This window comes from Ammoniphilus soli (assembly GCF_040813775.1).
Map to the genome: position 1 here is coordinate 1 of NZ_JBEGDL010000040.1, position 44,201 is coordinate 44,201.

A 44,201-nucleotide genomic window follows, 5' to 3' on the forward strand; every position below is an offset into this window, starting at 1 on the left:
AGTATGAGCAAATTATTTGGTGTTTAAGTATGGTTCGATGAAACCAGATTTTGTATTGTTATTATTTAAAATCGAATTAAAGAAAAAAGAGCCGATTTTTCTTTTCCTGTCTAGGATGATCGGCTTTTTCTGTAACTTTGTGAAGGAATATACTTAAACTAACCTGCCCGTTAACAAACATTTCAAAAAACTAATAACAAAAACCCTTGCACTTGGCAAGGGCAATGGTTTTTGGTTCATACTTTCAACCCGAAAAGATGAATTTACAAGAAAATAATAAGCAAAAAAAACGAGCGATTACCTTCTTTGTAAATTTTACATCCCCTTGGTCTCAAGAAAATAACGCAATAAATTTAGTGATACGGTTTTCCGGTAAACGGCCGTTGAGCGCTGATCATCGATGGGTTTTATGATGCGATCAAAATCAGCAACCACCCCATCCATAACCTTGTCATTTAACGGAAAAGCTTCTCCCATTAATTTTTGTTTAATAGCCTTGGAACGTACAATGGTGGGCCCCACAGCACCAAATGCAAATCGTATCGCCAATCCTACCTTCGTCCACACGCATCGAACCTGCAAACGATATTTTCGCTATTGCATCCGCTCTTCGGTTCGCCACTTTTTCAAAAACAAAAGACGTACCATCCTCGTGCACATTTGGCAAAATGATTTCTGTGACGATTTCATCTTTTAATCGATTCACTTTTCTTGGTCCTAAGATGAAATCGTTAATATCAGCTACCCTTTCCCCTTTCCAGGATCTCAACCGAATTTTCGTGTTATAGATATATAACAAAGGCAAAGTATCTCCTGCAGGGGATGCGTTGCATATATTCCCGCCAAGCGTTCCTCGATTTCGAATGGCCGGCGCGGCAATTTCCTTATGGCTTTCTTTAGTATTTTCGGGATGAGGGGGTGTTCCAGCAATTCGCTATAGGAACAGCAAGCGCCGATATGAATGTCCTGGTTTTTCTTATCAATCTGCTTGAGTTCCTTTAAATGATCGATAAAAACAAGGGGTTTATCAAACTTGGCAGGAGCCCCTCTCGGACTTTTATGCTGCACCATCAGATCCGTGCCACCCGCCATAATTTGGCAGTCTTCTTTGCTTAGTTGAGAAATCGTTTCTTCCAAACTCGCCAATCGATAGGATGAAATAGTTTGCCTTACCATATGCCTTCACCCTTTTTCGCGGCTAAGTCAATCGCATCCACAATCATGTTATAGCCCGTACAACGGCACAAATTTCCTGAGATCCCATCACGAATCTCTTCTTCTGTCGGATGAGGATTTTTGGAAAGTAAGGCTGCACTGGCCATCACCATTCCCGGTATGCAAAAACGCATTGCACGCCACCAGCTTCAGAATAGCATTCGCTTAGAATTTGAAATGGTTCCGTCTTACTAAATCCATCAATGGTAATAATATCTGTTCCTTCTATAGCGCCGATCGGGATGAGACAGCTATTTTGCACAAATATTGCTGTTTAACGCCTTTCCAATAGGAACAGTAAGGGGTACATTTTCTCGTTCTTTTCATGTATTGCGAATCCTTGCTGTTGCTTCTCCAACGATTCGGACCTTTGCGTTGTTATTTTCTTCTAGTTCGTAGAATACTTTTTATTTGCAAATGGGACAAAAAAGAAAAAACAGACTTGATAAATCCCATCAAATCCAACAGTGAATGAGGAGAGCGGGGCTTCTTACCGTTCGAAGAGGAAGATCCCCCCCGGGTCGTCCCCCCCTCCGCCTTTATTAATTAATTAACCCACAATATTCCTGCAATTTTATCGATAAGCCGCCATGCCCAAACCTTTGGAAACTATTCCTATCCAGAAAGCGAAGAATAGTCTCGCGGCGTTCTACAATTCCCTTCCATCCCTGCTCATAAAACCAGGTATCAATGGTATTATAAACTCCCCGGTTAATCCCATATTGTGATTCGCATAAGCGAATGAATGATAAGTCCGGTAATTGGACGTCGATTTTTGGTCGTGTTTTCATATAGCTCCCTCCATTAAAAGAGGGCTGTTCAAAGAAGGATCCGTTTTATCTAATCGCTGCTTCACCCATTCAACATCCCTGTTAATCTGCGATACCAGCTCTTCCAAACCGGAAAAAGACATTTCCTCTCTTACAAAAAAGCAAACCTCTACATGAAGGCTTTCGCCATAGATCATTTCATCAAAGTCAAAGATGTGCACCTCATAGTGGACTTGGTTTTTTTCCTGTTGGATCGTCGGTCTTACACCCACGTTCATAATCCCTATATATGGCTTTTCATTGTAAAGCACCTTTACTCCGTACACCCCGTGTAACAGATCAAGCTTTTTTAAGCCAATATCAAGATTAGCCGTAGGAAAACCTATTTTCCGGCCGATCTGATTTCCGTAAATCACCTTTCCCTCTAATGTGCCAAACTTATCATACTTTCGCATTTCCACCACATCACTTAATTTTAGAATCGGAATCTTGTTTTCTTCTGCTATCCTTTGAATCTCGGTTTCGGATGCTTCTCTGCCCTCTTGATTTAATATCTCGCAAATATAGCCTACGGGAATGGACGAAGTCTTGTAGGTAAGATCAAGCACCGCTTCCACGATATCGATCCTCTGCAGTACCCCGTTGTTCTTCCCAACCATAGGGAATAGATGACCTGGTTTTCGAAAGTCCTCCGGCCGGGAATCCTCATCTGCCATCGCTCGGATCGTATCTGCCCGTTCAAAGGCCGAAATTCCTGTCGTATTCGTTTTATAGTCTACGGAAACAGCGAAAGGCTTTACATTCGGATCTTGGGAAGCAAAAGCCATGAGTGGAAGCTCCAATTTCTTTGCTTTGTCTTCCCTGATACAGACGGAAACCAATCCTTTTGCGATTTTCGTCATGAGATTGACCTTTTGGGGAGTAACGTGTTTGGCACCCCCTACCAGAACGCCGCTCCCTGTTTTGATATTGTCAAAAAGAATAATGAGTTCCCCATTTTCGAGGCTCTGAAGTCCCTGTTCAACACTGTTGGTGATCATACTTCCCTCCCCCTTTGCAGCTAATTTATTTTAATGCCCGTTGCATGTATACGACTTCATCGGCAAGCTGCTTAACCCGTTCCACAACTTCCGGGTCAACCAATTCATTTTGTTTATTGAAATGATCATTATGTGCATAGACATAACCTGGGGCAACGAAGGCCCGAAAATATCCTGCAATCGGTTTCAATTGATTTTCTACGACAAGATAATGTTGGTAGGTTCCTCCTGTTGCAATAAACCCCATGACTTTATTGCGAAACACAGGAGGTGGAACCAAATCAAACAAATTCTTAAGAGCACCTGGAATGGAGCCTTGGAAAATTGGAGTCCCAATGACATAACCATCAGCTGAGGAAACCATATCAATGACTTTTTTTGTATCCCCGGTATAGTCAGATGGGTTCCTGCCGTCACAAAACTGGACATTGTATTTTTTCAAATCTAGTAATTCTACTTCAATATTTGGGTGCGCTGCGCGAATGTTTTCTAAAACGTTATTAACTAATACCAATGTTTTGGAGCCGGTAATGGTCCCAGAGATCCCTAATATTTTCATGTTTAATCTCCCCTTCTAACTAATAAGTTGGAAAACCAAGACTAGGATTTACCTTTTAAATTTTATAATAGCAAAATCCATGCCAATTCTTAACTCTAATAGGTATACGGAAACATCAGTCTATTTGTCTTAATTTTGAATCACTCGCGTTTAAGATCTGAAACATGATACCTCAAAAAAAAGAAGCAGGGATCTGCTTCTCAACTCTTTATCTTAGACAGCTATATTTTCAGATTCTTCCACTACTGATGATGCTTTCTTCCTGTTTGACTTGTCCGGATTGACCATGATCAGAAATAGAATGCTAAAAATGGCTCCAAGCGCTACAAAAATTAATATAGAGTAATTATAACCAAGTACAATATCGTTGCCTGCCTTCTGTACCAAACTACCGGTGACTAGAGGTCCAATCACCCCTGCCATCGTTACGCATCCTGTATAAATCCCAATCATGAAAGTACTACGTTCCGGGACTAATCTACTGACGATATGCGGTCCTAGGGAAAGAACGGTTCCGAAAAGTCCCTTTCCTACACAAATGACAAAAACGATCCAAACCATGTAAGGCACTACAGTGATGGAATAGAAAAGGGCAGCACCTACCAATATAGATACTCCAACTACTATGACATGGGATTTTTTGTAACTCAAGCTTCTTTTGTGTATAGAATCGGAGAGCATGGCGATGCAAATCGTAACCAACCCTGCACCCAAACCGATTAAAGCGGAAATGTATCCCATCTGTGTCGAAGAAACCTTTACAGCTTTTAGCAGATAGGAAGGCATCCAAACCTGAATCCAAGTAAGAAGCCAATAAGCTGTAAAGGCTACAAATATAGTGAGAATAAAGGTACGAGAGAATAAGGCCGAAGAAATCTCTGAAAATTTTACTTTCGGTTTTGCAAGCGAAGTTTTCTTCATTATATTTTCTTCCACTCTATTCTCTGGATATTCCTTCCCTAACCATACCCAAAAGATGAGCCAGACAAGACTTAGAATACCCAGCGAAGCAAAAGCGATTTTCCAGTTATAGTGTTCAATCATATACACTAATACAGGCGCGCTAATAAGAGACCCAACAGGACCGCCAAAATTTAAAATAGAAGTAGCCATCCCCCTCGATTCAGGGGCAAACCATTTGTATAAATGAGTGAGAACGACCGCAAAAAAAGGACCTTCAAAAACACCCAATAAGATCCGATAAGCGATAAGCATAGGCAAACTATTTATAGCAAAAGCACCTAACTGTAAAATCGACCAGGTTAATGCCATAAAAGAAAGCATTTTCTTCGTCCCAAATCGTTCGGCCAGCGAACTGCCAAAGATGCTTGAAATAATAAAAGACCAAAAGAAACTGCTTCCCACCAATCCCCATTGTAGAGGCGTAATGCCAAATTCTTTTGAAATGGAAACAGCCGCATAGCCTGCAACAGATTTATCCGCATAATTTATGGTAAACAGTAAAAATAAAAAACCTAAAGTAATCCAACGCATCGTTTTAAATCCTCTCTAAAATTGCCACTGTCCAGCCATTCCATTTGACCATCTCAAGGAAGGCTGCCAGTGGCACATGATGTTTAGGTGCCATGACTATAGGAAAGTGGCCCCTATTTCACGGCTTCCGCTTCAGCTAATTTTCTCCATAACGTACTTCTGCTTATCCCCAATAATTTCGCTGCATCTTTTTTATTCCCGTTTGTCTTTTGCAAGGCTCCTTTAATCGTATTGATCTCAACTTCTTTGATAATATCTTGATACGTATCATGATCTTTAAACCGATTGATAATGAGGAAATTATTGTCCTCTAGCGTCTCGATTAAGTTATTTAGAATATCTTGTTTGGTTATATTTAACGGGGATTCTAAATAAGCAAATAACCTCTCCAAGTTATTTTCTAATTCCCTTATATTTCCTTCCCATGAATGTTCCTCTAACAATTCGGTGATTTCCGTTATACACGTTTCGATCATCTTCATAAATTCCGGGTACTTGCGTGCCGTATAGGATAAGACCAGATCTTCCAAGTCCTCTTTGCGCTCAGCTAAAGAGGGCAAAATCAGATTTAGAACGCTAAGGCGGTAATATAAATCTAAACGGAACCCGCCTTGTTTTACTTGTTCCAACAGATTGACATTCGTAGCAGCTATGATTCTTACATCTATCGGTATGGATGTAGCGCTCCCTACTCTCCTTACCACTTTTTCTTGGAGAATCCGCAATAGCTTGGATTGCATACTTAATGGAAGTTCTCCCAATTCATCCAAAAATACCGTTCCTTTATGAGCAAGCTCGAATAGACCCGGCTTGCCCCCCTTTATGGCCCCGGTAAAAGCGCCTTCAGTATATCCGAAAAACTCCGATTCCATTAAGTTTTCCGGAATGGCCGCGCAATTGATAGCAATAAAGGGTTCTTTAGACCGTAAACTTGCATTATGAATACTTTGGGCAAACAGCTCTTTACCCGTTCCGGATTCACCTATGATCAGGACATTCGCATCCGTTTTAGCGAACTTTTTAGCCTTATTGATAGTCTTTCGTATGATCCCACTCTTGCCGACAATATCTTCAAATTCATAAATGGCCGTATTGGAGTCATCATACAGTTTTTTCCTTATTTTTTTCTCGTGTTTCTGAATTTCCGCCGCATCGGAGATAATGATGACCGAGCCATCGTGATTCCCTTTGACATGAATGGGAAAAGAGTTTAAATATAGAGTTTTATTTCGGTACTCTACCAGCTTGTCTTTCAAATATTGATTGCTGTCATCATATTTTGAAAACCAATCTAGCTCTTCAATTTCCTTAATACTGGCTCCCCTTAAATCCCTATATTTCTGAAGTTCCAGCAACTCTACTGCCTTAGGATTGATTTGGAGTATTCTGCCGGTAACATTTAAACTGATAACGCCTTCATTAAAATGATCTAATATATATTCTTGCCTTTTATTGTTGCTTTGCTCCTCAAAACGAGCAGATAGTACATTAAATGCAATATCTACAGCCAACTTTATACTTTCTTTGCTATACCAAATAAATCCTTTCATGCCTTTGTTCATAGCTTTTGAAACAATTAAGCCGGAACCTATGACAATGCTTTGCTTTTTTACTGCCAGTTCGTTGATTAACGCATCAGCCGATTCCCCATCGTGATAAGAATGCTGATGAATCTTAATATTAAATACTCTTTCTAGGTCTGCTGAATGTTCTTTTAAGTATATCTCTTGATAATTTATAATATTTACTTCTTTCCCCACGCTAGCAGCTTGGGTGAGGGCATTCAGAAAGTCAATGGTTTGAACTCGCAAAGGAATTAAGTGGCCGCGAACATTTATTTTCTTAAAAACCTCATAGATCGCTGCACCACAAATTAACACATCATCATTCTGAATATAGGTGGGATTTTTCAGGATGTCTATTGACTCTAGCCTTTGAACGACCAGTTCCTGAAAATTGGCTTTTCTTATTTTTATCTCTTCTTCCACATATTGATCCAAAGGTGAAAACCCCGTTACAAAAAGCTTCATAGACACCCTCCTTTACCGCAGCACCTTAGACCTTATTATTAATTAGCTCAACCAATCTTTTACGTTCTCGACCATCATGATATGAATCTCTTCTTCCGTAACCCCTTGGGATAATAGTGTTGGAATGACTTTGTCTAATAGGAAGGTCATCGACCAATCAGGCAGTTTAGCTTTTTTATGACTCTCTGGCTTGTGCAGGTCGGTCGTACAGCAATAGTCTTGAGACAAAAACATGCGATTCACATAGCCCCTTTCAAGCAACGCTCGAAGGGTTTCATTTCTTTTTTCAGTAGATATGACCGTAGTAATTCCATAACGATCCATTCCGATATAGACGCCTTTATCGAGCACTCTCTCCAAATAGTCCAAATTATCCGTATCCCCGCAGTGTCCGATTAATACTTTACTCAGATCCACCCCTTCTTCTTCAAAAATTTGAATCTGCAATAAGCCATTCTCTTTTGCAGGAACCGAATGAGTCATGATCGGGACGCCCGTACGACGATGGGCTCGAGCGACAGCTCTGATGACTTTTTCTACATGGGGAGTCACTCCTTGAACATCGGTCGCACATTTTAAAAAGCCTGCTTTGATATCGCTGTTTTGAACGCCTACTTCGATGTCTCTCACAAACTGATCCGCCATGAATTCGATATCATTGGCCATAAATCGAGTTGGCAAGTAGTGGAAAGTGAAGATCCCGGTTGCAGCAATAACTTGAACACCGGAATCTTCTGAAACCCTTTTCATAAATCGAACATCTCGATCCAACCCCATGACACTCGGGTCAAAGATCGTTTGAATACCCCTGTCATGAACGGCAACGACCTGGTCCATAGCTAAACGATATTCCTCATCGGCATCGTATAAATGCGGAAATTGAACGGCCACAGCCTCAGCTCTCGTTCTCAAATGCTCATGAATCAGCGTTTTTCCTAATTGGCCCACTTCGATCGGCCCTGTAACAGATTGGATAAGCTTCATGTTTTTCCTCCAAAAGACTCTATTTTACATAGTTTGGCAAGAATAAGGCAATTTCCGGAAACACATACAATAAACCTATTAAACTAAGGATAGGGACCATAAATATCATAGCACCTTTAAAAATAGATTTAAGATCCAATTCCTCGACAACGCCTTTTAGAACAAAACAATTCATTCCAACCGGCGGGGAAATGAGCGCCATCTCTACCAAGAGGGTAATGATGACCCCAAACCAAATCAAATCAAATCCGAGCTGTTGTACAATAGGTAAGATCAGAGGCATCGTTACGACAATCATAGCCAATGTATCCATGATAGCCCCTAAAATTAAATACATGACGACGATTAATAGAAAAATCATCGTTGGTGATAAGTCTTTACTAAATAAAAAATCAGCCAGTAGATTTGGGATCCTCGTAATCGTTAAGACAAAATTTAATAAGAAGGCTCCCATGACAATAGCAAATATAAATCCTGTCGTCCTTACTGTACCTAACATGGCTTCAGAAAAAGTAGAAAAAGTTAACTTCCTTCTAACCAGTGCAATAGCTAGCGCTCCTAATGCCCCAAAACCAGCCGCTTCGGTAGCTGTAAATAATCCAATATAAAGACCGCCCATAACAAACATAAATAATAGGATAATCCATATATTCGCTTTTAATGACTGAAATTTTTCCCTCCAAGACACCTGATGATCAAATTGCCCAGCCACTAATTCTGGCTTAATTAAGATACTAATATAAATAGTAGCCATAAAGAAAAGGGTCAGTAAAATCCCTGGAACGATCCCTGCCATGAGCAGCTTACCAATCGACTGTTCTGTAATCATGCCATAGATAATAAACATGTTGCTGGGTGGAATGAGAATGCCTAACGTTCCTCCGGCGACAATCGCACCCCCCGTCAAACTTTTTGCGTACCCAGCCTTAAGCATTTCTTTGGAAGAAGCCACACCAATGGTACCCGTTGTCGCCAAGCTAGAACCGGAAGAAGCCGCAAACATAGCCGAAGCACCAATCGCTGCTATTCCTAAGCCGCCCTTAAGCCGGCCAAACCAATTTTTAAAGGCTGTAAATAATTCATTGCTGATATCAGAATAATACAAGAATTGCCCCATTAATACAAATAGGGGAATCGTGCTAAATGTGTAACTATAGCTGTGCTCCCAAATAATACTCTCGATAGCTGCAAATAACGCTTTTTCACCTTTTAGTGCAAAAATTCCTAGGCAAGCTGGAATCGCCATTGAAACAGCGATAGGAATTCTTAAAAACATCAGTACGAAAACGGCTATGAGAACGATGATCCCAATAGTCATACTCAAAGAATATACCTCCCACTAAAAAGTAATATTTTTTTTCATTACTCAATCATGGCCATCTTTTCAACTTTGACCTCTTCTTCATTGCGGGGATCCACTGTGCTTCTTCCTAATAAAAGAAAAATATTTTGAAATATCTGTCTTATGGACTCTAATCCCCATCCTACAAAACCGATAATCAATAGGATTTCGAAAAAGAAGAAAGGCACCTTAAGCAAGATCGAGGTTTGGTTAAAATCCATTTTGGTCAAAAAAACATAAGCAACCAAAAAGGCAAATCCTGTTTTCAATATGGCTGCTACGAAATCAATTAAGTATTGTAATTTTAGCGGGAAATGGTCAACAATAATGCCTATAGATATATGACCCTTCTCCGAGTCCGTATAGGCTAAAGCCCCTACAATTAAGGAAACCATAGCTAATTGCACCAACTCTATATCTCCAACAATGGGGAATCCCAATCCCCTGGCCGTCGCGCAAATAAATACAAAAACCATCATGATAATTAAGGAAGAAAAAGCTAGCCATTTGTTTAATTGGGTAAACTTTGTAATGAAATTAGATATCATCATTTTCCCAACACCTCCAAATCTAGTACTGGTCATTTTTAACCCAGGTTCTGATTGAGTAAAAAGTGAATCATGGGGCTCCATTTCTCATGCACTAGAAGCCCCATGCTGTGATTATTCCGGAAGGATAACTCCTTCCTCTTTTAGTAGACCAGTATAGTAATCCATCATTTCTTGACCTGGATAACCTTTTTGGTTTGCTTTTTCCACCCATTTTTCCATCAGTTGTTTGGCAGGTGCTTTAAACGCTTTCAGTTCTTCTTCCGTAGGTGTCGTTACTTCTCCCCCTTTCGCCTTAACCGTTTCCGTAAAGGCAGCGATGGAATCGTTTGAACTTTCTGAATAAAACTTGGTGATCATACTGCCGTAGGCCGGTCCGAATTTATCAGCAAACATTTTCTGAATATCTTCAGGCAAACTCTCTAAAAAGTCTGTATTCACCATAAACATTAAAGTCGTAGCTCCTATATTTAGTTTAGTCATATGAGGAGCCACCTCGTCAAGCTTATAACCGTTAGCACCAACTGCAGTGTAAGCAACGCCGTCAACGATTCCTCTCTCGATCGATTCATATAATTCTGTATTACTTAGGGAAACCGGGACAGACCCCAGATCTTTAAATAATTCGATTCTTTCGATCGAACCCGTATCCGCAATTTTTACATTTTTGATATCTTCTGCTGTACGAATATGTTTTTTGCTATACAGTTGGTAGGCATCCGTGGATGATATGGACATAAACGATCCTTCTACAAAGGTGTCTGTCATATACTTATTTACAAATTTGGTTAATACATTTTCTGCAACGGTTGGACTTTCAATGAGAAATGGCAGATCGCCAATGGTCAATGGGAAGAGATCTGTATCCACATGTCGTCCAGGAGATACTAACCCCGCTTCATACAAACCGGATTTGATATCCTCGTAAGCAGAAGACAAATTACCCAAAGCTGCACTTGGATGAACATTGACCTGAACCACGCCGTTAGTTTCTTTTTCAACCATTTCCGCCCAAGGTTCAGCCACATTTTTTGTAAAAGGATGTACAGGTCCAGCAGATACATTCAGATTTAATTCATAGACCTTCCCGGGGTCTCCCCCTTTAGCCGAACTTTCAGCAGAAGAATCATTTGAAGCACTTTCATTTGAAGAACAACCGGCTAACAACACAATAGAAAATAGAGCAGATAGAAGAATCTTTTTGGATTTCATAATTAATCCCCCTTAATAGTGTGTAACCGTTTTTATTTCACTAAATTGGCATTTTCAACAAAATGGGGCATTACTTTCTCAGCAAAGAGTTCCATGGACTTTAGGACTTGTTTTTGTGGTTGGCCGCCAATATTCATCCATAGAATGATATTATTTAGACCGGTTTCTTTTTTATACTTTTTAATATCTTCGATGACTTTTTCCGGGGATCCCACTAATGTATTCTCCGACTTCAAAAAGCGGTCGTAATCGACATTCCGTTCCCGATTCATCACTCCAAATGTAGGACGATTATCACGTTCACCCATATACCATTCGAGACCTTGCTTGTATTCATTTTGGGCTTGCTCCGTCGTCTCGGCTACATAGCAGAACAGCAACTTGCCGGATCTGGCTACAGCATTGCTCACATATTCTTCGGATAACCCTGATTCCAAGGCTGTCTTTTTATATAAGGAAATTTTATGATTGGTATCCTCATTGGTGATTCCACCGAGTACAAAGGAGTGACCTTGCTTGGCTGCATTAATCATCGAAGCATCGTTGCCTGATACCATAACAAAGATAGGAGGTCCTGATGGTTGAACCGGTCTAGGATAAACTGGAATATCTTTGATATCAAAAAACTTTCCGGAATACGTCACTCTTTCATTTTTTAATGCCGTTGTCAAAATATCTAAGGACTCTAAATATCTTCCATGACGCTCTTCAAAATCAATATTGTAGGCTTCAAATTCTAAAGGATCATATCCTTTGCCAACACCCAAATATAATCTCCCATTGCTGATGATATCTACTAATGCCATATCTTCTGCTACTTGCAATGGATGATGCAAGGGCAAACGGGATACCGCCGAACCTAGCATAATATGAGAAGTTTGAGCTGCCGCGGCTGCTAAGTATACGGATGTGGAGCTGACAACGCCATAGGCGCGGGCATTATGTTCTGCTATCCAAGCGGAGTGAAATCCCAATTTATCTGCTAATTTAATTTGCTCTAAGCCATCTCGCAACTCTTCTGCGTCTGTTTTCCAAGGAGCTACTGAATTCAAGAAAAACAACCCAAACGTCATATCTTTTCCTAAAATCGCCATTCCGCCAAACACTCCGTTTCCTTATAAATTCATTTCACTATTTAAATAGAAGCAAGATTCATACCAAAAATCAAAATTCCTATAATCATCAAAAGAATAGACCGAGTGATAACCACAAACACGTGATAATCCCGACTCTTTTTAAAAAAATATAATTTATCATACTATATCTTTACTTTGCTATCAAAATAATTTGTCGCAATAGTGAATCATCTGTGTTTCAATTTTGAACTATTGATCTAATTGACCCTATCCCATATAAACTCCGCCGTTAATTTCCATCACTTCACCCGTCATGTACCTAGACTCATTGGCAGCCAAGTACACAGCCGCATGTGCAATATCGATTGGTTCCCCTACGAAACCGATGACCAATTCTTCACGGAACCGCCGAACGAATTCCGCGTTTTCATCATGTAACTTCTTCATCCTTTCGCCGCTTACGATGCTACCTGGGGCAATGGCGTTCACACGGATCCCATATTGGCCCACGTCATAGGCAAGCTTGCGAGTGAACGACGCAATTCCTCCCTTTGATGCCGCATAGGCGGCATTGACTGTTTTCATCCCTTTGTTGGCCGTCACGGACGACAGATTGATGATACTTCCACGTTTGTTTTCTTTCATGACAGCCACAGCCGCTTGCGAAACAAGAAATGTCCCCTTCATATTGACGCCCATCACAAGATCCCAATCTTCTTCCGTCAATTCTTCAAATGAAAGAGGAGTGCCGAATCCCCCGCCTGCGTTGTTCACGGCAACCGTTAAGGAGCCGAACGTCGTTACCGTGTGGGCCACCATGCTGAACACGTCCTCCCTTTTACTGACACTGCCGCTGTAGTAAGTGACTTGCTCGCTCCCGAAGAGTTTAGCCAGTGTTTCTGCGGATTGCTTCAACAAAGTTTCATTCACGTCGTTTAAGCAAACTTTTGCTCCTTCCCGAAGAAAAGTTTCCGCAATGGTAAAGCCAATCCCGCCCGCGGACCCGGTAATAAGCGCAATTTCCCCAGTTAATCTGTCCATGATCAATACCACCCTTCCATTTTGAGCTAGTAAAGTTGAACGGACATCGTTTTTATATGGAGATAATCCTCCATTCCATGATGCCCTCCTTCTCGCCCCATCCCACTTTCTTTGATTCCTCCAAAGGGAGATTGCACTGAAAATGGGGAAGGATCGTTAATACCCAGCATGCCATACTCTAATGCCTCTCCAACCCTATACATACGAGATAAATCCTTGGTGTAAAAATACGCTGCCAATCCATATTCCGTATGGTTCGCTTTCTTAATGACTTCCTCCTCAGACTTAAACTTCATTAAGGGCGCTACCGGACCAAATGTCTCTTCATAGGTAATGACCATACTTTCATCGACTTCGGCTAGAACGGTAGGTTCATAAAAAGAACCTTGGACAAAAGCACCTTCCTGTATTCTTCGTCCCCCACATAACACACGGGCTCCTTTGGATGCGGCATCTTGAACATGCTTATCCGCTTTTTCAACAGCAGACTGATTGACCAACGGGCCGATTTGAACATCATCAGATATACCGTCACCGATCTTCAGCTCTTTCGCTTTTTCTGCAAATTTAGTAGCAAATTCTTCATAGACCGATTCATGAATATACAACCGGTTCGCACAAATACACTGCTGTCCCGCTGACGTAAATTTACTGCGTAAAGCCCCTTCTACAGCTAAATCGATATCGGCATCCTCAAACACAATGAACGGGGCGTGGCCGCCTAGCTCCATGGAGACTCGTTTCAGTGTATCGGCGGATTGCTTCACTAACTCTTTTCCAACCTGGGTTGATCCTGTAAACGATACTTTTTTAACCACTTTACTCTCCATGATCGGAGTGACGATTTCCGATGCCCCTCCGATCACAAGATTGACAACCCCCTTGGGAATTCCCACTTCATCCAAAATTTTGACTAATTCTACGGATGATAAAGGAGCTTCTCTGGATGGTCTTAAAATCACCGTGCAACCGACAGCTAAAGCCGGTCCTAATTTTCTTGCCGCCATAGAAAGAGGAAAATTCCATGGGGTAATCGCTGCCACGACACCCACCGGTTGTTTGATGACCGAAACTCTTTTATTCTTGGCTGCCGGAATAATCTCTCCGTAAACCCTTCTTGCTTCTTCTGCATACCACCTAAAGAAACCAATGGTACTGTCGACTTCCGTCCTAGCATTCGTGATCGGTTTACCCATTTCTTGCGTGATGATTTGAGCCAAATGTTCTTTCTTTTCCATTAATTTACCAACTACTTTTTGAAGATAATCAGCTCTTGTGTCTGCAGAAAGATTTGACCATGCAGGAAACGCTCGATCTGCAGCCTCGATCGCATGCCTGGTTTCGTTTTCTCCGACAAGTGGAACGACTCCAACGAGCTTTCCATTGGCAGGGTTAAATACTTTCAACTCCTTGTTCGAGTGAATCCATTCTCCATTGATATACATAGTAGATTCCCTTCCTGTTAAAATTTCTGGGTTGCCCTATTCACCCTCACGCTTCTCAGCAAGAAGGGCTTTTAAGATAGGGACTCCAACATAGAATGTGTTGACCCCTTGTGCACTCGTCAGTTTGAAGACCTCCATGATCTCCTCAAAGGTCGCACCGTACTTTAGCGCATTTCGGATATGAACTCGGATCCCTGCACCAAACAAATGGGTGGTTGAACTATCGATAGCAATATAGATGAACTCTTTTAATTTAGGACTTATAATATCGCTCTCCCAGGGATTGGTGAGATATTCATAATAGCTTTCAAAGAAATGCTCATCATTATCCAAGAGAACATCTCGAAACGAACCCCAATATCCCATCTTATGGATAAACTTTTCCTTCAACTTCTGTTGTTTGCTATTCAAGTTTAGTTCGGTCGACTGATCGCTATAAGTTTCGTATTCTTCCATCAGAAGTGGGATCCCTACCGCACAAGTGTGCATGCCTAAAACGCTGACTAGTTTTAAGACCTCAAGAATTTCCCTCTCTGTGGCACCATGAGTCATGGCGTTTTTCATGTGGATTTTCAACGTTTCCTCGCACAGATTGGTAGGCGAGGAGCTTAAAGCCACATGGATGAGTTCTCTGGATTTTGCGTCAATCACATTATTTTTATAGGGAGAGGACACTAATCTTTGATAGATTTTGAAAAATTCGCTATCCTCTTCACACAAATACTTCAGGGTTGAATTCCAATATCCCAGTTCTTCCTTATGGGAGTCAGCAAGCATTTGGGGATGGGTGCTCTTGTTCATGTCTACACTCCTCCAGGCGATCCCGATACATAGATAATCTGGCCGGTTACATAATCCGACTTAGCGGATGCCAAGAATTCAATCACATTCGCTACATCTTCCGGCTTTCCCACTCTTGGAATCGGATTTTTGGCTAGGAACGATTTCTTGAAGGAATCAAAATCAGTAATACCCCTTTGGCTTGCACTCGCTTCAGATACCTTGCTCATCTCAGTTTCTATGTACCCCGGTGCCACCGCATTGACGAAAATACCGGAATGCCCGAGTTCCATCGCCAAGGCTCTGGTCATTCCCTGTATCCCCGCTTTGGCCGAAGCATAATTGACTCTCGCTATGGCACCTAAGGCAGCCAGGGAGGAAACCATAACCATTTTCCCATACTTTTGGCGCTTCATATACGGAGTAACCGCCTTACAACAGTTAAAGCTGCCTTTAAGATTGACATCGATGACTTTATCCCAGTCTTCTTCCGTCATTTCCTCAATGAAATGATCTTGAAGAACGCCTGCATTATTAACTAAAATATCAATCCCATGAAAGGTTTCCTCCACGTATTGGACGGCTTTTTCTACATCGCCCAGATTACGAACATCAACGGAAATCGCTAGAATACGATCTTCATCACCGGGGAATTTCCTTCTCACACCATCCGCCGTGACATCAAATATGGCTACGTTAGCTCCTTGATCAAGCAATTGCCTGACTGTCGCTTCGCCAATTCCTCTTGCTCCTCCAGTTACAATGGCCGTCTTCCCTTCAAAGAGTTTCATGGCCTACTTACACCTCTTGTTCGTTAAACCACCGGATAGCGCCTTTCAAACCTAATTCATCAATCTTATTTCTCACCAACTTGATGCCGTCAGTCGTATGGATAATGGCATCCTGCTCAGGTCCGAACATGACGCCCGTCCTAAAACCTTGCATTTCCATGATTCGATTATGGGCTTGCTTCTTTAGCTTCAAGATATCCAGCGGGGTTTTGGCTATTCCGCGTGCGATCTCGAGCGTTTTCTCCTCTAATTCATCTGCTTTAAAGCATTTAGCAGCAAATCCATATTCTGTGGCTTCTTTCCCGCTAATTCTGCTTCCCGCCGTTAAATCCAATAATTTCGCTCTTTGGTATCCCACATGCCATCCCCAATAGATCCCTACAAACCCTCCTCCAAGAGGCAATGAAGGGAAACCAAATTCTGCATCTTCCGAAGTAATCACAAAGTCACATGACGCTAGCAACTGCGTTCCTCCTGCCAAAGCATATCCATGCACTTGCGCAATGATGGGCTTTGGAAATTCCCATACTCTTAACCATCTTCTTGTAAACTCTTCTAATCGATCCCGATCTTGCGTAACCGTAGGATGTGCGTATTTGCCAATATCATATCCTACACTGAAAGCGCGCCCATTCCCTTTTAAAATGACGACACTTACCTCATCATCTTTTTCAATATCCGTTAAGGCCCCATCAAGCTCTTTAAACAGCTGATTATTCAAGGCATTTAATTTTTCGGGACGGTTCAAAATGACATAGGCGATCCGACCCTTCTTTTCTACTAACACGCATTGTTCTTCCATGTTTCATCCTCCTCGCTTAGGTTTAGTTAAAATTCAAGTCGCCTTTTAGTAAACTCTTGGCAATAGTGCGTCGATGAATTTCAGAGGTTCCATCTGGGATTCGCAGCAATCTTGCCATCCGATAGCCCGCTTCTAATTTCAGTTCATTCGAAAGACCCATTCCTCCATGAATCTGCATCGCTTTATCGTACACACGTCCCATCATTTCCGTACAGTAAGCTTTGACCATGGAAATCTCTTTCACAGGTTGCTTTTTCGTATTTTCAATCTTCCAGGCACAATGCAGAGCCATATTTCGAGCTGCATAGATATCCATGGCACATTCTGCCAACATATTTTGGATCGTATCGTATTCCGCGATTTTCTTGCCGAACGTCTTGCGAATATTGGCATAGTCCACGGCTTGTTTTAAAGCCCACTGGGCGGATCCGATACATTTTCCGCTCATTCCGAGACGTCCATTATTAATTCCGTTCATCGCCTTGGTAAATCCATTATCTAATTCCCCGATAATGTTCTCTTCCGGCACTCTTAAATTATCGAGACTAATAATTCCCGCATCTCCCCCGATTTCCCCCATGACAGGAATAACGGAATCCACATTGAAGCCCTTACTCTTGGTATCCACGAAGAAGCAGGTAATGCCGCCTTTTCTTTGCGATTGCAGTTCTGGATTCGTCACGGCAAATAGCATGCAATAATCGGCATAAGGGGCGTTGGTAATCCATTGCTTCGTGCCATTGATGACCCATTCGTTTCCTTCTTTAACGGCTTTCGTTTTAATTCCCCATACATCGGATCCTGCGTCCGGTTCTGTTAAACCGAAACAAAGCGTCTTCTCTCCCGTTGCAATTCCCTCCAAATATTGATCTTTCAGTTCTTGCCTTAATCCATTCAACACAGAAGTTAATCCATTCGTAAAAGGGGAAGGAATGACGACGGCTTCGATCAGCTTGCGATTGGCATAGTGCTTGCCGATGGCCTCCTGAATTAATAGGGAAGTGATCGGCCCAAGCTCCTCTCCTCCTAATTCCTTCGCTCCAAACATGGTGTAAAAGCCGGCTTTGGCCGATTCCATCCGGACGATTTTTCTTAATTCCTCTACCATGGGATGGCGTCTTCCATTTTCCAGATAATAATTTCTTTCATTGTAAAGAAGCTCGGCGTTTTCCTCCTCCAATGGGATGACTACCTTATCGATAAATTGTCTCAAAGCACCAATGATTTCTACTGTTTCTTCAGATGGATTAAAATTCATCATTCGTTCCTCCGCTAGATTGAATTTTGTTTTTTTATCGCAGCTTCATTAAGGCATCTGCCACCTTAACTCCCTGACCCTTTTTAAATACCATGGCAGGATTCAGATCAATCTCTTCCATTTCGTCTTGGAATTGATCGATAAAGGTACTAAATTTGGATACCAGCTCACATAAAGCGGTTACATCATAGGCTGTATTTCCTCTGAACTCTTTGAGCATCGCACTCGATTTTAATTCCTCTATCATTTCCTGAGCCATTTCCATAGAGACAGGAGCTTTTCTCATCGCCACATCTTTGAATACTTCGATATAAATCCCGCCTAATCCCACCAGGATCATCTGTCCAAAGACTGGATCCCTTTTGGAACCCACGTACATTTCAAGCGACTTGCCTGTCAGCATTTCTTGAATTAATACCCCTTCAAAGGTCGCGCCTTCGGTATCATCAATAATTTTCTTCAACTGGTGAAAGGCTTCTTCCACCTCTTGCGGATGGTTGACATGCAAGAGGACCAACCCTTTTTCCGTCTTATGCAGAATCTGCGGCGACATCCCTTTTAAGGCGACCGGATAACCGATCCGATTGGCATATTCGACAGCTTCCTCAGCCGTACTTGCCAGTTTTTCTTGGGTAACATGCAACCCGTATTCACCCATGATTCGCTTACTTGTATATTCCGTTAATTCTTTTGAATTCGCATCGACGATTTCTAGGTTGATATCCTTCCTTTCTCGTTGGATATCAGGTTGCTTCCGTTTCCTTGTTTTCTCGAACTTATATAACGCCGATAGCATTTTCACAGCCCGTGTCGGGTCTTCATTGACGACTAACCCGGAATCATGGAATAACTTCTTAGAAGTCGGGTTGTTTAATGTCACGGTAAGGAGAGGAATTTGAGGGAACTTTCCCTTTATTTTTAAGAGTGAGTTAATTTTCTTGCTTAAAGCATCCGTTTTCAATCCGCCGAATCCTAAGAAGACAATAGCTGAATCATACTGTCCACTCTCTAATACCGCCTCCATAAAGTCTTCCAGCAACGTAGGCATATAGGAGACTTGAGCCGTCGTATCCACCGGGTTTTTCACACCGGCTATGGGAAGAATAGCTTTTAACTTTTTTTGAACCTCTTCGGGGGTTTCCGGCAAAACTAAATCATGTTCCATGACTTGGTCTGCCAGCATGATGCCCACCCCACCAGAAACCGTAAATACAGCTACTCGATTGCCCTGGACAGCGGGTAATTGGGAAAAAGCCTGGGCTGCATCGATAAACTCATCAATGGTATTCGCTCTATAAACTCCATATTGGCTAAAAATGGTATCATATACAGCATCAGAGCCAACCATGGAACCGGTATGCGACATCGCTGCTTTCATTCCCACATCGGTTTTGCCTACTTTTAAAACGACAATCGGCTTTTTCTTTTGCTCAGCCAGCTGAAAAGCTTCAATTAACTTCTGCCCATCCTTCGCGCCTTCAATATAGCAGGCGATAACATCCGTTCCCTCGTCTTCGGCCAAATATTTAATGCAGTCTGCGACATCCACATCACTTTCATTTCCTGTAGCCACGAAATGACTAAATCCAATGTGATGCTGTCTAGCCAGTGTAAAAACGTGGGATCCGAACGCACCGCTTTGACTCACAAAACCAATTCGACCACCCTGAATGGGGGCTTCTTCCTCTAGGATGGTTGAGAATGTCGCATACATCCCTTTCCTTACGTTAAATAAACCTAAACAGTTGGGGCCTAAGATTCGGATATTATTTTCCTTAGCAAGCTTCGTCAATTGCTCTTGTTCTTGCTTGCCTTCTTCTCCCAATTCAGAGAACCCTGCACTAAAAATAACGACAGATTTCACTTTTTTCTCTATGCAGGATTGGAAGGTACTCAATACTAATTTTTGAGGTATGGCGATAACGGCCAAGTCGATCTCTTCTTCGACAGCCATAATATTTTCATAGCATTGTAATCCTCGTATCTCTGGATAGTTTGGATTGATTGGGTATATTTTCCCTTTGTAACCATATTTGAATAAATAATCTAATGGTCTTCCGCCAATTTTTTTCGCGTCCGGAGAACACCCGATAATTGCTATACTTTCCGGATCAAATAAGTACTTCAAACTGTTGCTCATACCAATCTCCTTTCTTATCTCTTAACTTTACACATTGCAAGTAGCGTGCCAACATCATAAATCCATCTAAACCTGAGCTTTTACGCCACCTGACATGAAATGTGTTCTAATTTTGAAACGATGTATCGCACAAGTGAAACACCATACTGTCCTTCCTTATTTCCCGATAAAGGAGGCTTTCCTTTTTTCAAGAAAGGCCTGTGTCCCTTCATTTTTATCATGGGATCCAAACAACACGGCCTGCGCCAACTTTTCAATCATGAGCGCCGTATCGATATCTTGATCAAATCCACGATGAATCACTAGTTTAGCCATTCTCACCGCATAGGGGCCCTTAGCTAAAATTTTGTCGGCTTTCCCTTTTACGGCTGGCCACAACTCCTCCATCGGTACGGACATAGACACTAACCCAATTTCTTCCGCTTTCTTTGCAGATAGCAACTCACCGGTCAAAATCATATCCATCGCTCTTCCCTTCCCGACGATCCGGGCCAAACGCTGGGTTCCCCCGGCTCCTGGAATGATGGATAAGTTAAGCTCGGGAAGCCCAAATTTCGCATGATCTGCAGCGATTCGAATATCACAGGCCATAGCCAGCTCACATCCACCACCCAAGGCAAATCCGTTGATGGCTGCAATCGTTGCTTTACTTGAATTTTCAATCCTCCGATAGAGGCCGGACATCCCCGGACTGAGAGCGTCTAGGGGCTGCTTCTCTCTTAATTGTCTTATATCCGCTCCTGCTGCAAAGGACTTTTCCCCAGCCCCCGTAATGACGATAACCCCCACTTCCTCCTCATTCTCCAGGGTATCTAGGGCTTGGCTGATTTCTGACAAGGTTTGGGCATCCAATGCATTTCTAACATCCGGTCGGTTAATCCTGATAACTCCTATTCTCTCAACTTGTTCAACTACTAGATTTTGATACTTCAATGTTGATCCACCCCCAACCATTCTGCAGAGACTTTCACCAGTTGTTTACCAACATTTTGACCAGAAAATAATCCATTAAAAGCCTTAGGTGCATTTTCTAGGCCATTAACTATTGAATGTCTATACGATAGATTTCCTTCTCGAACCCAATCGCCTAACTGTGCTAAACCTTCATCGAAACGATCTGAATATTGCCTTATTCTGAATCCTTGCATTAAGGCTTGATTATAAATCAAATGCTTCTGTAAACGTGGTCCCATACTCGGTGTTTTATTGTTGTATTCTGAAATTTGTCCACACACAATAATCCGGGCATGTGTATTGATTAAATACATCACAGCATCCGAAACTTCTCCCCCGACGTTATCAAAATAGACATCGATACCATCAGGACATACTTGCTTTAAGGATTCGTAAACAGATTCCCTCCTGTAGTTAATGACTGCATCGAAACCTAACTCTTCCTTTAAGTATTGTATTTTTTGTTCTGAACCCGCAATTCCAACCACTCGACACTCTTTAATTTTGGCAATTTGACCTACAACAGTCCCTACAGCACCCGCTGCACCTGATACAACAACCGTCTCTTTAGCCTTCGGCTTCCCAATGTCAAGCAACCCAAAATAGGCTGTCAACCCTGTCATTCCCATAACTCCTAGAGCTGTTTCAATGGGGGCGATTTCAGGATCTACCCGTCGCAGCCCAGTACCATCAGACACATTGTAATCCGCCCACCCTAATTGTCCAGTAACGATACAACCTTTTGGAAATGTAGGGTTTTTCGAGTCGATGACTTTCCCAACAGTGCCACCGGTAACTACATGATTCAATTCAAATGGTTCGGAATGCATCTCAGGCCCGCCCATTCGCCAACGCATATACGGATCCACAGAAAGGTATATCGTTTCAATCAAGACTTCTCCCTGATTGATATCTAATAACGAAGATTCAACCAGTTGAAAATCCGATAATTCAGGTAACCCTATGGGTCGTTTAACTAACAAGATTTGTCTATTTCTTTTTGACATCAACTACACCTCACATAATTAGAGGGATCAGACATCTAATGATCTCTCAACAATTTCAACAATATCTAATGTTTTCACCTGATCTTCCACTTCCTTCGCTTTCGTTCCATCACTTAACATGGTTAAGCAGTAAGGACAGTTGCTTCCAATCAAGGTTGGGCTAAGGCTGAGCGCCTGATCCACTCGTTCGACGTTGATTCGTTTCCCCTGCGTTTCTTCCAGCCACATCCTGCCTCCACCGGCTCCACAGCACATCGCATCTTCTTTATTCCGTTCCATTTCTAAGATTTTCATTCCGGGAATCGACCCCAGAATTTGGCGTGGAATATCATAGATATTGTTATAGCGGCCAAGATAGCAAGAATCGTGATAAGCAATCGCTTCCTCTACTTCCTTCACCGGCTTAATGCGGCCTTCTTGGATCCACTTCCAAATCAGCTCCGTATGGTGATAAACCTCGGCTTCCAAACCGAACTCCGGATATTCATGCTTAAATGTGTTGAATGCATGGGGGTCAGTGGTCACAATTTTCTTCACGCCATAGGCCTGAAAGTTGGCAATATTCTCTTGACATAGCTGCTGGAATAAAAACTCATTTCCCATTCTGCGCGCCGTATCTCCGGAATTACACTCTTCATTACCTAGAATGGCAAATTTAATGCCGGCCAGGTTCATAATTTTAGCAAAGGATTGCACAATCTTCTGACTTCGCTTATCAAAGGATCCCATGGAACCGACCCAAAACAGATATTCGAATTCCTCTGCCTCATCTACGGTCGGAACTTCGATATCCTTGCGCTCCTCACGCCACTTGATGCGCTCCTTGCGGTTAATCCCCCATGGATTGCTCTGCCGCTCAATGTTTTGGAAATAGCGAGTCGCTTCATGAGGCATATTGCCTTCCGTCAAAACCAAATAACGCCTCATATCGATAATTTTGTCCACATGCTCGTTGGCCACCGGACACTGGTCCTCGCAATTCCGGCAGGTCGTGCAAGCCCATATTTCCTCCTCCGTAATCACATCCCCGATCAAGTTCGGCATCTCAACCGTTGCCGCAACTTCACGAGCAGCCGAATCAGCGGTCAACGTTGGGGATAGGGCAGAGGATCCAAAAACAAAGCCGGGCATCCATGGGTCGCGTGAAGTAACCGCCGCTCCTTTTTCCGTCAAATGGTCCCTCATCTTCACCATGAGCTCCATCGGAGATAAGGTCTTGCCGGTTCCTGAAGCCGGACACATGTTGGTGCAACGTCCGCATTCCGCACAAGCATACAGATCAATCAGCTGCTGTTGGGTAAAGTGCTCGATTTTCCCAACCCCGTATTCCTCCGCTTCTTCATCCTCAAAATCAATCTTTTGCAGCTTTCCTACGGGCCCGACTTTCTTGAAAAAGACATTGAATAGCGCGAATAACTCATGCGCTTGCTTCGACTGGGGGACGAAAACCAGGAAGGATAACACCGTCAGCATGTGCACCCACCAAAATACGTAGAATAGGACGGTTCCACCCGTGGTTCCTATGCCGGAGAACATCAACGCAATCACTCCGGAGAAGGGAGCATGGGCAAGATCCGGTTCATGTCCGAGCATCACTGTTTCAAAGCCCAGCGTAAGCAGGATGGACAGGGTTAAAATGCTTAGTGCGATATAGACAAAGGCGGCTTTAGCATCCCGCTTGAGCTGCAATCGCTTCAGTTTCTCCCCATAGCGCCGATAGGCACCATAGAGCACGGCACACAGCATCAGGAAGGTGGTCCACTCCTGCAGAATACTGAAATAAGGGTGATAGTCGCCGAGAGGGAATTCATACCCCTTCATGAATCCCTTTAAGACGAGTTCTATTAGTCCAATTTGAATGATGATAAACCCATAAAACAAAATCAAATGCATAAGACCGCTTTTCTTGTCTTTAAACAGCTTTCGCTGGCCAAACACGTTCACTAACACCGCATTCAATCGTTCTTTCAGGCTCGGCTCAAAAGCAGCTTTCTTGCCGAGCTTCACAAACAAATATCGGCTGTATATGGCCTGGGCAAACATGTATACTGCATATCCTGTCGCAACGAGGAATGCAAGGAAATTAAACAGCGTTAACATCCTGTTGTCCTCCTTTTGTCCGTTCGTTGATGTTTAACAAGAAACCAAGGCATTTTTAAATTCTTCCGTTAATAGAGGAACCACTTCAAACAAATCTCCTACAATTCCATAATCCGCTACTTGGAATATCGGCGCTTCGGGGTCTTTATTGATCGCCACAATAATCTTTGAATTTGACATTCCTGCTAAATGCTGAATGGCGCCGGAGATCCCGCAAGCGATATATAGATCAGGAGTTACCACTTTACCTGTTTGGCCTATTTGCAAGGAATACTCGCAGTAACCGGCATCACAGGCTCCACGGGATGCTCCAACCGCCCCGCCCAACACTTCTGCTAATTCCTGCAGAGGTTGAAATCCATCTTTGCCCTTCACGCCACGGCCGCCGGATATGATAACTTTGGCTTCACTGAGATCGACGCCGCTTGCCGTTTTGCGAACGATTTCTTTAATGATCGTGCGCAAGTCTTTGATGACCGGTTGAAAGGAAACCACTTCCGCTTGCACGGCCTTTTCTTTGGTCTCAAAATTGTTCGCACGAAGGGTAGCGAAGATTTTCCCCTGATCAAAGACCTTCTTTTGAAAGGCTTTACCTGCATAAATCGGTCGGGTGAAGACGATGGTTCCATCCTCCAAGCCTGCGTTTGTGCAATCAGAAATGAGTCCAATTCCTAATCTAGCAGCTACTCTTGGAGCTGCGTCTTTGCCAAGAGCGGTATGTCCCATGAGAAGGATATCCGGTTGAACTTCCTCGATGAGCTGGCAGAGAGCCTGCACATACGCATCAGTAGTATAAGCAGATAGCGCTTCGTCCTCAGAAACATAGACTTTACTTGCTCCATATTGGCTGACTTCCTGAACAAAGCCGGCAGCACCTGTACCAAACAATGCGGTAGCAATCTCTCCTCCATCCGCTAGCTGCCCAGCTACCGTCAACGCTTCAAATGATACATGACGCAGCTTTCCATTCTTGCTTTCTGCAAAAACCAATACTTTTTTACCCATTTATCCCACTCTCCTAATCTTTTAAATTAGACTACCTTTGCTTCATTGCGCAGCAGATGAACCAAATCTCTTACTTGTTGATTGATTTCACCATCGAGAACTCGGCCCCCCTCTTTCTTTGGAGGCAAATATTGCTCGCGGACCGAAGTGCGTGGTGTACATTCTTCATTAGATAAACCCAGATCCCCTACGGTTAATCGAGTCAATGGCTTTTTCTTCGCTTTCATAATCCCAGGAAGAGAAGGATAACGCGGCTCATTCAATCCCTGTTGAGCCGTTGCCAGAAATGGAAGATTCACTTCAATCACTTCCACGTCACCTTCGACATCGCGTTCTATTGTTGCTTTCGTTCCTTCTAGCGAGATGTTTGTAACGGTAGAGACATGAGCGATCCCTAGCGCTTCTGCGACCCGGATGGCAATTTGCCCGGATCCGGAATCTACGGCCATATTCCCACCAAGGATTAAATCATAAGCATTCTCATTAATGGCTGCCGTGATAAAATTCGAAATCGTATATTCATCCGCTTCTTCTTCAAGTTCAATGATGATCCCTTTATCGGCTCCCATGGCTAGCGCTGTTCTTAATGTACTTTCCGCCCGAGTAGGCCCAACGGTCAACACCGTGACCTCCGCTCCCGTATTTTCTTTTATTTTTACAGCCTCTTCGACGGCATACTCATCATAGGGGTTCATGATAAAATTCACGCCATCCTCACTGATCCGCCCATTTTGAATCGTAATTTTTTCTTCTGTATCAAAGGTTTGTTTCATCAATACCAAGATATTCATAACGTGGTTCTCCCTCATTTCATTTAGATTTACTTGTATTCCAGGTGTAATTGTGAAGCGATGATATTCTTTTGAATCTCGGACGTCCCTTCATAGATCTTGGTAATTCTAGCATCCCGATAATAGCGTTCCACTGGGAAATCGGCGATATAGCCAATGCCCCCATGAATCTGTACAGCCTTATCCGCTACCCGGTTATAGATCTCAGAAGCTAGCAGTTTCACCATGGCTGCTTCCTTCAATACCTTTATTTTCTGATCTACCATCCACGCCACACGATACGTCATGCTCCGCAACGTTTCGATGTCCAAAGCCATTTCCGCCAAATAATGCTGGATAATTTGCTGTTCAAAGATCGGCTTATCAAATTGAATTCTCGTATGGGCATGTTGGAGCGACATTTCCAGCAATTTTTCGCACGAGCCTAGATTCCGCGCAGCCAGACCAGCTCGACCGTTCGTAAGAATTTTCAGGGCATTAACATATCCTTGCCCCTCTTCCCCCAACACATTTTCTGCCGGGACTTCACAATCCTCAAAGAATATTTCTGCCGAATGGGAACCTTTAAGGCCCATTTTCTTTTCCTTTTTTCCTACGGTGAACCCTGGGAAGTCTTTTTCCACAAGAAAAGAAGTAATTCCCTTGGCTCCTTTCGAGGGATCCGTGACCGCCATGACGGTAAAGACATCGGCAATCGTAGCATTGGTAATATAGTGCTTGCTGCCATTTAATAGAAACTTATCCCCTTTTCTGACCGCTGTGGTTTTCAGATTGGTCGCATGGGACCCGGCAGTCGGTTCGGTCAGCGCGAACGCGCCAATCATCTCGCCCCTTGCCATATGCGGCAAATATCTCCGCTTTTGTTCCTCATTTCCCATCTCGACAATCCCAACCGAACCGATTCCGGTATGGGCGCCAATCACGGTGGTGTAGCCATTATGCGTTCTGCCCAATTCCTCATAGATCGCACACTTGCCAACCATTCCGATCCCGGTTCCGCCATATTCTTCAGGGATACTTAACCCGAATAATCCCATTTCTTTGGACATCCTCATGATTCTTTCCGGGATATCATCGGTTTCTTCAATCTCCATCGATAGAGGATCCACTTCACTATCAATAAATTCCCGAATACTTTGTTTTAAAAAGGTAATGTCTTCTGACAAATTGAAATCCATTCGATTTACTTTCCTTTCTGTTCCGTACTGTATTCGTAAAATCCTCGACCCGATTTTCTTCCCAATCGTCCAGCTTTCACATATTTCACGAGCAAGGGGGATGGACGATACTTTTCTCCTAATTGGTGATACAAATACTCCATATTACGCAATCGGCTGTCTAATCCAACTAGATCTGCCAATTCCAGCGGACCCATCGGATGATTCAATCCCAGCTTGAGTGCTTTGTCGATATCTTCAGCAGATGCTACGCCTTCCATCAGCATGTTCATGGCCTCATTACCAATGAGACAATTCATGCGACTGGTGACAAACCCAGGAAATTCATTTACTTCCACGGTTTCTTTCCCCATCTTTTGCGCTACTTGCTTAACCACTTCGACCGTTTCGTTTGATGTATCCAATCCTCGGATCACCTCGACTAATTTCATGCGGTGAACCGGGTTAAAGAAATGCATCGCGACACATTGTTCAGGCCTTCTCGTGGCTGCCGCAATTTCGGTTGGACTCATGGTGGAGGTATTGGTCGCTAAGATGGTATGCGCTGGCGCCCACTCGTCTAGTTGCTTAAAAATGCTAATTTTCAATTCCATAATTTCTAATGCCGCTTCAATGACCAAATCTGTATCACGAACCGCCTCTTGCAGGTGAATGGTATACGATAGATTTCTTTTTGCCTCATCTCGCTGTTTCGATGGAAGATATCCCTTTTCCACGTTTTTATCCAATTGGGTTTCGATATAGTCTCTTGCCCGCCCAATCGCTTCTTCCGCAATGTCCTGCAAGGTGACTTTAAACCCGGCTATTGCAGCGGCATAGGCAATTCCCCGTCCCATCGTTCCGCCGCCTATCACCGCGATCTGATGAATCATGTTAAATAACCCCCTTCTCTTTTAAAACGTCCATGTCACTCGTCGTATAGCCCAGCTTGGCTAATACTTCGTTTGTATTCTCGCCCAATAGGGGCGGCGCCTTCCGAACGGAACCCGGCGTATCGGATAATTTAATCGGGATCCCTAGCATTTTCAGCATCCCAATCGTCGGATGCTCTACTTCCTGAATCATGTCGCGCGCTTGAACCTGAGGATGGGACAAGACCTGGGTCAGGTCATGAATCGGTCCGCTGGGTACGCCTGCACGATTTAAGGTTTCGATAATTTCCTTGGATTCCTTGCTCTTCGTGTAATCCGTGAGAAGCCCCACGAGTTCTTCGCGATTCGCTACCCGGTTTACATTTACAGCAAATTTCGGATGATCCTTTAACTCATGCAATCCCAGCGCATCGCACATTTTTCTCCACAATCCTTCGTTTGGTACCGCAATCGTCACATACCCATCCTTTGTCTCAAAGACTTGGTACGGAACGAGGGAAGGATGGGCCGATCCAAAACGCTCTGGAGCTTTACCTGTAGCAAATACATTCTGAGCCAAAAAATTAGATAACGATACGACCGTTTCAAATAAAGAGGCTTCTACATATTGGCCCCTCCCTGTCTTTTCCCGAGCCAATAAGGCCAGAACCACGCCAAGTGCTGCATAGAGCCCCGTTGATAAATCGACTATCGAAAAGCCGACCTTCACAGGAGGACGATCTGGTTCTCCGGTTACACTTATCAATCCGCCAAAGCCTTGCATCAGCAAATCATAGGCAGGCTCATCTTTCATCGGACCCGTCCGGCCAAATCCGCTGACCGCACAATACACTAGTCGGGGATTGATTTCCTTCAGTACGTCATAGCCTAATCCAAATTTCTCCATTGTGCCGTTCCTGAAGTTTTCGATGACAACATCCGATTCGGCCACAAGCCGTTTGACAATTTGTTGCCCCTCTTCGGATTTGAGGTTCAACGTCATGGCTTTTTTATTCTTATTCAAGCTCATAAAATAACAAGATTCACCGTTTACCGCAGGTGGCGTAAAGCTCCGGGTTTCATCTCCGAGTTCCGGCTGCTCCACCTTTAAGACTTCTGCACCCATATCTGCCAATTGCATACTGCAAAAAGGCCCTGCAAGCGTTCTCGACAATTCTAAAACTTTGATGCCCTCAAGTGGACCTGCCATAAAAACTCCTCCTTTTTCAACAGAACGCGGTATTATGCGTTGCAATTTTCGATGATCGTTGAAATTCCCTGTCCTCCACCGATGCACAACGTAACCAATCCGAATCTTTCTCCTCTTCGTTCCATTTCATGAAGAAGTTTCGTCATCAGGATCGCACCTGTTGCTCCAAGAGGGTGTCCAAGAGCAATCGCCCCTCCATTGACATTGACTCTTTCCAAATCCATGTTGAATTCTTTGATCACCGCTAAGGCTTGAGCCGCGAAGGCTTCATTCAATTCGATCAACCCGATTTGATCCAAGGACAGCCCTGCAATAGATAACGCTTTTTTAGTGGCTTGAATCGGACCAATCCCCATGATTTCTGGAGAAATCCCAGAAACAGCCTGCGCGATGATTCTTGCTTTCGGTTTCATTCCGCGCCTTTGCGCCGCTTCCTCTGACATGACTAAAACGGCGGAGGCTCCATCGTTTCGCCCACTGCTGTTCCCTGCCGTAACGGTTCCACCGTCTTTAAATACCGGCTTTAACGTACTTAGCTTTTCGAGGCTGGTTAAACGCGGATGCTCATCTTGGTTAAAGATCTTCACTCCGTTGCGGGATTTGATTACATAAGGCACGATTTCTTGTTCAAAACGACCTTCCTGGATAGCTTGGTTGGCCAGTTCTTGACTGCGAAGGGCGAATTCATCTTGTTCTTCCCGGGAGATCCCATATTGTTCAGCTAAATTTTCTGCTGTAAAACCCATCGTGAGGTTTCCATAAACCTCGATCGGCTGGGAACGAGGCTGGCTTTCTGTATTGGGATCTAAAAGAAGACCATTCCCTGCTCCTAGTCCATAACGCGCATCTCGGATATAATAAGGAGCCGTACTCATCGACTCAGCCCCTCCGGCCACAATGACCTCGGCCAAACCACACATAATCTGTTGAGCCGCATTATGAATGGCTTGTAATCCTGATCCGCATTGCCTATGTACGGTATACCCCGGAACTTCAACCGGAAGACCCGCTCTTAGTAAAGCTAAACGAGCTAAATTGGGAGCATCTGTGCTCTGTTTCGTTTGTCCCAGGATCACTTCATCGATATCCTTCTTCTCTATGGCTGTTCGAGTCACAATTTCCTCGATGACTTTCGCAGCAAGAAAATCCACGGGTACATTCTGAACGCTTCCCCCTATTCTCCCTATTGCCGTACGAACGGAATCAACAATCACAGCATTCCTCACTTTATACTCCTCCTTCAATCTAGCTAGATAGCATTTCATGTATTTTTAGAGATCTTAAACAAATAATAGGAACTTTCATTTCCTGCTTAACTATCATTAACTACAAACTATACAGAGCAAGATTCATGCCAACGACTAACGCCCATTAAAAGGTGGAAGGTGAATAGAAGTGTCTCACATTTGAGATGGTGAGTTTAACGTTTGAAACACGGCGTGCAGATTAATGAAAAAAACCTATCATACGAGATGATAGGTTTAATCCAGTCTTCGTTTTCATCGATCTTGTACAGCAAAGGTCGCCCTGCCTGTTGCTAATAGTCGTCCCTCTTCATCTTTGACATCTCCGGTCCCAACCATCAGAAGTCTTCCTTTGTTAACTAATTGCCCTTCCGCAATCAGTTTCCCTTTTTTAGCTGGCCGCAAAAAATTTACATTCATTTCTGCTGTGACGGCCATCTTTCCCTGATCCAACACCGTTCGGATGGCTGAAGCAATAACGGAATCGATGAGAACAGCAAGCACACCTCCATGCACAAAATCGCCAGATTGCAGCAATTTATCGTCTACAGACACAGATAATTTGGCATACCCTTCACGGATATCTTCGATTTGAATCCCGATTAACTCTCTGAACCGATTATTTCTCATTAATTGCTCTTCGAGCTGCAACAATTCATGGTTCATAGGAAAACTCCTTTCTAGGTTAAATGAAAATGAGTAAGTCATAAGGAAGGATTCTTTGTATCAACCTGTACTTTCTTTTGATTTCTTAGCCTCTTAATAATTACCCAGCTTATAATGGCCACAATAATGCATATCAAAGCAATGGAAAAGGGCCGCGTGTAGAAGATATCGTAGTTCCCAGCAGAGATAATCAAACTCCTGCGGAAACTTTCTTCAATGATCGGTCCCAACACATAGGCCAGAATGAATGCCGCTATGGAATACTTCAGTTTTATAAAGAGGTAGCTAACCACCCCGATCAGCAACGCTAGGCACAAATCAAAATGTAAACTTCTTGTTAAAAACACTCCAATAATTGAAAGAGCGAATACAATCGGAACTAAAATCGGATTCGAAACCGTCATGGCTCTGGAAAATAAGGATGTGACATATCTTCCAATCACAAACATGAAGATGGTGGTGAACAAAAATCCGTAAATGACTCCATAAACCAGATCGGCTTGCGTTTTAAAGAGAGTTGGACCTGGTTGAAGACCGTGAATAATAAACGCTCCACTAATAATAGCAATCGTGGGTGAACCTGGGATCCCCAGAGATAGCAAGGGGATAAGCGCACCACCGACAGCTGCGTTATTCGCCGCTTCAGGCGCGGCAATCCCTTCCGGATTCCCTTTCCCAAACGTTGACTTTGTTTTAGACCATACTTGCGCAAGACTATACGAAAACCATGCTGCGGGTCCTGCTCCCATCCCAGGAAAGATTCCCACGAAGGCCCCTGTAACTGAACCGATGCCAATCGGCTTCATGACACTTCGAATTTCTCTGAATGTCAATTTTGTTTTTAATCCGCTTGAGTCGGTAACATATTTTTTCTTTAAATCGTTGTTGACCATAAAGAAAAGCTCAGTAAAGGCAAACATGCCCACTAACAAGGCAATTAAACCGAGCCCTTCCAACAACTCAATGTACCCAAGGGTAAAGCGGGGACCCCCCGTAAAGTCGTCCATTCCGATGGTTGCAGCCATTAAACCGAGTACAGCGGAAATTAAGCTCTTCATAAAGTTTTCCGAGCTTAAAGCGCTGACTGCAAGAAGCCCTAATAGTCCAATCCAAAAATATTCAGGCTCTGAAATAAGCAGCGCTAATTTCACCAAAAATGATGAAAGAAAAATGACCATAAAAGCTCCAAACAAGCCACCGATGAAGGAAGAGTATAGCGAGTAGGCGAGCGCTTTCCCAGGCGAGTTTTGCTTTGCCATCGCGTGCCCGTCCAAAGCGGTAACCAAAGCGGCAGGGGTCCCGGGAACGCCCAGAACCACTGCTGAAATGGAACCGCCATATTCGCAAGCTTGATAAGTGGCCAACAGCAAAAGTATGGAGGCTAACGGATCCATGAGATATGTCAGAGGGAGCAACAGTACAACCGCTAGCGTCGCTCCCATGCCCGGAATCGCTCCGATCAGCATGCCGACCATAGTGCCGATGACTAATGCAAACAGATTTGACCAAGTCAACAAGATCGAAACGTCAAACGGAAAAATATCCATGCGCCTCACCCTCCTTGTTATGAAATGGGTAAATTTAAGACCACATCAAAAATGATAAAAATGCTAACTGTAATCATGAGGGAGTGGAAAGCATTTTTAAATAAAAATTGCTTTTTCAACCTTTCCGAATAGGTCGAATACAAAATAAAGATGAAAAAAAACAAATGGATGTAGAAGTAGCCCATGAAAGACCAACTTAAGATAAATAAAGCGATGACCCCAATGGTGGTTAAGATGAGTTTTCCATTGGGGAATTCTATCTTTTCTTCTTCTTTCTTTCTCCATGTTTGGATCAGGCTAATGATCGTTAAAATGATCAGAATGATCCCTAACAAGTACGGGTAAAATCCCGGTCCGATTTTCGTCGAGGTGCCTACGCCTAAATCAATGGATGAGCGCAAATATAAACTCCCGACTACTAAAATGAGTATCGCTGCCATACTGTTTAGTATTTTTGAATTCATTCTTCTCCTCCCCAGAAGAAAGAGTGTGTCACCTTTACTGTATCATCCCAATATTTTTCATAATTTCCCCATTGATTTTATACCTTTCCTCGATGATCTTAGTAAATTCTTCTGGACCGTTATAAAAAGGCAGAGATTGACCATCCGTTAATTTTTTAATGACCTCAGGATCTTCTAAAGCCTTTTTAAATGCGTCATGAATCACTTGGAATTCATGTTCAGGCAATCCCGGTGGTGCAAGCAACCCAATCCATGAATCAGTCCCGGCATCTAAGCCTAACTCTTTGAGGGTAGGCGCATCAATTCCTTCCGTTCTTTTCGTACCGATGTTAAAGAGAACGGTCATCAACTCTGGATCCACTTGAGACGCTGCAACGATACTTCCGTCAACATCTCCCGCAAGCAATGCTTGTACGGTAGGACCAGTGCCATTATACGGAACTACGATCATATCTAATCCAGCCTTATAGTTAGCTTCTTCGATTGCCAAATGACCTATGGAACCAATGCCGCCATGTCCAAAGCGGAATTTCCCCGGGTTGTCTTTAACATATTGCAGCCATTCTTCGGCAGTCTTCCACGGCGCATCTTTCTTTACAACAAATAATTGTGATCCCCCTGTTAAAGTCATGATTTCCGTGAAACTGTCCCACTTGTAATCCAACTTATCCGTATGTGTTTTAATGGCAAGACCTGTTTCTAGCGAAACCGCAAGGGTATATCCATCCGGCTTTGAATTATACAAGTAAGTTAAACCCACTGTAGAGGATCCTCCCGGCCTGTTTTCAACGATCACTTTCGCATTGTTCGGAAGGTTTTTGCTAATCGCATCGGCTAGAATTCGAGAGACTCTATCCGTACCGCCACCCGGTTCATAGGGAGCAATGAGCGTAATATTCTTTTCAGGGAAAGACGCGGAACTTTGTTCAGACGATGACCCGGAAGTCGTTTGGTTGGATGAATTTTTTCCCGAACAGCCGACGAGTACGAGTAACAATGTGATTAACCATAATGAAACGACCTTCTTTTTCATTAGCAAAGACTCCTTGGTATCCAAATGTATTTTTCTAAAACAGTGTATTTCTCGATTCCGCTGAAAAAGGGATCAGCTCTTCCGTACGGCCGTCGCGAACTTTGGATGCCCACTCGGGATCGTTCATCAGGGCGCGACCTACGGCCACGAGGTCGAATTCGCCGCGTTCCAGACGTTCGATCAATCCGTCCAGATGGGCGGTATTCGCGCTTGCCCCTTCCGTGAGCAGTTTCGTGAATTCGCCGTCGAGGCCGACGGAACCAACCGTAATCGTCGGTTTACCGGTCAGCTTTTTCGTCCATCCCGCAAGGTTCAGCTCGGAGCCTTCGAACTCCGGCTCCCAGAAACGGCGGGTCGAGCAGTGGAAGACGTCGACTCCGGCATCAGCTAGCGGGGCCAGGAACCGGGCAAGCTCATCCGGTGTTTTCGCCAGTTTTGCCGTATAATCCGCCACGTCTGGTCCGGGAATACCGTTCGGGGAGAAGCCTCGAGTCATCGGTGCCATCACGATGCGACCGCTTAGTTTCAAATTCCCCTTGTGGAATGGCTCGAATAACGCTTTCGCCGAAATCGCGTTTTGGGAGCTGCTGTTCTTTGACATGTTAAAATCCTCCTCTACATCAGGGATTATTCTGGAAGGATGACTCCTTGCTCTTTTAGCAGACCTGTAAAATAATCCATCATTTCTTGACCTGGATACCCTTTTTCATTAGCCTTTTGCATCCATGCTTCCATCATTTGTTTTGCAGGGGCTTTAAACGCTTTTAATTCCTCTTCAGAAGGGATAATCACTTCTCCTCCTTTAGCCTTAACCATTTCCGTAAAGGAAGCAATGGCATCATTCGAACTTTGCGAATAGAGTTTGGTAATCATACTGCCGTAGGCCGGTCCGAATTTCTCCAAGAACATGTTGCGAACATCCTCTGGTAAATCATCTAAAAAGTCTGTATTCATCATAAACAGTAAAGTACCCGTTCCTATATTTAGTTTCGTCATATAGGGAGCCACCTCATCAAGCTTATAAGCATTAGCACCGACTGCAGTGTAATTGACTCCATCAACGACCCCTTTTTCGATGGATTCATATAATTCTGTATTATTTAGAGAAACCGGAGCTGACCCTAAACCTTTTAATAACTCGATTCTTTCGACCGAACCGTTATCCGCAATTTTTACATTCTTGATATCCTCTGATGTACGAATCGGTTTTTTGCTGTACAGCTGGAAGGCGTCTGTGGATGAAACGGACATAAACGTTCCTTCTTCAAAGGTGTTTTTCATATACTTATTTGCAAATTTCGTTAATACATTTTCCGCAACGGCTGGACTTTCAATGAGAAATGGCAGATCTCCAATGGTCAGTGGGAAAAGGTCTGTATCTACATGCCTTCCCGGAGATACTAGCCCCGCTTCATACAAACCGGATTTGATATCCTCATAAGCGGTAGACAACTGGCCTAATGCTGCACTCGGATGAACATTGACCTGAACCACACCTTTTGTTTCTTTCTCTACCATTTCCGCCCAAGGTTCAGCCACCTGTTTGGTAAAAGGATGAACAGGACCAGCCGAGACATTCAGATTTAATTCATAGACTTTGCCGGGGTCGCCTTTTCCTTTCGTAGAACTTTCTGCAGAAGATTCATTTGAAGTACTTTCACTTGAAGAGCAACCAGCTAACAGCAGAACAGACAATAGAACCAGCATAAGCATCTTACCTTTCATCCTAATACCCCCTAGTAGTTTGTAAGCGTTTATACTTTATTTAAAACAAAGTTTTACTTCCAACAAAATAGGGTATAACCTTTCAGCAAACCGCTCCATTGACTTACGATTGATCAAAAATAAAAGTCTCCATAATGAAACATCTACGTCTTACTATTGAATCGTAATTTTTTTCACCCTCCCTTTATCTAAACTGTATGTCCCCCTCCTATTTACCCCACTGACGTACGAACGGAATCAACCATAGCAACATTTCTCACTTGATACACCTCCTCAGACCAAAGTATTTTAAAGAGATGTCAATCATAGGAGCAAGGACTACAACTATACTTCAAGCAAGATTCATACCAATTTCTACCTCCAATCAAATGAAAGATGAATAAAGCAAAAAACTCCCTTTATATCCATTCATGGCGCTCGTAAGTACCAACAAACTTTTATAAAGGAAGTTTTTCAGATGTCCGTTCCCCGGTTTTTACTGTCTGTTTTGTCTGCGGAATACCCGATTGTAAATTTTCACAACATCCTCTTTATAGACCTTGCGAGGATTTGCCGGGATGGTTCCGTCAGCCATCGCATCATTGGCTAGACGGTCAATCGCTTCATCCGTCACTTCCATTCCCAAATAACTGAAATCGCTAGGAATATCTACGGAAGCGATAAAAGATTTCAGTAAACCGACAAGTTCTCCTGCAGCCATTTGGTCAGTTTTTAATACGAGCTCTGGCTGGAAGATTCTTGCGATTTCCGCATACTTTTTGATATTCGAGATCAGGTTGTATTCGATGACATAAGGCAATAGGATCGCGTTGGCCACTCCATGCGGAACATGATAGACGGCCGACATCGGATGAGAACAGGAGTGTACAAGGCCGAGGCCCGCCAGACTAAAGGCCATCCCCGCCATCGTACTGGCCAATTGAATCTGTGCACGGGCTTCCAGGTTGTCCGGATGCGCATAGCTAGCCGGTAGATTTTCTTTAATCATTCGGATGGCCTGCAACGCTAGCCCGTCCGATATGGGCATAGCCCGAACCGATGTATAAGACTCTATCGCATGAACTAAAGCGTCAAGTGCTGTTGCCGAAACATGATGCTTTGGTAGAGTTATCGTCAACAAAGGGTCCATGAAGGCTATTTTAGGAACTAGATTAGGTGATGCAACGACATACTTCCGGCCGACCGTAGGATCCGTTACCACGGCCGCGGCGGTTACTTCCGATCCTGTCCCTACGGTTGTCGGAATCGCAAATAATAACGGTATCGGATGCGCAACCGCCTTTTCACCCCGGCGGTAATCCAGGATGTGCCCGGGATGGCTAACCACCACCCCGACCGCTTTGGCGAAATCCATCGAACTTCCACCGCCGATGGCCAAGATCATGTCGCAAGAGCTCTGCGTATAAAAAGCAGCTCCCCGCATCACGGTTTCAACTTGCGGATTGGGTTCCACCTCGGAAAAGACAACGCTATCGATTTCATTTTTCGTTAATATAGCTGTAATCGTATCGATTAACCCGGTTTGTACAAGTCCGGCATCGGTGGCAATAAACACTCTGCTTTTGTTTGCGAGTCGAATTTCGTGAGCAAGCTCGTTTTTAACGATATCCAAACCGAACCGCACATTGGTTGGTAGGCAAGAATTGAAGTTCCGATTCTGCAGCATGACGATCACTCCTTATCCATTTTCAATTAAGGGGTAACAATATTGACTAAAGGATTAAATGAATCTAATAGAGATAAAAATTCATTCCATTGATCGGGGTCCCCGGAGATTTCAAGCTTTTTAGCAGCCATGGCTTGCTCTGGAGTAAGACGACCATTTCCCATTCCATAAAAAGTGGATTTATCAGCATGTAAGGAGATATCTGGGTTAACAGCTAACTTATTCACCTTGTGTGACAATACTGAATTTTCCAAATAAATTACGAAGTTTTCATTTGTATCCGTTAGCGTCACATTGATTGTCATTTGTTTACCATCGGCTTTTGGACCATTTAGTTTAACGGCTAACAATTTTAAGAAATCATCCACGGTAACTTTACTGAAAACCGCAGAACTATCATAAAGAGGAACCTCTTTATTCACACCATTCCTTAGTTCCGTTGCGCCCGCTAGATATATATTCCGCCAATTTGCCGATTCAGCCTGATAGCCTAATTGTTCAAACGTGTCTGCTAGTAAACTTTTGGCTTCCCTATTGTCTGGGTCCGCCATGACGACATTTTTCAATACTTGAGCCACCCAACGATACTCCCCGTTTTCATAATCCGTTTTTGCTTGTTGAATGACATGAGCGGCTCCACCCATATATTGAACATATTTCTTACCCGCTTCCACTTGCGGCAGTGGATCTAAATCGGAGGGATGGGCACTGTAATAGCCTAAATAAAAATTGTAAATCCCCTTCACATTGTGCTTTAAGGTTCCATAGTACCCTCGATTCCCCCAATATTGATTTAATGGTTCCGGCAGTTCGATCGTTTCGGCTATTTCATCCATGGTATATCCATGATTGGCGAGACGAACCGTTTGATCATGCATATATTTGTATAAATCCCGTTGCAATTTCAGATGCTTGATTGCATTTTCCTTCCCCCATACAGGTGCAGCATGCGCCATGACTAATGCATCCATGTCTTTACCTGCGACCAAATCGATTGTCTTATCAATGGCACCCGCCCACTGTAAAGCATCCCGCGTTTTGGCTCCTCTTACCGTATAAATTTGATGCATGGTTTTATTTACATTTTCTGACGTAAATAATATTTTATAATCTTCAATATTGAAATGCATTTCAGCTGGCGCTTCGGTATCTGGGGTTAATAGGAATTGAAAGGTTAAACCGTCTATCTCCATGGTTTGGATTTCGTTTTCGATTTCCACATTCGGCAGCTCAAAGGTCGTGATGCCATTCGTCTGAATGGGACCAATACCTACACATACCGTCCCCCTTGGACCGCCAGAAAGAACATGACCAAATTGATACTGTCCACGTCGTTTCATAATGGAACCTAAAAGCACATTTTCACTGATGGCTTCTTTTGTATAATGCTGTGGAACGATAATGGGGATATTCGGATTTTCCGCATATTCCAGTACCGCTTGAATCCCACCAAAATGATCCACATGACTTTGACTAATGATGATGGCAGTAACCGGTTTTTTAGGCCGATGCTGATAATATAATTCCATCGCTGCTTTAGCCGCTTCGATGCTTTTTAAGGTATCGCAGACAATCACTCCATTTTTCCCTTCGATGATCACCGTGGTGGATATGGATAATCCTCGAATTTGGTACACCCCATCGACTACTTTAAATAAACCAGCAATCGATTGTAATTGGGAATTCCTCCACAAGCTCGGGTTAACCGTTTCTGGTGCAGGACCTTGAAGGAATTCTACCATTTCCATATCCCAGAGAACTTCGTCTGAATCGTGTTTATAAATTTTGAAATCTAGTGGCGCAATATGCCCTCTATGTGCATCTTCAAAATCCTGCCGATCTTCAAAATTTAGGGATTCGTAAACTTCCTCATTTGCTTTTTTTGTATAAGAGGTAGCGGGTAGCGATGGATTTAATTTGGAATCGATCATTTGGTTAACCTCCAGAACATGATTTCGTTGCATCGGATTTTAATTTTTACTATTTTAATCGTATAGTTAATGTATAATAAAGTAAATTTAGAGTTTTTTAATTATAATTAAGTTTTCGTGATACAACACTATATTTTGTATATTCCGATAACTATAAGGAGAAAACATGCACATAGAAAAATTAGAATATCTCGTAGAAGTGGCAAAAACGGGGTCGATTTCCATTGCCTCACAGAATCTGCATGTCAGTCAATCTGGCATCAGCCAGTCCATAACCAAACTAGAAGAGGAATTAGGAGTCCAAATTTTTAAGCGCTCACGCAATGGAGCCGTGCCTACTGAGGAAGGAAAAAGACTCATCGCAAAAGCTTATGAAGTATTGATCAAATGGCAAGAATTTATGGAAGAGTCTCAGTCTCATAAGACGAAGCTTACAGGAGATTTAAAGATATCTACGATCCCTGGCATTACCCCATTAATCCAAACGTTATCTGTGTATAAAAGTAAATATCCATCCGTAAATATTGAAATTACTGAAAGTCCCGTACAGCATATTATTCAGGATGTTGCGAATCACAAAATAGACATCGGAATTATACCCATCAACAGCGACTTAATCGACTCAAGAGATGATATCGAGTATGAGGTATTATTCCATGGAAAAATTAACGTCATTGCCAATAAAAATTCTCCATTAGCTTTTACTAGCACGATCACGCCACAACAATTGCAGAATCAAACTTTAGTTCTCCATAACGGGGAGTTGATCAAATGGTTCACTCAGCGTTTTGCCGAGAAATTTGGGTCTATGAAAGTTTTACTTTCTTCCAATAGTCAAGAATTGATCGTACAAGCGGTAAAAGATGGCCTGGCCATTGCCCTTGCTTATGATTTTCCATGGAGAAAGAACCCTTATGTTTTAGCCGGTGAAGATAAAATTGTATCGTTAGAAATTATCAACTATGAACCTGCTTTTGTATCCTTTGGCTGGATCCGTTCCACCAAAAGAAATTTAACATTAAATGCTAAAGAGTATATCCAATGTCTCAAAACAAAAATTTAAAATAACAATGAAAAAATCTCCCTCTACCATTTAAGAACTAACGAGCCAACTTCAATTTAAATATCTATCTATAGATAAACAAAGGGAAGAACACTATTTGTCCTTCCCTTTGTTTAAAATGAAATTCAGCTCATCATGCACTAGAGACAGATCCTCCTCCGGTATCACCGTCTGCAGACGATGGCTGTCCCAATAAACATGAGGGGTTTCAATGCTTTTCAAATGATTCAGGTCGAAAGATTTCAAGTTCCACAGCAAATCTTTGATCTGGTCCTTTGTCAAATCGGTTTGAATATGCTCTGCCATAGTATCCATTATTTCAAAAATTCCTGTAGCCCCCGACCAGCCCGCTAATTTTTGGGCAATCGCTTTAATCGCTTCTTGTTGTCTGCGATTCCTGTCAAAATCGCTGGAGTAATAGTCAACTCCCCGATCGTCATGCCGGTGGCGGATCCAATCCAAGGCATTCTTTCCATCCAATTGCTGTATGCCGGCTTGCAGATTAATATGTGTATTATCTGTCGGATCGTTGTAAACCAGATCTCTTTCCACTTGGACGGTGATTCCGCCTACTTCATCTACAATCTCCACAAAACTATTGAAATCTACTACTATGTAATGGTCAATGGGGATCATGAAAAGGCGGCCAACCGTTCTTTTTGCCAAGGTAGGACCATCCGTATCGGAAGTATGTTCTGATCTCTCTGCTTCCCTTCTTAACTGATCTCCCACATTAAATACGCTGTTCACTTTGAGCTCCCGGCTAACTTCAGGTACCATGACTTTGGTATCCCGAGGAATCGAAACCATCGAGACCTCTTTTTCCGCAGGATCAATGGCGGCTACCATCATGACATCGGTAAGATTCGTTCCCGTCTCCGATCGGGAGTCCCTGCCCATGATCAGAACCGAAAAGGGTTTTGTCTCTTCCAGTTTCTCCATGCCTTGTTTTGACTCGTGGGAAAAAGATGTTCTTTCCGTTGGATAATCAGGCTTTAAAAAGATATGATCTATTGCTTTTTCGAACCGCCAAGCTGCATATCCGAGGGTGCTCGTGCCAATGATGAAGGAAATAAGAGTAAATTTAAAAATGATCCTGCGGATTCTCTTTTTGTTTCTCCTTCTCTTTTGTACTCTTCTTCTTTCTTCTCTTACCTCTATAGGCGGGTGATTTGTATTTCTCGATAGGTAATCCAATTCTAGAAAAATTCCTTTCATATATTCATGGGGTAGTTATTTCGCGAAAACATGGTTACCAATGGAGGCCGTTACTGTTCTAGAACGCATCCATTGACTCGTTGATATATCGGGATTATAAAATAGCGTAGCTCCCCGACTAGGGTCATTCCCCTTTAAGGCCTCTTGTACAGCCTTGATTGTGCCCGAACTTGGTGATACGCGGTAAATCAGTTTGCTTGAAACAGGTGAAAATTGGTAATAATTAACGCCGTTTTTATTTGTAACCTGGAAAATAACATCCTTAATCGTTTTAGGCCAACCCGGACTTTTGACACGATTCAGTACAGTGGCCGCTACCGCTACCTTTCCCTCATGGCTTTCTCCCCCTGCTTCCGCTTCGGTTATTCGATAAAGCCAATATAAATCGCTGTCTTCTGCCGCATCGGATGATCTTGATGAATGTGTTGGATATTGAATGGTCACCTGGGATAGCTTCGGATTATAGGATACTTTCATGCCAAGTTTCTGAGCTGCATAACGAAGCGGGACATAGGTTTTGCCATTTCGGTTTACCGTCGGTACAGCAAGATAGTCCCGCTGCCATCCGTCCGTTTCTTTGACAAAAAATTCGGCATAGCTTTTACCCGATGGGAGAGCAAGCAGCATCCCATTTCGCTTCAAATCAACTGATTTAGATCGATCATTCCAGTTAACCGCTACGCCGGTACGTTCAAAAAACCTGGAATGTACCATAGTACGGCTTTTTTGGATAAAACTCTCCGTTTTTACTGGGACTCCATTAATTACAATGGTAGATTGAGCTGAATTGGCAGCCTGTGTCATACTTGGAACAAAAAAGATGGAGAACACAAAGGATAATAAGAGGAAAGTAGATCTTTTCTTCATGGTAGCCTCCTTTCTTCCTCTAATAATTTTTTTTAAAACAAACTGCACTATGTATTGGTCTATGGAAGATGCGGAAGAAGTATCTCCATACAGCTTGCAAGGGATTAATAGAATTGATTTTTTCATAGATGCATCATTTTTATATCCCTTCATTTTTTAAGTAGAATAGGAAAGTGATAAGTGTATTTCCCGCAAACACCTTCATGATATCAAAGAATTATGACCATTCTATTAACATTTTTTAAAAACTTTGACCTTGTCTATTGCCAAAAAAAAAACGAAGACTAGTCCTATTTGGAAAGCGGAGGATATCATAAGATACCAGTGGAAGAAAACGTGGACTTCATGAATTTCATAGAGGTGTACCCGGGTGGAGAAAGAGAAAACAGTAATCCACGTCAAATAAATGCCGTCCCTACATGAAACGGCATTTCATCGCATGTTTTATTGAATAAATGTATATCTTGGTTCTTTACCTGTCGGGCGAGGTGGAATAATCTCATGAAGTGTTTCCGTAGCATTTGGAATGTATTGATTTCCTAATTCTGAGGGTTGTCTAGGATCGCTAGGATGAAGTCTTTTTTCTTCAATGCTTAAGTCCTTTAATACTTTTGGGTCATCGATTTGATGATCTACGTCTTTATTGATCACCACTAGACGTTTTACCGCTTGAGGATTTGATTTCGAATGAACAGGTTTATCAACGGATTCTGTTTGTGAACATCCCGCCAGAAGAAAAACCGACAATAAAGTCCCATACCAGACTCTCATTCTAGCACCTCCTGCTTTTTAGACGTATATTTAATTGTTTTACCTGGGCGATGCATATAATCAAGGTACGAGTGTAGCACGGCAGGCACGGTTAAGTTCCAGAAGGGAAAGGCAATGACCACTTTATCAGCAGCTATAAACTGTTCTAGGTACTTTGTGACAATATCATGTACATTCTTTTCCTCTGGCGTGAGCTTCATTCCCTGATAGGTTTTAAAATTTCCACTAATCATGACATGACTTAAATAAGGCAGTGGTTCTTTATATAAATCCAGTTCAATAATGATATCTCTCGGATGTGATACCTGATCAAACTACAGGGTCAGCTCTCCGCTTGTTTGATTGTTCTTGTTGTTTTGCCAAACTGGAAATAGTAAAGCAGC

The 44,201-nt window shown here is 43.0% G+C and carries 40 protein-coding genes and 3 pseudogenes; 1 reads left to right on the forward strand and 42 read right to left on the reverse strand.

The window, feature by feature from the left end:
- Positions 1–315: 315 nt before the first annotated feature.
- The 38 genes and pseudogenes from ABLT31_RS33100 to ABLT31_RS33285 form a co-directional block, all read right to left on the reverse strand.
- Positions 316–522 (reverse strand): hypothetical protein, encoded by a 207-nt coding sequence (locus ABLT31_RS33100; RefSeq protein ID WP_367759764.1) that lies wholly within the window; start codon positions 520–522, stop codon positions 316–318.
- Positions 488–706 (reverse strand): hypothetical protein, encoded by a 219-nt coding sequence (locus ABLT31_RS33105; protein WP_367759845.1) that lies wholly within the window; start codon positions 704–706, stop codon positions 488–490. Before ABLT31_RS33105 ends, ABLT31_RS33100 begins: the two co-directional genes overlap by 35 nt.
- A 12-nt stretch (positions 707–718) precedes the next feature.
- Positions 719–1,176: pseudogene (locus tag ABLT31_RS33110) on the reverse strand (FAD binding domain-containing protein); the annotation flags it as partial.
- Complete coding sequence (locus ABLT31_RS33115; protein ID WP_367759766.1) at positions 1,170–1,349, reverse strand: (2Fe-2S)-binding protein; 180 nt, start codon at positions 1,347–1,349, stop codon at positions 1,170–1,172. The pseudogene ABLT31_RS33110 and the gene ABLT31_RS33115, both read right to left, overlap by 7 nt.
- Before the next feature lie 408 nt (positions 1,350–1,757).
- A complete protein-coding gene (locus ABLT31_RS33120) occupies positions 1,758–2,006 on the reverse strand; it encodes a hypothetical protein (protein WP_367759768.1) in 249 nt (82 codons plus the stop codon).
- Positions 2,003–3,025 carry a 3,4-dihydroxy-2-butanone-4-phosphate synthase gene (locus tag ABLT31_RS33125; RefSeq protein ID WP_367759770.1) on the reverse strand — a complete coding sequence of 341 codons (1,023 nt, stop codon included), beginning with the start codon at positions 3,023–3,025 and terminating at the stop codon, positions 2,003–2,005. The genes ABLT31_RS33120 and ABLT31_RS33125 overlap by 4 nt, the downstream gene beginning before the upstream one ends.
- 25 nt (positions 3,026–3,050) lie before the next feature.
- Positions 3,051–3,584, reverse strand: a complete 534-nt coding sequence (locus ABLT31_RS33130; protein ID WP_367759772.1) for an NADPH-dependent FMN reductase — start codon at positions 3,582–3,584, stop codon at positions 3,051–3,053.
- Between the two features lie 213 nt (positions 3,585–3,797).
- Positions 3,798–5,078, reverse strand: coding sequence for an MFS transporter (locus ABLT31_RS33135; RefSeq protein WP_367759774.1), 1,281 nt, complete (start codon positions 5,076–5,078; stop codon positions 3,798–3,800).
- A 113-nt stretch (positions 5,079–5,191) separates the two neighbouring features.
- A complete protein-coding gene (locus ABLT31_RS33140; protein WP_367759776.1) occupies positions 5,192–7,108 on the reverse strand; it encodes a sigma 54-interacting transcriptional regulator in 1,917 nt (638 codons plus the stop codon).
- Positions 7,109–7,150: 42 nt separating this feature from the next.
- Positions 7,151–8,092 carry a phosphotriesterase family protein gene (locus ABLT31_RS33145; protein WP_367759778.1) on the reverse strand — a complete coding sequence of 314 codons (942 nt, stop codon included), beginning with the start codon at positions 8,090–8,092 and terminating at the stop codon, positions 7,151–7,153.
- Between the two features lie 19 nt (positions 8,093–8,111).
- The gene (locus tag ABLT31_RS33150) at positions 8,112–9,410 is read right to left on the reverse strand and encodes a TRAP transporter large permease (RefSeq protein ID WP_367759840.1); all 1,299 of its coding nucleotides are present in this window, start codon (positions 9,408–9,410) and stop codon (positions 8,112–8,114) included.
- 44 nt (positions 9,411–9,454) lie between these two features.
- Positions 9,455–9,985, reverse strand: a complete 531-nt coding sequence (locus ABLT31_RS33155) for a TRAP transporter small permease (RefSeq protein ID WP_367759780.1) — start codon at positions 9,983–9,985, stop codon at positions 9,455–9,457.
- Between the two features lie 111 nt (positions 9,986–10,096).
- On the reverse strand, positions 10,097–11,194 hold the full coding sequence (locus ABLT31_RS33160) for a TRAP transporter substrate-binding protein (RefSeq protein ID WP_367759782.1): 1,098 nt from the start codon (positions 11,192–11,194) through the stop codon (positions 10,097–10,099).
- Positions 11,195–11,226: 32 nt separating this feature from the next.
- A complete protein-coding gene (locus tag ABLT31_RS33165; protein ID WP_367759783.1) occupies positions 11,227–12,288 on the reverse strand; it encodes an LLM class flavin-dependent oxidoreductase in 1,062 nt (353 codons plus the stop codon).
- A 249-nt stretch (positions 12,289–12,537) separates the two neighbouring features.
- Entirely contained in the window at positions 12,538–13,311 is a 774-nt protein-coding gene (locus ABLT31_RS33170) for an SDR family NAD(P)-dependent oxidoreductase (protein WP_367759785.1), read from the reverse strand.
- 26 nt (positions 13,312–13,337) lie between these two features.
- The gene (locus ABLT31_RS33175) at positions 13,338–14,756 is read right to left on the reverse strand and encodes an NAD-dependent succinate-semialdehyde dehydrogenase (protein ID WP_367759787.1); all 1,419 of its coding nucleotides are present in this window, start codon (positions 14,754–14,756) and stop codon (positions 13,338–13,340) included.
- 36 nt (positions 14,757–14,792) lie between these two features.
- On the reverse strand, positions 14,793–15,557 hold the full coding sequence (locus tag ABLT31_RS33180) for a carboxymuconolactone decarboxylase family protein (RefSeq protein ID WP_367759789.1): 765 nt from the start codon (positions 15,555–15,557) through the stop codon (positions 14,793–14,795).
- Between the two features lie 2 nt (positions 15,558–15,559).
- Positions 15,560–16,327: an SDR family NAD(P)-dependent oxidoreductase gene (locus ABLT31_RS33185; RefSeq protein WP_367759791.1), complete on the reverse strand. Its 768-nt coding sequence runs from the start codon at positions 16,325–16,327 to the stop codon at positions 15,560–15,562.
- Between the two features lie 7 nt (positions 16,328–16,334).
- Positions 16,335–17,129, reverse strand: coding sequence for an enoyl-CoA hydratase-related protein (locus ABLT31_RS33190; protein ID WP_367759793.1), 795 nt, complete (start codon positions 17,127–17,129; stop codon positions 16,335–16,337).
- Between the two features lie 22 nt (positions 17,130–17,151).
- On the reverse strand, positions 17,152–18,387 hold the full coding sequence (locus ABLT31_RS33195; RefSeq protein ID WP_367759795.1) for an acyl-CoA dehydrogenase family protein: 1,236 nt from the start codon (positions 18,385–18,387) through the stop codon (positions 17,152–17,154).
- A gap of 34 nt (positions 18,388–18,421) precedes the next feature.
- Entirely contained in the window at positions 18,422–20,527 is a 2,106-nt protein-coding gene (locus ABLT31_RS33200) for an acetate--CoA ligase family protein (RefSeq protein WP_367759797.1), read from the reverse strand.
- 156 nt (positions 20,528–20,683) lie between these two features.
- A complete protein-coding gene (locus tag ABLT31_RS33205; protein ID WP_367759799.1) occupies positions 20,684–21,460 on the reverse strand; it encodes an enoyl-CoA hydratase/isomerase family protein in 777 nt (258 codons plus the stop codon).
- Positions 21,457–22,488, reverse strand: a complete 1,032-nt coding sequence (locus ABLT31_RS33210) for an NADP-dependent oxidoreductase (protein WP_367759801.1) — start codon at positions 22,486–22,488, stop codon at positions 21,457–21,459. Before ABLT31_RS33210 ends, ABLT31_RS33205 begins: the two co-directional genes overlap by 4 nt.
- A 27-nt stretch (positions 22,489–22,515) precedes the next feature.
- The gene (locus ABLT31_RS33215; protein ID WP_367759803.1) at positions 22,516–24,588 is read right to left on the reverse strand and encodes a (Fe-S)-binding protein; all 2,073 of its coding nucleotides are present in this window, start codon (positions 24,586–24,588) and stop codon (positions 22,516–22,518) included.
- A 33-nt stretch (positions 24,589–24,621) separates the two neighbouring features.
- The gene (locus ABLT31_RS33220; protein ID WP_367759804.1) at positions 24,622–25,593 is read right to left on the reverse strand and encodes an electron transfer flavoprotein subunit alpha/FixB family protein; all 972 of its coding nucleotides are present in this window, start codon (positions 25,591–25,593) and stop codon (positions 24,622–24,624) included.
- Positions 25,594–25,619: 26 nt separating this feature from the next.
- On the reverse strand, positions 25,620–26,384 hold the full coding sequence (locus ABLT31_RS33225) for an electron transfer flavoprotein subunit beta/FixA family protein (RefSeq protein ID WP_367759806.1): 765 nt from the start codon (positions 26,382–26,384) through the stop codon (positions 25,620–25,622).
- A gap of 29 nt (positions 26,385–26,413) precedes the next feature.
- Positions 26,414–27,562, reverse strand: a complete 1,149-nt coding sequence (locus ABLT31_RS33230) for an acyl-CoA dehydrogenase family protein (RefSeq protein ID WP_367759808.1) — start codon at positions 27,560–27,562, stop codon at positions 26,414–26,416.
- Positions 27,563–27,567: 5 nt separating this feature from the next.
- Positions 27,568–28,434, reverse strand: coding sequence for a 3-hydroxyacyl-CoA dehydrogenase (locus ABLT31_RS33235; RefSeq protein WP_462976568.1), 867 nt, complete (start codon positions 28,432–28,434; stop codon positions 27,568–27,570).
- A 1-nt stretch (position 28,435) separates the two neighbouring features.
- Entirely contained in the window at positions 28,436–29,623 is a 1,188-nt protein-coding gene (locus ABLT31_RS33240; RefSeq protein WP_367759810.1) for a CaiB/BaiF CoA transferase family protein, read from the reverse strand.
- Between the two features lie 32 nt (positions 29,624–29,655).
- Positions 29,656–30,849 (reverse strand): thiolase family protein, encoded by a 1,194-nt coding sequence (locus ABLT31_RS33245; RefSeq protein WP_367759812.1) that lies wholly within the window; start codon positions 30,847–30,849, stop codon positions 29,656–29,658.
- Between the two features lie 273 nt (positions 30,850–31,122).
- A complete protein-coding gene (locus tag ABLT31_RS33250; RefSeq protein WP_367759815.1) occupies positions 31,123–31,533 on the reverse strand; it encodes a PaaI family thioesterase in 411 nt (136 codons plus the stop codon).
- A gap of 38 nt (positions 31,534–31,571) precedes the next feature.
- Positions 31,572–33,080 (reverse strand): tripartite tricarboxylate transporter permease, encoded by a 1,509-nt coding sequence (locus tag ABLT31_RS33255; protein WP_367759817.1) that lies wholly within the window; start codon positions 33,078–33,080, stop codon positions 31,572–31,574.
- Positions 33,081–33,097: 17 nt separating this feature from the next.
- A complete protein-coding gene (locus ABLT31_RS33260) occupies positions 33,098–33,544 on the reverse strand; it encodes a tripartite tricarboxylate transporter TctB family protein (RefSeq protein ID WP_367759819.1) in 447 nt (148 codons plus the stop codon).
- A gap of 34 nt (positions 33,545–33,578) precedes the next feature.
- Complete coding sequence (locus ABLT31_RS33265; RefSeq protein ID WP_367759821.1) at positions 33,579–34,577, reverse strand: Bug family tripartite tricarboxylate transporter substrate binding protein; 999 nt, start codon at positions 34,575–34,577, stop codon at positions 33,579–33,581.
- A 34-nt stretch (positions 34,578–34,611) separates the two neighbouring features.
- Positions 34,612–35,025: pseudogene (locus ABLT31_RS33270) on the reverse strand (beta/alpha barrel domain-containing protein); the annotation flags it as partial.
- Between the two features lie 179 nt (positions 35,026–35,204).
- Positions 35,205–36,302, reverse strand: coding sequence for a TRAP transporter substrate-binding protein DctP (dctP, locus tag ABLT31_RS33275; protein ID WP_367759826.1), 1,098 nt, complete (start codon positions 36,300–36,302; stop codon positions 35,205–35,207).
- Between the two features lie 475 nt (positions 36,303–36,777).
- Positions 36,778–37,968: an iron-containing alcohol dehydrogenase family protein gene (locus ABLT31_RS33280; protein WP_367759828.1), complete on the reverse strand. Its 1,191-nt coding sequence runs from the start codon at positions 37,966–37,968 to the stop codon at positions 36,778–36,780.
- Positions 37,969–37,994: 26 nt separating this feature from the next.
- Complete coding sequence (locus ABLT31_RS33285) at positions 37,995–39,899, reverse strand: alkyl/aryl-sulfatase (protein ID WP_367759830.1); 1,905 nt, start codon at positions 39,897–39,899, stop codon at positions 37,995–37,997.
- A 166-nt stretch (positions 39,900–40,065) separates the two neighbouring features.
- On the opposite strand from ABLT31_RS33285, the gene ABLT31_RS33290 reads away from it, so the two are divergent.
- Complete coding sequence (locus tag ABLT31_RS33290) at positions 40,066–40,962, forward strand: LysR family transcriptional regulator (RefSeq protein ID WP_367759832.1); 897 nt, start codon at positions 40,066–40,068, stop codon at positions 40,960–40,962.
- Positions 40,963–41,055: 93 nt separating this feature from the next.
- On the opposite strand, the gene ABLT31_RS33295 is transcribed toward ABLT31_RS33290, so the two are convergent.
- The 4 genes and pseudogenes from ABLT31_RS33295 to ABLT31_RS33310 all read right to left on the reverse strand — a co-directional run.
- The gene (locus ABLT31_RS33295) at positions 41,056–42,180 is read right to left on the reverse strand and encodes an LCP family protein (protein ID WP_367759834.1); all 1,125 of its coding nucleotides are present in this window, start codon (positions 42,178–42,180) and stop codon (positions 41,056–41,058) included.
- A gap of 15 nt (positions 42,181–42,195) precedes the next feature.
- Complete coding sequence (locus ABLT31_RS33300; RefSeq protein ID WP_367759836.1) at positions 42,196–43,047, reverse strand: cell wall hydrolase; 852 nt, start codon at positions 43,045–43,047, stop codon at positions 42,196–42,198.
- A gap of 444 nt (positions 43,048–43,491) precedes the next feature.
- Positions 43,492–43,818, reverse strand: coding sequence for a putative periplasmic lipoprotein (locus ABLT31_RS33305; RefSeq protein WP_367759838.1), 327 nt, complete (start codon positions 43,816–43,818; stop codon positions 43,492–43,494).
- A gap of 23 nt (positions 43,819–43,841) precedes the next feature.
- Positions 43,842–44,120: pseudogene (locus tag ABLT31_RS33310) on the reverse strand (NAD(P)H-dependent oxidoreductase); the annotation flags it as partial.
- Positions 44,121–44,201: the final 81 nt, after the last annotated feature.

Coding starts and splice junctions, on each gene's coding strand:
- ABLT31_RS33115 (WP_367759766.1), bottom strand. CDS start 1,349: ATGCGTTTTTGCATACCGGGAATGGTGATGGCCAGTGCAGCCTTACTT.
- ABLT31_RS33120 (WP_367759768.1), bottom strand. CDS start 2,006: ATGAAAACACGACCAAAAATCGACGTCCAATTACCGGACTTATCATTC.
- ABLT31_RS33125 (WP_367759770.1), bottom strand. CDS start 3,025: ATGATCACCAACAGTGTTGAACAGGGACTTCAGAGCCTCGAAAATGGG.
- ABLT31_RS33130 (WP_367759772.1), bottom strand. CDS start 3,584: ATGAAAATATTAGGGATCTCTGGGACCATTACCGGCTCCAAAACATTG.
- ABLT31_RS33135 (WP_367759774.1), bottom strand. CDS start 5,078: ATGCGTTGGATTACTTTAGGTTTTTTATTTTTACTGTTTACCATAAAT.
- ABLT31_RS33140 (WP_367759776.1), bottom strand. CDS start 7,108: ATGAAGCTTTTTGTAACGGGGTTTTCACCTTTGGATCAATATGTGGAA.
- ABLT31_RS33145 (WP_367759778.1), bottom strand. CDS start 8,092: ATGAAGCTTATCCAATCTGTTACAGGGCCGATCGAAGTGGGCCAATTA.
- ABLT31_RS33150 (WP_367759840.1), bottom strand. CDS start 9,410: ATGACTATTGGGATCATCGTTCTCATAGCCGTTTTCGTACTGATGTTT.
- ABLT31_RS33155 (WP_367759780.1), bottom strand. CDS start 9,985: ATGATGATATCTAATTTCATTACAAAGTTTACCCAATTAAACAAATGG.
- ABLT31_RS33160 (WP_367759782.1), bottom strand. CDS start 11,194: ATGAAATCCAAAAAGATTCTTCTATCTGCTCTATTTTCTATTGTGTTG.
- ABLT31_RS33165 (WP_367759783.1), bottom strand. CDS start 12,288: ATGGCGATTTTAGGAAAAGATATGACGTTTGGGTTGTTTTTCTTGAAT.
- ABLT31_RS33170 (WP_367759785.1), bottom strand. CDS start 13,311: ATGGACAGATTAACTGGGGAAATTGCGCTTATTACCGGGTCCGCGGGC.
- ABLT31_RS33175 (WP_367759787.1), bottom strand. CDS start 14,756: ATGTATATCAATGGAGAATGGATTCACTCGAACAAGGAGTTGAAAGTA.
- ABLT31_RS33180 (WP_367759789.1), bottom strand. CDS start 15,557: ATGAACAAGAGCACCCATCCCCAAATGCTTGCTGACTCCCATAAGGAA.
- ABLT31_RS33185 (WP_367759791.1), bottom strand. CDS start 16,327: ATGAAACTCTTTGAAGGGAAGACGGCCATTGTAACTGGAGGAGCAAGA.
- ABLT31_RS33190 (WP_367759793.1), bottom strand. CDS start 17,129: ATGGAAGAACAATGCGTGTTAGTAGAAAAGAAGGGTCGGATCGCCTAT.
- ABLT31_RS33195 (WP_367759795.1), bottom strand. CDS start 18,387: ATGAATTTTAATCCATCTGAAGAAACAGTAGAAATCATTGGTGCTTTG.
- ABLT31_RS33200 (WP_367759797.1), bottom strand. CDS start 20,527: ATGAGCAACAGTTTGAAGTACTTATTTGATCCGGAAAGTATAGCAATT.
- ABLT31_RS33210 (WP_367759801.1), bottom strand. CDS start 22,488: ATGTCAAAAAGAAATAGACAAATCTTGTTAGTTAAACGACCCATAGGG.
- ABLT31_RS33215 (WP_367759803.1), bottom strand. CDS start 24,588: ATGTTAACGCTGTTTAATTTCCTTGCATTCCTCGTTGCGACAGGATAT.
- ABLT31_RS33220 (WP_367759804.1), bottom strand. CDS start 25,593: ATGGGTAAAAAAGTATTGGTTTTTGCAGAAAGCAAGAATGGAAAGCTG.
- ABLT31_RS33225 (WP_367759806.1), bottom strand. CDS start 26,384: ATGAATATCTTGGTATTGATGAAACAAACCTTTGATACAGAAGAAAAA.
- ABLT31_RS33230 (WP_367759808.1), bottom strand. CDS start 27,562: ATGGATTTCAATTTGTCAGAAGACATTACCTTTTTAAAACAAAGTATT.
- ABLT31_RS33235 (WP_462976568.1), bottom strand. CDS start 28,434: ATGATTCATCAGATCGCGGTGATAGGCGGCGGAACGATGGGACGGGGA.
- ABLT31_RS33240 (WP_367759810.1), bottom strand. CDS start 29,623: ATGGCAGGTCCACTTGAGGGCATCAAAGTTTTAGAATTGTCGAGAACG.
- ABLT31_RS33250 (WP_367759815.1), bottom strand. CDS start 31,533: ATGAACCATGAATTGTTGCAGCTCGAAGAGCAATTAATGAGAAATAAT.
- ABLT31_RS33255 (WP_367759817.1), bottom strand. CDS start 33,080: ATGGATATTTTTCCGTTTGACGTTTCGATCTTGTTGACTTGGTCAAAT.
- ABLT31_RS33260 (WP_367759819.1), bottom strand. CDS start 33,544: ATGAATTCAAAAATACTAAACAGTATGGCAGCGATACTCATTTTAGTA.
- ABLT31_RS33265 (WP_367759821.1), bottom strand. CDS start 34,577: ATGAAAAAGAAGGTCGTTTCATTATGGTTAATCACATTGTTACTCGTA.
- dctP (WP_367759826.1), bottom strand. CDS start 36,302: ATGAAAGGTAAGATGCTTATGCTGGTTCTATTGTCTGTTCTGCTGTTA.
- ABLT31_RS33280 (WP_367759828.1), bottom strand. CDS start 37,968: ATGCTGCAGAATCGGAACTTCAATTCTTGCCTACCAACCAATGTGCGG.
- ABLT31_RS33285 (WP_367759830.1), bottom strand. CDS start 39,899: ATGATCGATTCCAAATTAAATCCATCGCTACCCGCTACCTCTTATACA.
- ABLT31_RS33290 (WP_367759832.1), top strand. CDS start 40,066: ATGCACATAGAAAAATTAGAATATCTCGTAGAAGTGGCAAAAACGGGG.
- ABLT31_RS33295 (WP_367759834.1), bottom strand. CDS start 42,180: ATGAAAGGAATTTTTCTAGAATTGGATTACCTATCGAGAAATACAAAT.
- ABLT31_RS33300 (WP_367759836.1), bottom strand. CDS start 43,047: ATGAAGAAAAGATCTACTTTCCTCTTATTATCCTTTGTGTTCTCCATC.
- ABLT31_RS33305 (WP_367759838.1), bottom strand. CDS start 43,818: ATGAGAGTCTGGTATGGGACTTTATTGTCGGTTTTTCTTCTGGCGGGA.